This window comes from Collinsella sp. AF18-8LB, assembly GCF_003459795.1.
GTDB lineage: Bacteria > Actinomycetota > Coriobacteriia > Coriobacteriales > Coriobacteriaceae > Collinsella.
The window spans coordinates 133,434-191,104 of the sequence record NZ_QRWU01000002.1 but is presented as its reverse complement, the minus strand read 5'-3'; the positions used below and the strand labels follow the sequence as shown (position 1 = coordinate 191,104).

The 57,671-nt window shown below is 58.2% G+C and carries 50 protein-coding genes and 2 pseudogenes (2 of these 52 cut by a window edge); 24 read left to right on the top strand and 28 right to left on the bottom strand.

The annotated features are described in order from the left end of the window. Together DWX25_RS04510 and DWX25_RS04505 are read right to left on the bottom strand one after the other, a co-directional pair. Positions 1–672 carry the 5' portion of a VUT family protein gene (locus DWX25_RS04510; RefSeq protein WP_233502109.1) on the bottom strand. It extends 51 nt beyond the left edge of the window, so 672 of the gene's 723 nt are visible here — the first part of the coding sequence; its start codon is at positions 670–672; the stop codon falls past the left edge of the window. A gap of 156 nt (positions 673–828) precedes the next feature. Next, positions 829–2,442 carry a peptide chain release factor 3 gene (locus DWX25_RS04505; RefSeq protein ID WP_055252215.1) on the bottom strand — a complete coding sequence of 538 codons (1,614 nt, stop codon included), beginning with the start codon at positions 2,440–2,442 and terminating at the stop codon, positions 829–831. Between the two features lie 569 nt (positions 2,443–3,011). Here DWX25_RS04505 and DWX25_RS04500 point away from each other — a divergent pair. From DWX25_RS04500 to DWX25_RS09785, 5 genes and pseudogenes are all read left to right on the top strand, one after another. Then, positions 3,012–3,392: a GntR family transcriptional regulator gene (locus tag DWX25_RS04500; RefSeq protein WP_117743314.1), complete on the top strand. Its 381-nt coding sequence runs from the start codon at positions 3,012–3,014 to the stop codon at positions 3,390–3,392. 23 nt (positions 3,393–3,415) lie between these two features. Continuing rightward, on the top strand, positions 3,416–4,297 hold the full coding sequence (locus DWX25_RS04495) for an ABC transporter ATP-binding protein (protein ID WP_117734573.1): 882 nt from the start codon (positions 3,416–3,418) through the stop codon (positions 4,295–4,297). Next, on the top strand, positions 4,294–4,992 hold the full coding sequence (locus tag DWX25_RS04490; RefSeq protein WP_117734574.1) for an ABC-2 transporter permease: 699 nt from the start codon (positions 4,294–4,296) through the stop codon (positions 4,990–4,992). Before DWX25_RS04495 ends, DWX25_RS04490 begins: the two co-directional genes overlap by 4 nt. Positions 4,993–5,251: 259 nt before the next feature. Further along, positions 5,252–5,665, top strand: a pseudogene (locus tag DWX25_RS09790) (EamA family transporter); the annotation flags it as partial. Further along, positions 5,660–6,127: an EamA family transporter gene (locus DWX25_RS09785; protein ID WP_369831506.1), complete on the top strand. Its 468-nt coding sequence runs from the start codon at positions 5,660–5,662 to the stop codon at positions 6,125–6,127. The pseudogene DWX25_RS09790 and the gene DWX25_RS09785, both read left to right, overlap by 6 nt. Before the next feature lie 94 nt (positions 6,128–6,221). On the opposite strand, the gene DWX25_RS04480 is transcribed toward DWX25_RS09785, so the two are convergent. The 3 genes from DWX25_RS04480 to DWX25_RS04470 form a co-directional block, all read right to left on the bottom strand. After that, positions 6,222–7,526 (bottom strand): chloride channel protein, encoded by a 1,305-nt coding sequence (locus DWX25_RS04480; RefSeq protein ID WP_117807808.1) that lies wholly within the window; start codon positions 7,524–7,526, stop codon positions 6,222–6,224. A 126-nt stretch (positions 7,527–7,652) separates the two neighbouring features. Beyond that, entirely contained in the window at positions 7,653–8,186 is a 534-nt protein-coding gene (locus DWX25_RS04475) for a TIGR00730 family Rossman fold protein (RefSeq protein ID WP_117807810.1), read from the bottom strand. 36 nt (positions 8,187–8,222) lie between these two features. After that, positions 8,223–8,648, bottom strand: a complete 426-nt coding sequence (locus DWX25_RS04470; protein WP_158550201.1) for a potassium channel family protein — start codon at positions 8,646–8,648, stop codon at positions 8,223–8,225. Positions 8,649–8,902: 254 nt separating this feature from the next. On the opposite strand from DWX25_RS04470, the gene DWX25_RS04465 reads away from it, so the two are divergent. After that, positions 8,903–9,382 (top strand): pyridoxamine 5'-phosphate oxidase family protein, encoded by a 480-nt coding sequence (locus tag DWX25_RS04465; RefSeq protein WP_117734579.1) that lies wholly within the window; start codon positions 8,903–8,905, stop codon positions 9,380–9,382. 96 nt (positions 9,383–9,478) lie between these two features. Here DWX25_RS04465 and DWX25_RS04460 read toward each other — a convergent pair whose 3' ends face one another. Next, entirely contained in the window at positions 9,479–10,690 is a 1,212-nt protein-coding gene (locus DWX25_RS04460; RefSeq protein WP_117807812.1) for a MalY/PatB family protein, read from the bottom strand. A 112-nt stretch (positions 10,691–10,802) separates the two neighbouring features. Beyond that, positions 10,803–11,540 carry a tRNA (N6-threonylcarbamoyladenosine(37)-N6)-methyltransferase TrmO gene (locus DWX25_RS04455; RefSeq protein ID WP_233505606.1) on the bottom strand — a complete coding sequence of 246 codons (738 nt, stop codon included), beginning with the start codon at positions 11,538–11,540 and terminating at the stop codon, positions 10,803–10,805. A gap of 138 nt (positions 11,541–11,678) precedes the next feature. Between DWX25_RS04455 and DWX25_RS04450 the strand changes: the two genes are divergently transcribed. Further along, entirely contained in the window at positions 11,679–12,506 is an 828-nt protein-coding gene (locus DWX25_RS04450) for a TipAS antibiotic-recognition domain-containing protein (RefSeq protein ID WP_117858857.1), read from the top strand. A gap of 51 nt (positions 12,507–12,557) precedes the next feature. Beyond that, positions 12,558–12,803, top strand: coding sequence for a glutaredoxin (locus tag DWX25_RS04445; RefSeq protein WP_117798961.1), 246 nt, complete (start codon positions 12,558–12,560; stop codon positions 12,801–12,803). 164 nt (positions 12,804–12,967) lie between these two features. Here DWX25_RS04445 and DWX25_RS04440 read toward each other — a convergent pair whose 3' ends face one another. From DWX25_RS04440 to DWX25_RS04405, 8 genes are all read right to left on the bottom strand, one after another. Beyond that, complete coding sequence (locus DWX25_RS04440) at positions 12,968–13,921, bottom strand: tRNA-dihydrouridine synthase (protein WP_117734584.1); 954 nt, start codon at positions 13,919–13,921, stop codon at positions 12,968–12,970. Between the two features lie 50 nt (positions 13,922–13,971). Next, positions 13,972–17,226: an ABC transporter ATP-binding protein/permease gene (locus DWX25_RS04435; RefSeq protein WP_117807816.1), complete on the bottom strand. Its 3,255-nt coding sequence runs from the start codon at positions 17,224–17,226 to the stop codon at positions 13,972–13,974. 187 nt (positions 17,227–17,413) lie between these two features. Beyond that, complete coding sequence (locus DWX25_RS04430; protein ID WP_117743321.1) at positions 17,414–19,105, bottom strand: FAD-dependent oxidoreductase; 1,692 nt, start codon at positions 19,103–19,105, stop codon at positions 17,414–17,416. Between the two features lie 2 nt (positions 19,106–19,107). Next, positions 19,108–19,428 (bottom strand): rhodanese-like domain-containing protein, encoded by a 321-nt coding sequence (locus DWX25_RS04425; RefSeq protein ID WP_117807818.1) that lies wholly within the window; start codon positions 19,426–19,428, stop codon positions 19,108–19,110. Between the two features lie 119 nt (positions 19,429–19,547). Then, complete coding sequence (locus DWX25_RS04420) at positions 19,548–20,207, bottom strand: Crp/Fnr family transcriptional regulator (protein WP_158550203.1); 660 nt, start codon at positions 20,205–20,207, stop codon at positions 19,548–19,550. Positions 20,208–20,305: 98 nt separating this feature from the next. Next, entirely contained in the window at positions 20,306–21,268 is a 963-nt protein-coding gene (locus DWX25_RS04415; RefSeq protein ID WP_117807820.1) for a redoxin domain-containing protein, read from the bottom strand. A 35-nt stretch (positions 21,269–21,303) separates the two neighbouring features. Next, positions 21,304–22,215, bottom strand: a complete 912-nt coding sequence (locus tag DWX25_RS04410) for a 4Fe-4S binding protein (RefSeq protein ID WP_233505092.1) — start codon at positions 22,213–22,215, stop codon at positions 21,304–21,306. Next, positions 22,208–22,354 carry a CD1871A family CXXC motif-containing protein gene (locus tag DWX25_RS04405; RefSeq protein ID WP_197032826.1) on the bottom strand — a complete coding sequence of 49 codons (147 nt, stop codon included), beginning with the start codon at positions 22,352–22,354 and terminating at the stop codon, positions 22,208–22,210. Before DWX25_RS04405 ends, DWX25_RS04410 begins: the two co-directional genes overlap by 8 nt. Positions 22,355–22,443: 89 nt before the next feature. Between DWX25_RS04405 and DWX25_RS04400 the strand changes: the two genes are divergently transcribed. Beyond that, complete coding sequence (locus DWX25_RS04400; protein WP_117743324.1) at positions 22,444–23,118, top strand: response regulator transcription factor; 675 nt, start codon at positions 22,444–22,446, stop codon at positions 23,116–23,118. Next, positions 23,115–24,263 (top strand): HAMP domain-containing sensor histidine kinase, encoded by a 1,149-nt coding sequence (locus DWX25_RS04395; protein WP_117794373.1) that lies wholly within the window; start codon positions 23,115–23,117, stop codon positions 24,261–24,263. Before DWX25_RS04400 ends, DWX25_RS04395 begins: the two co-directional genes overlap by 4 nt. Positions 24,264–24,379: 116 nt before the next feature. On the opposite strand, the gene guaA is transcribed toward DWX25_RS04395, so the two are convergent. Continuing rightward, on the bottom strand, positions 24,380–25,360 hold the full coding sequence (gene guaA / locus DWX25_RS04390) for a glutamine-hydrolyzing GMP synthase (protein WP_117743326.1): 981 nt from the start codon (positions 25,358–25,360) through the stop codon (positions 24,380–24,382). A gap of 296 nt (positions 25,361–25,656) precedes the next feature. Between guaA and DWX25_RS09515 the strand changes: the two genes are divergently transcribed. Continuing rightward, a complete protein-coding gene (locus DWX25_RS09515) occupies positions 25,657–26,661 on the top strand; it encodes a helix-turn-helix transcriptional regulator (protein WP_199407122.1) in 1,005 nt (334 codons plus the stop codon). 155 nt (positions 26,662–26,816) lie between these two features. After that, complete coding sequence (locus tag DWX25_RS04380) at positions 26,817–31,184, top strand: hypothetical protein (RefSeq protein WP_117807823.1); 4,368 nt, start codon at positions 26,817–26,819, stop codon at positions 31,182–31,184. Positions 31,185–31,274: 90 nt separating this feature from the next. On the opposite strand, the gene DWX25_RS04375 is transcribed toward DWX25_RS04380, so the two are convergent. The 3 genes from DWX25_RS04375 to DWX25_RS04365 all read right to left on the bottom strand — a co-directional run bounded on the left by DWX25_RS04375 (position 31,275) and on the right by DWX25_RS04365 (position 33,521). After that, the gene (locus DWX25_RS04375; RefSeq protein ID WP_117807825.1) at positions 31,275–31,859 is read right to left on the bottom strand and encodes a hypothetical protein; all 585 of its coding nucleotides are present in this window, start codon (positions 31,857–31,859) and stop codon (positions 31,275–31,277) included. Between the two features lie 9 nt (positions 31,860–31,868). Beyond that, positions 31,869–32,099 carry a helix-turn-helix transcriptional regulator gene (locus DWX25_RS04370; RefSeq protein ID WP_117743329.1) on the bottom strand — a complete coding sequence of 77 codons (231 nt, stop codon included), beginning with the start codon at positions 32,097–32,099 and terminating at the stop codon, positions 31,869–31,871. 213 nt (positions 32,100–32,312) lie between these two features. Continuing rightward, the gene (locus DWX25_RS04365) at positions 32,313–33,521 is read right to left on the bottom strand and encodes an ATP-binding protein (protein WP_117743330.1); all 1,209 of its coding nucleotides are present in this window, start codon (positions 33,519–33,521) and stop codon (positions 32,313–32,315) included. Positions 33,522–33,773: 252 nt separating this feature from the next. Between DWX25_RS04365 and DWX25_RS04360 the strand changes: the two genes are divergently transcribed. Continuing rightward, a complete protein-coding gene (locus DWX25_RS04360) occupies positions 33,774–35,771 on the top strand; it encodes a type IIA DNA topoisomerase subunit B (RefSeq protein WP_117734600.1) in 1,998 nt (665 codons plus the stop codon). Between the two features lie 45 nt (positions 35,772–35,816). Beyond that, positions 35,817–38,057: a DNA gyrase subunit A gene (locus tag DWX25_RS04355; protein ID WP_117743331.1), complete on the top strand. Its 2,241-nt coding sequence runs from the start codon at positions 35,817–35,819 to the stop codon at positions 38,055–38,057. A 90-nt stretch (positions 38,058–38,147) separates the two neighbouring features. Here DWX25_RS04355 and DWX25_RS04350 read toward each other — a convergent pair whose 3' ends face one another. Together DWX25_RS04350 and DWX25_RS04340 are read right to left on the bottom strand one after the other, a co-directional pair. Continuing rightward, a complete protein-coding gene (locus DWX25_RS04350) occupies positions 38,148–39,356 on the bottom strand; it encodes an ATP-binding protein (protein WP_117734602.1) in 1,209 nt (402 codons plus the stop codon). 383 nt (positions 39,357–39,739) lie between these two features. Next, positions 39,740–40,270, bottom strand: coding sequence for a flavodoxin family protein (locus DWX25_RS04340; protein ID WP_117807827.1), 531 nt, complete (start codon positions 40,268–40,270; stop codon positions 39,740–39,742). A 287-nt stretch (positions 40,271–40,557) separates the two neighbouring features. Between DWX25_RS04340 and DWX25_RS04335 the strand changes: the two genes are divergently transcribed. Continuing rightward, complete coding sequence (locus tag DWX25_RS04335; protein WP_117734604.1) at positions 40,558–42,291, top strand: DUF262 domain-containing protein; 1,734 nt, start codon at positions 40,558–40,560, stop codon at positions 42,289–42,291. Between the two features lie 9 nt (positions 42,292–42,300). Beyond that, positions 42,301–42,645 carry a DUF6508 domain-containing protein gene (locus tag DWX25_RS04330; protein WP_117734605.1) on the top strand — a complete coding sequence of 115 codons (345 nt, stop codon included), beginning with the start codon at positions 42,301–42,303 and terminating at the stop codon, positions 42,643–42,645. 224 nt (positions 42,646–42,869) lie between these two features. Here DWX25_RS04330 and DWX25_RS04325 read toward each other — a convergent pair whose 3' ends face one another. Together DWX25_RS04325 and DWX25_RS04320 are read right to left on the bottom strand one after the other, a co-directional pair. Then, a complete protein-coding gene (locus DWX25_RS04325; protein WP_117734606.1) occupies positions 42,870–43,307 on the bottom strand; it encodes a helix-turn-helix domain-containing protein in 438 nt (145 codons plus the stop codon). A gap of 189 nt (positions 43,308–43,496) precedes the next feature. After that, complete coding sequence (locus DWX25_RS04320) at positions 43,497–44,552, bottom strand: YeiH family protein (protein ID WP_117734607.1); 1,056 nt, start codon at positions 44,550–44,552, stop codon at positions 43,497–43,499. Between the two features lie 217 nt (positions 44,553–44,769). On the opposite strand from DWX25_RS04320, the gene DWX25_RS04315 reads away from it, so the two are divergent. Continuing rightward, positions 44,770–45,660, top strand: coding sequence for a LysR family transcriptional regulator (locus DWX25_RS04315; RefSeq protein WP_117734608.1), 891 nt, complete (start codon positions 44,770–44,772; stop codon positions 45,658–45,660). A gap of 248 nt (positions 45,661–45,908) precedes the next feature. Here the strand turns inward: DWX25_RS04315 and DWX25_RS04310 are convergent, their stop codons facing one another. The 4 genes and pseudogenes from DWX25_RS04310 to DWX25_RS04295 all read right to left on the bottom strand — a co-directional run bounded on the left by DWX25_RS04310 (position 45,909) and on the right by DWX25_RS04295 (position 47,854). Continuing rightward, positions 45,909–46,157: a transposase gene (locus DWX25_RS04310; protein WP_117794380.1), complete on the bottom strand. Its 249-nt coding sequence runs from the start codon at positions 46,155–46,157 to the stop codon at positions 45,909–45,911. A 195-nt stretch (positions 46,158–46,352) separates the two neighbouring features. Continuing rightward, positions 46,353–46,568 carry a histidine kinase dimerization/phospho-acceptor domain-containing protein gene (locus DWX25_RS04305; protein WP_006720091.1) on the bottom strand — a complete coding sequence of 72 codons (216 nt, stop codon included), beginning with the start codon at positions 46,566–46,568 and terminating at the stop codon, positions 46,353–46,355. Between the two features lie 79 nt (positions 46,569–46,647). Next, positions 46,648–47,265, bottom strand: a pseudogene (locus DWX25_RS04300) (GyrI-like domain-containing protein). Between the two features lie 139 nt (positions 47,266–47,404). Beyond that, entirely contained in the window at positions 47,405–47,854 is a 450-nt protein-coding gene (locus DWX25_RS04295) for a hypothetical protein (RefSeq protein ID WP_117734610.1), read from the bottom strand. A 794-nt stretch (positions 47,855–48,648) separates the two neighbouring features. Here DWX25_RS04295 and DWX25_RS04290 point away from each other — a divergent pair. The 6 genes from DWX25_RS04290 to DWX25_RS04260 all read left to right on the top strand — a co-directional run bounded on the left by DWX25_RS04290 (position 48,649) and on the right by DWX25_RS04260 (position 54,844). After that, entirely contained in the window at positions 48,649–49,611 is a 963-nt protein-coding gene (locus DWX25_RS04290) for an Abi family protein (protein WP_117807829.1), read from the top strand. A gap of 505 nt (positions 49,612–50,116) precedes the next feature. After that, complete coding sequence (locus DWX25_RS04285) at positions 50,117–50,536, top strand: YjdF family protein (protein ID WP_117734612.1); 420 nt, start codon at positions 50,117–50,119, stop codon at positions 50,534–50,536. 1,097 nt (positions 50,537–51,633) lie between these two features. Then, a complete protein-coding gene (locus tag DWX25_RS04280; protein ID WP_117734614.1) occupies positions 51,634–52,098 on the top strand; it encodes a LytTR family DNA-binding domain-containing protein in 465 nt (154 codons plus the stop codon). Between the two features lies 1 nt (position 52,099). Next, complete coding sequence (locus tag DWX25_RS04275) at positions 52,100–52,579, top strand: DUF3021 family protein (RefSeq protein WP_117734615.1); 480 nt, start codon at positions 52,100–52,102, stop codon at positions 52,577–52,579. Between the two features lie 1,011 nt (positions 52,580–53,590). Further along, positions 53,591–53,809: a helix-turn-helix domain-containing protein gene (locus DWX25_RS04265; protein ID WP_117734617.1), complete on the top strand. Its 219-nt coding sequence runs from the start codon at positions 53,591–53,593 to the stop codon at positions 53,807–53,809. Between the two features lie 360 nt (positions 53,810–54,169). Continuing rightward, entirely contained in the window at positions 54,170–54,844 is a 675-nt protein-coding gene (locus DWX25_RS04260) for a DUF3800 domain-containing protein (protein ID WP_117734618.1), read from the top strand. A 782-nt stretch (positions 54,845–55,626) separates the two neighbouring features. Here the strand turns inward: DWX25_RS04260 and DWX25_RS04255 are convergent. After that, positions 55,627–55,794 carry a hypothetical protein gene (locus DWX25_RS04255; protein ID WP_157966984.1) on the bottom strand — a complete coding sequence of 56 codons (168 nt, stop codon included), beginning with the start codon at positions 55,792–55,794 and terminating at the stop codon, positions 55,627–55,629. 837 nt (positions 55,795–56,631) lie between these two features. Between DWX25_RS04255 and DWX25_RS04250 the strand changes: the two genes are divergently transcribed. Beyond that, on the top strand, positions 56,632–57,671 hold the 5' portion of the coding sequence (locus tag DWX25_RS04250) for an MFS transporter (RefSeq protein WP_117798973.1). Its footprint extends 247 nt past the window's final position; 1,040 of the gene's 1,287 nt are visible here — the first part of the coding sequence; the start codon lies at positions 56,632–56,634; the stop codon falls past the right edge of the window.

Below are 57,671 nucleotides of genomic sequence, written 5' to 3'. Positions count from 1 at the left end.
CCAGCTGCGCACGACCTTGTAGCCCACGGGGCTCAGGAAGACCTCGCACAGCAGCTCGGCAACAGCGCCGGTCAGCGAGCACATAAGAACCTGCACCCAGGTCCAACCAAAGAACGTGTGGCTCACCACAATGGCAAAGACTAGGTTGTCGATAAACTGGCCGACACCCGTAGACACATAGGAGCGGAAGGCAAAGCTCGCAAAGTTATTCTTTTTGAGCATGCGGCCGAGCGACTGGTTGAGTGTGGAGTTAACCACGGCAGAGACGAGCATTGCCAGCGAAGAGCCCAGCACCACATACCAGGTGCCACCGATGGTGGCGTTAAGGGCAGTGTTGACCTCGATCATACCCGTGTCGTAGTAGGCGCCCCACATGCCGGGCGTGAGCGAGCATGCCCAAAAGCACAGGCTCACGGCCAGGTTGACCGCCAACGCGAGGATAGAAATTTTGATGGATGCCTTGGCGCCAAAGCGCTTGCAAATCATGTCCTGGCACAAAAACGAAACCCAGCTCACCACAAAGCCGCAATCGAGTGCCAGATACGGCAGACTGATAAGCTCTTTGTTGGCCAGCAGGTTCATCATGATAACGCTCACGATAAACAGCGAAACCGTTGCCGCGGGAATGCTCCGCAACAGGACCTTGTAGTCCTCCATGACCTTCTTGATCATTATGTACTCCTTTGGTTTTAGGTTTAACGAGCAGGATATCGGACCCGAACTGCTCGGCCGCCACGGTCTTGAGGCGACGGTGGGTATGATAGCCGCTCACACGGCGGCAGGCAAGCAAGCGGCGCGGCAGCCCCGCAGGGCCACCGCGCCGGCACACTAAAACGCTACGTTGCCAAACTCCGACAGGATAAGGTCGGGATTGTGGTCGGTTGCCCAGTCCACGTTCCACGGGCTCGTGAACAGTAACAGCTTGCCGCCGCGCATGTCCTCGACGCGCAGCGTATCGCGCGTGAGCGAAAGGCCCGGGATATCGATGGTGTCGGGGTCGTTCTGGATCCAGCGAATGTCCGTATAGGGCAGCGGCTGGCGACGAACCTCAACACGGTATTCGGCCTTGAGGCGGCGCTCGAGTACCTCAAACTGCAGTACGCCGACCACGCCCACGATGACGCTCTCCATGCCGGCACCCAGCTCGCGGAAGATCTGGATGGCGCCCTCCTGGGCAAGCTCCTCCATGCCCTTCACGAACTGCTTGCGCTTGAGCGTGTCGACCTGCGTGATGCGGGCGAACATCTCGGGGGCAAACGTCGGGATCTGCGGATACTGTACGTGGCGCTTGCCAGAGCACACGGTGTCGCCGATGCTAAAGATACCCGGATCGAACAGGCCTACGATATCGCCCGCGTACGCCTCGTCCACGATGGCGCGGTCATCGGCCATCATCGACGTGCCCGTGGCAAGCTTGAGCTTACGGTTGCCCTGCACGTGGAAGGCATCCATGCCGCGCTCGAACTTGCCCGAGCAAATGCGCACAAAGGCGATACGGTCGCGGTGGTTCTTGTCCATGTTGGCCTGGATCTTAAACACAAAGCCGCTAAAGTCGTCGCGGCACGGATCGACCGGCTCGCTGGTGAGCGTATCGGTATAGGCGCGCGGCGTCGGGGCCAGGCGCAAGAACTCCTTGAGGAAGGGCTCCACGCCAAAGTTGGTGAGCGCCGAGCCAAAGAACGCCGGGCTCAGCTTGCCGCAGGCCACGGCATCCAGGTCGAGCTCGTCGCCGGCGCCATCGAGCAGCTCGATGTCGTCCATCAGGTTCTTGTGGTTCTCCTCGCCAATAAGCTCATCCATGGCGGGGTCGCCCAGCTCGGCCTCGACCTCGGCGACCTTCTTGGTGGCGTTGGCGTGACCGTCGCCCTCAAAGGCGATGACGCGACGGGTCTGACGGTCGAACACGCCGCGGAAGTTACGGCCGCTGCCGATTGGCCAGTTCATGGGGTACGTATTGATGCCCAGGACGTTCTCGATCTCTTCCATGAGCTCAAACGGATCGCGGGCCTCGTGGTCGAGCTTGTTCACAAAGGTAAAGATGGGAATGTGGCGCAGCGTGCAGACCTTAAAGAGCTTTTTGGTCTGGGCCTCGACGCCCTTGGCGCCGTCGATGACCATGACCGCGGCGTCGGCGGCCATAAGGGTACGGTAGGTATCCTCCGAGAAGTCCTGGTGGCCGGGAGTATCGAGGATGTTGACGCAGGCGCCGTTGTAGGTGAACTGCAGTACCGAGGAGGTAACGGAAATACCGCGCTCCTTCTCGATGTCCATCCAGTCCGAGACGGCATGCTTGGCCGAACTCTTGCCCTTGACCGAGCCGGCGGTCTGGATGCTGCCGGTATAGAGCAGCAGCTTCTCGGTAAGCGTGGTCTTACCGGCGTCCGGGTGGCTGATGATCGCGAATGTGCGGCGCGACGAGATTTCATCCGACAGGCTTGCCATGCGGATCCTTTCTTGCATTGAGTGCATTACGTCGTTGAAACCGTACTATTGTAGCCGCGAAATCCCGCCACAGGGCACCTATCAGGACAAATTCATCAGCCAAGCTCGCTGTGCACCGGGCAGCCGCCTCAAGGACTGTCTCGATCTGTAACAGATAGACGGGTTTTAGCGTTCCTGGTGTTACAGATTGAGATAAACGGCTGGGAAGATCGACACCGTCTCAATCTCGTCTCAATCTGTAACAGAAAGACGGGTTTTGAGCCTCCACCTGTTACAGATTGAGATAAACCGGCAGGAAGGCAACCAATGTCTCAATCTGTAACATCTAGCCGCCCAAATCGACTCTTACTGTTACAGATTGAGACAAATAGACAGGCGGGCAAATAACATCTCAATCTGTAACAGCAAGCGACCCAAAACGGACCTAGGTGTTACAGATTGAGATTGTTTTGAAGTAAGCGCGACACTGGCAGGCTATTCCACATTTCCTCTTGCATAACTGTGCATAGTGTATATATACTGTGCTTACCGGTTATATACACGTGTAGCCCAACAGCTAAGGAGCCGCTGTGGACATCATCCTATCCAATTCGAGCGACAAGCCCATCTATGAGCAGATCTCCTCGCAGGTCAAAGCTCAGATCCTTTCGGGCGCACTCGCTGCAGGAGCCAAACTCCCCAGCATCCGCGCGCTCGCGAGCGACCTCGGTGTGAGTGTCATCACCACCAAGCGCGCCTATGCCGACCTGGAACAACTTGGCTTTATCTGTACCGTGCAGGGCAAGGGCTGCTTTGTCGCCGAGGGCAACCAGGAACTCTTGCGCGAAAACCAGCTTTGCCATATCGAAGAGTTGCTTGCGCAGGCCGCTACGCAGGCCGAAACCCTGGGCGTCACGCGCGACAAATTGCACGAGATGCTCGACCTTGTAGCCCCCGAAACCATGCAGTAGCCATCTGCAAGAAAGGCTATACCATGCAAAACTTGCTAGAACTCAAAGGCGTCTCACGCCGCGTAAGCGACCGCTTTTCCCTACGCGATGTCACACTCACCGTGGAGCCCGGCCAGATTGTTGGCTTTGTGGGCGCAAACGGCGCCGGTAAGACAACGACGATTCGCGCCGCGCTCGGACTCATAAAGCTCGATGCCGGCGAGGTGCACCTGTTTGGGCAGCACTGCGGCACCGACGCGCCCGGCGAGACACAGCGCCATCTGCGCTCCCGCATCGGTCTTGTCCTGGACACGTGTCCTTTCCCTTCCACGCTCAAGGTGGGCCAGATCGAGACGCTCGTAGGCCCGGCGCACCCCACATGGAGTCGCGAAACATTCGCCAGATTTATCGAACGATTTGGCCTTGATCCCAAAGCCAAGGTCAAAGACCTCTCCCGCGGCATGGGTATGAAGCTGCAGCTCGCCTGTGCGCTCAGCCACAATGCCAGGCTGCTCGTTTTGGACGAAGCCACCGCGGGCCTCGATCCCATGGCGCGCGAGGAGCTGCTCGATGAGCTGCTCGCCTTTGTTTCCGACGGCCAGCGCAGCGTACTGCTCTCGAGCCACATTACGTCCGACCTCGATAGCGCCGCCGATCGCGTCATCTGCATCGATAACGGTTCGATTGCATTTGACCTGCCACGCGAGGACATTACCGACCGCGCCGGAATCGCCCACTGCACGCAAGCACAGGCCGCAGAGCTCATGGCTTGCGTCGAAGGCGCCCGTGCTGCCCGCCACGCCTATAGCGTGGACGTGCTCGTGCCCAACCGCCGTGATACGCTCGAGGCTTTCCCCGAGATTCCCTGCGATCGGGCAACCATTGATGACTACCTTCGCCTCATGCTGAAAGGGGCTTCGAAATGAAACGCGCCTTTATGTCCGAGCTCGCCATCGTTCGCACGCTTATCCCGAGCATCGCGGGTGTCGGCTTATTTATATTCATCGTGATGACCCTCGCCAACGCATCGGATGGTGATTCCGGCATGAGTGCTGGCGCCTGCGCAGTCAGCGCCATGTCGCCCATCATGATCATGAACTCGCTAGCCGGCTTCGACAATCAAAACGGATGGGAGCGCTATCGGGCAACGCTGCCCTTCTCGCGCAAAGACATCGTCTGCGCACGTTACCTGTGTATCGTTGCTTTCTCGGCCATCATGGCATGTGCGGCCGCGCTGTTGAACATCGTCACCATCCCACTCTTCAATAATGCAGGCATTTTCCCGACGGGACAGGTCGTATTTGAGATCGCAATTGCCTCGGCAGCCTCGATGCTCATCTCCCTCATGATGGTGTTTTTGGCGCAGCCGCTGTTCTTTCGTTTTGGACACATGGAGGCGCTGCGCCTGTCCGTTGGTCTGTTTGCCTTGCTCGGTTGCCTTGCTATGGCCACGCTGAGCTCCTCCAACCCCATCAGCAACTGGCTCATGTCGATTGCCGGGGCAAATCCCGATTCCGCCGTCCTCGGCTGCCTGTGCGCAGGAATTGCCGTCCTGGCCCTCGCGCTATGCGCAATCAGCTGCACCGTCAGCACCAAGGTTTATCGAGTACGCGACCTGTAATCGACAGCTAAAGGACTTGGGCGGCACCCCACCTCATTTACTAGATAAGACGAAGCAGTAACAACGTCGTTACCACCCTTCACGGCATGCCGTTCACTTCTCGGAAAAACATTCACCTTCAATTCGAGCCCTAACCAAATGGCTCCCCGGAACATGGCCCCGTCTCGCCGCGGCCATATCAAACCTTCATGGTGGGGCGGTATCCTTATGTCCATAAAACTCGCAGGATAAACCCATTATCCAAGGAGGCATCGCACCCGTGTCGTGGGTCGTCGCAGCATTTGCGTCAGCATTCTTTGCCGGCATCACATCCATCTTGGCCAAATGCGGTATCAAGCAGACCGACTCCGATATCGCGACGGCCATTCGCACCTGCGTGGTGCTCGTTTTCGCCTGGGCAATGGCGGGCATTTCTAGATCCATTGGGACCATTGGCAGTATCGAACCCAGATCCTGGCTCTTTCTCGTCCTCTCGGGACTCGCTACAGGTGCTTCGTGGATCTGTTACTTTAAGGCGTTGAGCATCGGAGACGTCAATAAGGTCGTACCGGTCGACAAGATGAGCACCGTGCTCGCCGCGCTGGTCGCCATCGCGCTTTTTGGTGAGACGAGCAACCTTGCGGTTAAGCTCGTGGGAACCGCTGTCATCACCCTCGGCACGTTTTTAATGATCGAGAAGAAGCAGTCCGCCGGACCCGAGCAGCAGCAAGACCGGACCTGGCTCGCTTACGCCCTCGGCGCCGCCGTGTTCGCGGCACTCACCTCCATCCTCGCCAAGATCGGCATCGAAGGCGTCGAGTCAAACCTGGCCACGGCAATCCGCACCTGCGTGGTACTGGTTATGGCATGGGCAATCGTGGCAGCCAAGGGAAAACTGGAGCAGGTCGCGCACGTTGACCGGCGCGAACTCACATTTCTCGTAACATCGGGCATCGCAACCGGAGCATCGTGGCTGCTCTATTACTACGCCATCGCTGCAGGCCAGGTGAGCGTCGCGGTGCAGATCGACAAACTATCGATTGTCGTATCGGTACTATTTGCGCGTCTGGCATTCAACGAAAAACTCTCACGACGCAGCGCCATCGGTCTCGCCCTCATCGTACTGGGCACCGCCGCGCTTGCAATTTGGAAGTAGCGCCGATACCGAACGAAATCCAGTCCACCCGCAAATCCGTGACACAGCGCCCGCACCGGACTTGAGATGTTTGTACTGACTGCGCGCTATCGTGCTACTTGCGCAGCGGCTTGGGCAGCGGAATGCCGGCGGCGATAACGGCGGCGATGATCATGCAGACGATACCCTTGAGTGGGAAGCACATGAGCAGCAGGCCCACGACCATGACCGGCTGACGCATGACGGCGCCCATCGTCGATGCCGTGCAGACGGCGACGCAAAAGACCGGATCGGCGCCGGTGAGGACAGCAAGGCCGTAGCCCAGGCTTACGCCCGAGAAGATAACCGGGAAGAAGTGGCCGCCGCGCCAGCCCATGTTGATAAGGGCGGGCGTCAGCATGGCCTTGACAAGACCGGTTGCAATGAGTACGCCAGCGGGAATGGTCATATAGGTCTCCATGAGCACGTCGGCCTGCGTCTCGCCGGCAAACATGGTGTAGGGCAGGACCGTGCCGCAAATGGCGAGCGCCAAACCGGCCAGCATGGCCTTGATGACAGGGCGCTCCCCTATGGCGTGGGCCAATGCCTCGCTCGCGTGCTCCGAAACAAAGTACAGCCAGCCACAGGCCGTGCCGATGAGCGCCAGGGGAATAAGCCAGGCGAGCTCGAGGTTGCCCACCTCGGCGGCCTCGAACCTCGGCATACCCATACCGCCGCCCATAAGCTGGCCGAGCAACAGATAGGTGCCCAAGCCGCCGGCAATCGCAATGCCGTAGACCACGGTCTTTTGCGCCTTGGGCAGCTTGATGGTGATCTCGTCGGACGCTGAGTCCTCATCGTCGTCGGCGCCCTGGCCGTCGGCGCTGCCGGCGAGCGGCGCCACAAAGCCAAAGACAGGCGCGGTAAAGAGCGCCGTCAGAGCAGCCTGGGTACCCAACAGCGTGAGCTCCCTAAACTCGGCGCCAAAGCAACGCATGCGGTCGCCGACCCAGCTGCACAGACCTGCAATGACACCGGTCAGGCCAGCCTCCGGTCCAATGCTTCCGCCAAACAGCAACGGCAGCAATGCCGCAAGAGATAGCTTGCCGAGGTTGTCGTACGGGTAGCGGCAGTCGCGCTTTACCTTGGCCATCACCTGGTTGAGGTCATCGGTCTTGGTGCCCGTCATCTTTTCGTACAGACCGATCAGCAGGCCGCCCAGCAGGCAGACGAAAAACGGGTACGGTAAAAAACCGAACGGACCGCTCGCGAGCTCGGGCGAAGCGACGCCCAGCATTTGCGGAATCTCGGTCCATAGATAGTCGATACCGTGCTCCATCGCAAAGAAGAACAGCCAAACCGCGGCGCCCGCAAACGCACCGGTCACAGCCACGCTCACTAAAAACAGCGCACGGTTTTTGGGTTTTGCCAGGTTATCCATCGGGACCTCCCGTTGGTCAAAGTCAACATAGATATCCTTTATTGTAGGGCGAGCGTTGTCCAGACGAGCCAACCATCTGCACCCCAAACGACACCATTGAGTGCTAGGGCACTACGGATGCGAACCTCAACCCCCAATAATCGAGGCAATCTCGCGCAAATCGGCGGCAAAGTAGATGCCTTGCTGGCGCTGCGGACTCGATAAGCCCTTATCGACCATATGCCCGAGCAGCGCCTTGAGGTCGTTGTAGTAACCGTCCAGGTTATACAGGATGCACGGAGCACTCAGGTGTCCCAACGATACCGCAGACATGACCTCGGCAATCTCCTCGAGCGTGCCCGTCCCGCCGGGAAAGGCAATGAAGGCATCACCAAGCTCAATCATCTTGGCTTTGCGCTCAGCCATATCGCTCGTCACGATAAGGTCGTCAATACCTTCGTGTTGAAACTCGGCCTCGATAAAAAAGCTCGGCTCAACGCCCGTCACATGCCCACCAGCATCGAGCACGCTATCGGCAAGCGCGCCCATCAGGCCCGATTTGGACCCGCCGTATACCAGCGCGTGCCCGTTGGAGCCAATCCAGTTGCCCAGCTCTTGCACCGCAGGCAGAAACGCCGGGTCATTGCCGACGCTGGCGCCCAGATACACGGTGATATTCATATTCAGTCCCCCTCGTCGTGACGCACGGCGCCCGTTCTAGCGTTGGCGTCGGCGATATTCGCGTACGCGGCGCGACAGGTCAGCGAGCTCGTCACGATCGAGCTCTTCCAAATGCTCAAGATCATCCATAAAGCGCGCCATGGTGTCCTTTTGGCGCAGTTTAATGAGCGTATTGCAGTAGTTCACCGCCACACCCGTGAGCATGGCGATGTAGAAGATACTGATGACGCTCAGGACGACGGTAATAGCGCGGGCGACCGGCGTTTCGGCCGGGATATCGCCAAAGCCGATGGTCGAGACCGTCTCAAAGCTAAACCAGAGACCATCGCCAAACGTGAGGGTCGTGGGCTCGGACAGCCAGACAGCCGTCGAGCACAGCAGGTAAAAGATAAGAAACAGGCCCGTGATGCGTGCAAAGCCAGCCTGTCGCAACACGTCGGCAAGCGTCCTCAACTTGTTCATCGCGACCCCTTTTCCCAGACGCCCAATCACATTCGCTCGGTATTGTCCCACGCCTTCCCCGCAAACGGAACCAGTCGTCGGGGACGCTTCTAAACGGCGGGTTATGAAGGACCGTCCCCGTGGCAAAACGGCATACGTTTCAATCTGCGACAAATAGGACATCCCCACAGGTCTCACGGCCCGAACGAGTATCTTGATATAGACATACCGCCCACCGCCGTGCCCGCAGCACGCAAAAAGAAAGGGAGTCCACAATGTTTAGGCCTCTTCGCAGAAAAAAGCGCGCCATCACCGATAAACAGGCGCGAGAGCTGCTCGCCGATTGCAAGCGCGGCGTTTTTGCCGTCAACGGCGACGATGGCTATCCCTATGCCATTCCCGTCAACTACTTCTTTGACACCGAGCACGACAAAATTTATTTTCATGGTGCCAAGGCAGGACACAAGGTCGACGCACTCAAACGAAACGACAAAGTCTGCTTTACCGTCTATGGCAACGATTGGTATAAGGATGACGACTGGGCACCCTATGTTCAGAGCACCGTGGTTTTTGGCCGCTGTCGCCTCGTGAACGATGACCCGGCATTTGTCGAAGATACAATCCGCCAGCTCGCCCTCAAATACTACCCTTCCGCCGAGGAGGCCGAAGAGGAGATCAAACAAAGCATAGGGGGCGTCCAGCTGTATGAAATTACGGTTGAGCACCTTTGCGGCAAGCAGATTCAGGAAAAGTAGCAAACGCGGAAAACGTGCTCGCGGCCCTCTGTGCCCTATGCGCCCACGCACGCTAACGGCGTGGGCGCAGACCGCGGCGGCCGAATCGCTTGCCCCCTATACCCCAAAAACGTAGCGGTCCAAGCGGTCGCACGCTTCCCTTACACGCGAAAGCGGCAGTGCTAGATTCACGCGAATGTGGCAAGATCCGTGGAACGGACGGCCGTCCTGATAGCCCACGCCCACACGCGCGCCCTCATCGAGCAGCCACTGAATATCGCGGCCATGCTCGCGGCACCACTCCGTGCAGTCTAGGAACACCATATAGGTGCCCTGCGGGCGCGAATAGGACACGCCCTCAAAATGCTCGTCCGCGTAATCGCAGAAGTAGTCAATGTTGCCCTCGATGACCTCGTTGAGCTCATCGACCCACTCGTAGCCCTGCGGCTGGTAGGCGCCGATAAGCGCATGCATTGAAAGGACATTCATCTCGTTGTAGTGAGTCTTATTGGACACGGCGCACACGCGATCGCGCAGCGTCTCGTTATAGATGATGTGGTAGCTGCCGACCAGGCCCGCCAGGTTAAACGTCTTGCTCGGCGCATAGAGGGCGACCGTGCGCATGCGAGCATCCTCGCTCACCGACTGCGTCGGGATATGCTTGTGGCCGGGCATGATGATGTCGGACCAGATCTCGTCCGAGATCACCACGCAATCGTGCCGGCGATAGATGTCCATGACGCGCTCAATCTCATCGCGCTCCCATACGCGGCCGCAGGGGTTATGCGGCGAGCAGAACACCGCGGCATGGATATGGTTTTGGACGAGCTTGCGCTCCATGTCCTCAAAGTCCATGCGCCACACACCCTGGTCGTCGAGCTTAAGCGGGCTGTGGACAATGCGATAGCCCGCGGCTTCGATAGACTTGGTAAAGCCGATGTAGGTAGGGCTGTGGACCAGCACCGCATCGCCCGGCTGGACATACGCGCGCAGGGTCGACACGACGCCGCCCAGCACGCCGTTTTCGTAGCCGATATGCTCCGGGAGCACGCCCTCGACGCCATTACGGCGGCTCTGCCATTCGATGATGCGGTCGAAGTACTCGTCGCGCGGATCGAAATAGCCAAACATGGGATGCTGGGCGCGCTGAATGATGTGCTCCTGGACCGTGGGCACCGTGGCAAAGTTCATGTCCGCCACCCACATGGGAATGCGGTCGAAGCCCTCGTCAGGCGCGTTCGGAGCCATGCCGGGGATCTCGCCCCAGGAGTCAACGGCGATGGCGTCCATGCCGTGACGGTCGATAAGCGAAGTAAAGTCGTATTTCATGCTGAGCTCCCGTGCAAAGCGGATTGTTTTGGTAGGAGTTATTGTCCACCAGCGTGGGCGATTTTGGCATGGGGTTTGGCGTTGGATTTGGCGGGCGCCGGCGAATGGCCGGCTAGTCCCGCACGTCGTTGACGGCGATTACCGTCAACCTGGTTCCATCAACCGTAAAGGATATGTCGAGCCCGGCGTAGGCCAGATGGTAGACGCGGTTTGGCTCGTGTTTGCTACCCGCGCGGCGCGGATCTTGGCGAAGGACCTCGGCCAAGCCGGGGAGCTTTGTGGACGGGACCATCTCCTGCAGCGCTTGTGGAAAGTCAACATCGAGCTCTTGCCACGGCGCATCCTCAATCCAGCCGCCGGTCGCATCCGGGTGGCAGTCCGCAAACGGAATGTAGGGCTTGATATCGTAGATGGGCGTGCCGTCGCGCAGGTCCGCTCCCAGCACATGGACGATGGGACCGTCGTCGGTAAGCTCGACATGATCGAGCTTGACGCAGGTAAGACCGATGGGATTGGGGCGAAACGGGCTGCGCGTGGCAAATACGCCCACGCGCTCGGCTCCACCTAAGCGCGGCGGACGCACGGTCTTCGACCACTTGGCGTTGGTGCCGGACCTGTTCTGCGTCTTGGCATCGACGGCGATGTCTTCGGCCGTGCCGCCGGGCGTTCCGTTTTCAAAGCGCCAGAGCAGCCACAGGTGAGAGAAGGAGTCCAGACCCTCAACTGACGCGCTGGAAGCATATTCCGGCTCAAAGACAATGCGCCCCTCAAGATGGGGCGCCAAAAAGCTGTTGCGCGGGATGCCGAACTTCTGCGGCAGGTCGGTATGTATGTGTGCAATAGGTTCCATGTCGGTCATTGTACGGCACAGGCGAGGGCAACGGGCCACGATTGCCTGTCATCGCCATCTGCATGCAACCAACGGTTGCTTGGAAGGGCGTCGGCCGCCGCGTATGCTTAACCCAACAAACAGCAGAAAGGAGCCGTTATGGCCTTTGCAGAAAAACTCATCGCCGTCCGCCGCGCCAACAATCTCACTCAAGAGCAGCTCGCCGCCAAGCTCTACGTCACGCGCCAAGCCGTCAGCCGTTGGGAGCGCGGCGAAGTCACCCCGGGCATCGACATGATGAAGCTCATTGCCGCCGTAACCGGAGAGCCGCTGTCCCACCTGCTCGAAATGCCCGAGCACTATTGCCAGAGCTGCGGCATGGTGCTCACACCCGACGACTGCGGCACCGATGCCGCGGGCGCCGCGACCGACCATTACTGCAAGTGGTGCTACGACCGCGGTAAGTACACCTATGAGACCACGATGGAGGCAATGATCGAGGATTGTGCCCCGCGGCTGGCACAAAACACCGGCATGTCGCTCGACGAAGCCGTCTCGCTCATGGGTGCCGTGCTGCCGCAACTGGAGCGCTGGCGCACCGTGCACGAAAACGAGGAGCGCTACGGTGCCGAAGCGCGAGCGCGCTATGGCGACGAGGCGATCGACACCGCAAACGAAGCGCTGTTGGATATGGACCCCGAAACCTGGAACGACATGAAAGAACTCGAGCGCGCGATTCTGGGCCAGCTCTCGATTGCCATGGACGACGGCGACCCAAAGAGTAACGAAGCCCGCAAGCTTGTCGCAATGCACCGCCGATGGATTGGCCTTAACTGGGGACACGAGCCCCAAGACAACGCATACCTAGGCCTCGCCCACGGCTACCTTGCCGATCAGCGCTTTGTTGACTACTACGACAAGCCCTGCGGCGCAGGCGCCACGGCGTTTTTGGTTCAGGCCATCGAGTCGTCCCTGGCTCGCGCATAGACCACGGCGGCTTTGGGTATCTCAATCGAAACCTCAACCGATTGGAGACCCATGGCTACTGATCACGAGCTCGAGCTGTACGTTATGACCGGCTGCCCGTATTGCATAAAGGTCAAGCGCTTCCTGGCCGATAACGGCTTGACCATCCCCGAGTGCAATATCTCGACCGATTCCGATGCCGAGCAGACGCTTATCGCCGTCGGCGGCAAGCGCCAGGTTCCCTGCCTGTTCATTGACGGCGCACCGCTCTACGAGTCGGGCGACATTATCGCGTGGGTACAGAAGAATCTGCTCTAGCACGCAATTGCAGTCGGCTCGCCCCGACGTCCAAGCCCATACGACCCAAACATGTACGCCAGCATCCAAAGTCGACATTTTTCGACATCTTTGGATGCTGGCGTACAGCTTTTTGCATGGGCCCAGCACAGGCGATCCGTTCTTCTCCGTCCCCAAGGGATCATTTAGCCACAAAAGCGGGCGATGGGCGCAAGTGGCTGCTCGCGAAAGACACGCTCGACGGCGGCACGGTATTCATCGACCTTTTTGGTCTTGCGTACGAGCTTGTGAACGGTCGCGGGATCGGCGAAGGCGCATTTGGCGTAGAACCACCACTCCTTCATGCGAAAGACCGCGTTGCCCCCAATCTCGTCCGCATAGGCCGCAAACAGCATGTCATGGAAGCGTTGCAGCTCAGCGGCGGTAGCGGCAGGGTCGCCCTTAACCATGCGAGCCAGCGCGGGATTCGCAAGCAAGCCGCGCCCCAACATTACGTGGCGTGTTCCGGGATAGGCCTTCACCAGCGCATCCATGTCCTCAAGATCAAAGATGTCGCCGTTATAGGCCACGGGGAACGGCGCCCGTTCCAGCGTCTCGCCGTAAAACTCTTTGCGCGGTGAGCCCGTATAACGGTCCTTTTGCACGCGCGGATGCACGATCAACTCCGCCAGCGGCATGCGGCAATACAGATCGAGCACGCGCTCGTACTCGTCATCGCATTCGAGCCCCAGTCTGGTCTTGACCGACACCGGCAACGGCGACCGCTCGCACACATCGCTTAAGAACGCCTCGAGCTCGTCGAGATTGCGCAAGAAACCCGAGCCCTTGCCCTTGGCGACAACCGTTCCCGAAGGGCAACCCAGGTTGAGATTGACCTCGCGGTAGCCCATGTCGGCGAGCACCTGTGCCGCCCACACAAACTCGTCCGCATTCTTGGACATCAGCTGGGGCACCACGTTAAGTCCCTGGTTATTAGCAGGGTCGATCTCTTTAAACGCCTTGCCGCCAAAGCGATTGCCCACCCGCGGCGGCGGCAAAAACGGCGTGTAATAACAATCGAGCGCGCCGAAGCACTCCGCATGCACGCGACGGAACACATGCCCGGTAATGCCCTCCATAGGGGCCAGCGATAAATACATCAACATCCATTCTCAAATCAATGTGACAAAGGAACAGTCCCTTTGTCACATTATTCGGAGCGTAGGGCTTCCACGGGGTCTTTCTTGGATGCACTGCGGGCAGGTAGCAGGCCAGCAACGACCGTCAGTAGCACCGAAATTGCGATGAGCATCAGCGCGTCTTGAACGGGCAGGCTCATCAGATTGGGAACCTGCTTGGCCGCAAGCGCCCAGGCATTAACCGGAAGGCTCACAGCCACCACGACGACAATGGCAAAGACGCCGGCAATGAGGCCTTCGATAAAGGTCTCGGCATTGAATACGTTGGCCACGTTACGCTTCGATGCGCCAATCGCGCGCAGGATGCCAATCTCCTTTTTGCGCTCCAGCACGCTGATGTAGGTGATGATGCCGATCATGATGGAGCTCACCATCAAACTGATACTCACGAATGCGATGAGCACCAAGCTGATGGTGTTCACGATGTCGGTCACCGAACCCATGATGATGCCCATGTAGTCGGTGTACGAGATCGCCTGTTCATCGTGGCCAGTGGCTTTAACCTGCTTGTTGTACGCATCGATGTGATCGAGTACGCGCTCCTTGGCCTCAAAGTCACGCGGGAAAATCTTGACCGAGATGGGGTCTGCCTCGTCCGCATAGCCCAACGTGGTCAGATTGTTATCGTAGGTGAGCTTTGACGCCTTGGCATAGCTCATCATGAGCGAGCTCAGGTCCTCGGCGTCCATGTTGAAGTGAATGGCACGAGCGAAGGCACCCGCATCCACGCGCATGGCGCTCGCCAAGTTGGCAAAACTCGAAGACATCTGCGTCGCCATTTGGTCCATAAGTCCCGCCGCACCCATCTTGAGCTGGGCCGATACCGTCATCGCGATCTGCTCGCTGATTGTCTTGGTCACCTGATCCATAGACTGCTGCAGATACGGAGCCAGCTGCTTTTGCACATAGTCGGTCATCGCGTGCTCAAGACGCTCGGCCAGGGCATCGCCGCCGAGCGCCTTGAGCTGAGCCAGGTATTGCTGGGCGTCGGCATCATGCTCAAGATACGTCGAGAAAGCGGCAGCAAGCTTTGACGCGTCTTTAAGATCTTCGGGCGACAGCGCCTTAAACTGATCCGACTGTATAAAGCCCTCAAACAGCTGGTTGGCAAGCGTTCCCACCTGCTGCATTTGCTCGGGTGTGAGCTCCAGACCGTCAAAGATGCCCGAGAAATCTGGAGCCGGCGCTTTGGCCATGATGTCGCTGAAGTCGATGTCCTTCCCAACGCCCGAAAGGTCAATGTCCAGACCGGACAAGTCGATACCAGAAAGGTCCATACCGCTGGCCGCACCCGAGAGCGCAGACGTATCGAGCGAGAACGCGCTCTTTAGCGCCGCCTCGTCCACGCTGAACATGCTGCCCAGATCAACGCCTTGCTTGGCCTCGCCTTGCAGCTCATCAAAGGTTTTACCCGTAAAGACATCCGTCTCGGGGCGGGCAAGCTGCTCCTGCACGATCTGCGAATCGGCAGCGCGCTCCATAAGCTGGCGAGTCAGCGCATGCGTGTAGGCAATGCCCGGGGACAATGCACTCGCGTTAGCCGTCTCGTTGGGTCGCACCACGCCCACAATGCGCACGTCGATACCGTCAGCAACCTTGGACGCCATAAAGTCGGCATCGCCAGACATGTCAGTCCACATGCCGGTCTCTTCGTTTTTGCGATAGGCATCGGCCGGCGACAACACCTTAAATGTCGTGGACAGCGCATCGTCGTAGGTAAAGTCGGTGCCGGTCTCGGGCGTCTCGACCTTGCCGTCGGCCGTCATGGCGCTGTTGACCAGGTCATTGAGCTCATCGATATCCAGCGCACCGATGCTATAGAGCGTATAGTCGCCCACCGTGCCGCGGCTCGAAAGCACCATCACGGCCTCGTTGGCGGACGTGGGCCAATGGCCGGCAACGACATCGTACTGGCTGTCGAGCAGGCTCTGGTCGTCAATCATCTCGTTAAAGACCGAGGTTCCCATGGAATCCATGCTCACCGTTGCCGCCGAGCTCGCGCCTCCGCTCATGGCCTCGGTCATGGCGTTGGGCACCAGCCGGACAGGCTTCTCATCGCCCTTGCCGGCACGATAGACAACCGGCGATACACCGTAGCCGTACTGAATGGCGTTGACCTCTTTATCGATGCCGTCGCCACCGGCATCGAGCCATGCCTTAAAGCTCGTCATGTCATTGGACTTAACGCTCGCAAACATATCCTTTACGGCCGTGACCACAGGAATCTTATCGGTTCCCTTAGCCTCGCCGCCGGCACTGTCGTCGGACGAATCCACGCTTTCAGACGAACCGTCATCCGTGGCCCCCTCTCCGCCCATCATGGACGACAGGTCGTAATCCTGCTTGGAAATGCTGAGTGGGTAGCTCGAGAGCGTGTCCTCCTCAACCTTTTTGATGTAGCCGTTTACGCCATTGGAGAGTGCCAGGATCGCCGCAATGCCGATAATGCCAATCGAGCCCGCAAAGGCCGTCATGGCCGTACGGCCCTTCTTGGTCATGAGGTTTCGGGCAGAAAGCCCCAGCGCCGTCATAAAGCTCATCGAGGTTTTGCGCGTAGGCTTGGCCTCGCGGCGCGCGGCCTTGGCAACATCAAAGGGGTCGGAATCGTCGGTGATCTTGCCGTCCGCCAGGTTGACGATGCGCGTAGCGTACTTGTACGCCAGCTCGGGATTGTGCGTGACCATAATGACCAGACGGTCGCGCGCCACGTCCTTGAGCAAATCCATGACCTGCACGGATGTCGTTGAGTCTAGGGCGCCGGTCGGCTCGTCTGCCAGCACGATCTCGGGGTCGTTGATCAGGGCGCGGGCGATGGCCACGCGCTGCATCTGTCCGCCCGATAGCTGGCTCGGGCGTTTGTTAACGTGCTCGCCCAGGCCAACTTTCTCCAACGCCTCGCGCGCACGCTGGCGGCGCTCGGCATGCCCCACACCCGTGAGCGTGAGCGCCAACTCAACGTTTTCCAAAATGGTCTGATGCGGAATGAGGTTATAGCTCTGGAACACAAAGCCAATGCGATTGTTTCTGTAGGCATCCCAATCGCGGTCGCTGAAGTCCTTGGTCGAGATGCCGTCGATCAGCAAGTCGCCGGAATCAAAATGATCGAGTCCACCAATGACGTTGAGCATCGTAGTTTTTCCCGAGCCCGAGGGACCCAGGATGGCCACGAACTCGTTATCGCGAAAAGACAGGCTTACGCTGTCGAGCGCCACCTGCGTAAACGACTGCGCAACATACCTTTTGCAAATATCTCTGAGATCCAGCATGGACGGCAACCTCTCCCCCGCCGTTCGCGTTCGACACGTTTGACCTACTCTATCAGCTTTTCTGCCGGTACCAGTAAGGAATGTAGCGAACAAAAAAACGGGACAGCACGCCGCATGGCGCACCATCCCGCGTATAACATCCCCGATGCGACAAAGAGGCTGTCACTTTGTCACATTCCAATGCGCGCTACTTTTCGAGCCCGCACGGCATAACGTTAGCGCTGCCGCGGCGAGCCTCAGTCACGGCTGCAAAGAAGCGATAGCCGCCCGAGAAGTTAAAGCACTCAAAGCCATGCTGCGCCAAAATGCGGCAAGCAATGTAGCTGCGAATGCCGCTCTGGCAAATCACGTAAACCGGCTTGGCCCGGTCGAGCTCGCCCAGGCGATTGCGCAGATCATCGACGGGAATGTTTACGAAACCATCGATATGCCCGCGCTCATACTCCCCTTCCGTACGAACATCGAGCAGCTGCACGCTGCCATCGCGTGGCAAGTTGGGCTCATCCTCCCAATGCCACTGCGCCAGTATGCCGCGATTGAGGTTCTCGATCATAAAGCCCGCCATATTGACGGGATCCTTCGCCGATGAATACGGCGGCGCGTATGCTAGGTCCAAATCCTTAAGCCTATCGCCGCGCATGCCTGCCTGGATGGCAGTCGCCAGGACGTCGATACGCTTGTCCACACCATCGATGCCCACGATTTGCGCACCCAGCAGGCGCAATCCCTGCTTCTCGAAGACAACCTTCATGGTCATGGGCGTTGCACCCGGATAATAACCCGCATGCGAACCGGGCGACAGGACCACGCTGTCGCAGTCAATTCCCGCCGCGTGTGCTGCCTTTTCGGATAGTCCCGTGCTTGCCGCCGTCAAGTCGAATACCTTGATAACCGATGAGCCCAACGATCCGAGGTAGCAGCTGTCCATGCCAGCTATGACATCGGCGACGACACGCCCCTGCTTGTTGGCGGGGCCGGCGAGCGAAATGACCGCGTCCTCGCCGGTCACCTGATGCGTGACCTGCACGGCATCGCCCACGGCATACACGTCGGCAGCAGAGGTCTCCATGCGGTCGTTGACCACAATAGCCCCCTTGATGCCCAGTTCGAGCCCCGCCTCTTGCGCCAGATGGCTCTCAGGTGCCACGCCAATGGCAAGCAGCACCATATCGGCTCCGATAGGGTCATCGCCCGCAACATGGGTGACAACGCGGCCATCAACTTCCTCAAAACCTGTCACATCGGCCTTGAGGCGCAGATCGATACCGTGCTCACGCACCTCGGTATGCAAAAGGGTCGCCATGTCGTAATCCAGGTTGTTCATAAGCTGGACGGGACGCTGCAGAAGGGTCACCTGGAGCCCCAGCTCACACAGATTCTCCGCCGTCTCGACGCCAATGAAGCCGCCGCCGATCACGACGGCACTGCTCGGTCGCCGCTCTCGAACATAGCTGTGAATACGCAGCGTGTCCTCAACGGTGCGTAGGCTAAAGATTTTATCCGAGTCGATGCCCGGCAACGCAGGGCGGATCGGCTTTGCACCCGGCGACAGGATGAGCTTGTCATACGTCTCGACAAATTCCTCGCCCGTCAGCATATTGCGAACCTCGACCGTATGCGAATCGGGATGGATGGCAAACACCTCGTGACTCGTCTTGACCGCAATGCGAAAGCGATCCCAAAAGCCCTTGGGAGACTGCAGCGTCAATGCGCTCTCTTCTTCTATCACGCCGCCAATGTAGTACGGAAGCCCACAGTTGGCATACGATACAAAACCCGTGCGCTCAAAGATGACAATTTGGGCCTGCTCGTCGAGTCTGCGCAAACGTGCCGCCGCCGATGCGCCGCCCGCGACGCCTCCAACGATAACCACCTTCATAGCTAACGCACCACCTTTCCCGTGTAGCCGCTTATGCCGCCGATATTCTTGACACTGCCATACCCAGAACGCTTAAGAAAACTCACAGCTTGGTTGCTTCGCGCACCGCTCAGGCAATGCACGAAAAGCTGCGTGCCCTTGTCTGGATACAGCTCAAGCACCTGGTTGATACGATTGAGCGGAACGTTGACGCTGCCCGGAATGTGGCCCTGTCCATACTCGTCAGCACTCCTCACGTCGAGCAGCACCGCCCCCTTAGAAGCCTTCCATTCCTGGACGCCCACATTAATGTCCGGTCCTGCAAACAAATCAAACAATCCCATAGCGCACTCCTTTGCTGGTTGCTTTGGGCAAGTATGCCAAGGCACTGCGGTCGCGTTCTGTGACCAAGTCACCAAACGGAAAATATGTTGCCGACGGCAGATGCAGCTGCGCGGTAGGTCTAGACCAACCGTGCTAACCCATCTACATCACGCACGATAATCCGTCCGCGCCTAATCTCGATGAGCCCGTCCTGCGCAAGACGTCGCAGAGCGCGCGTCACCGCTTCGCGCGCAGAGTTGATGTCGCGTGCAAGCTCGTCTTGCGTTACGGCAACTTCTGCTGTGCCCGCAGCTCGGCAATGCTCGAGCACGTAGCTGGCGACGCGCTGATCGAGGCGCTTAAAGAGCATCTGCTGCAGCACGCATACCACCTGGGAGTAGCGCTTCACCTCAACCTGGAGCATAAAGGCCTTAACGTAGACATTATCGCGGGCGAGCTGGGCACACACGCTCGCAGGCACCACCAAAAGCGATGACCTGCGTGCTGTAACCACCATGGTGTCAAATGAAATCTGCTCGATAACGCACGAGGCCGTGGTGACACAGCACTCTCCGCAGCCAACCCTAAACAGCGTGACCTCCTTGCCTTCCTCGGAAAGCAGGCTCACGCGAATGTCACCTTCGATAATAAAGACAATGCCAGTGCAAGAATTTCCGCTGCTACCGATTATCTGCCCGGCATCAAAGAATCGCAGCGACGAGCGCTCTGCCACGAGCGTCTGCTCATCGGATGTAAGTTGTCCCCAAAACGGCAACCGCTCGACCATGCTGCCGACCATAGCCGCCCCCTTTCGACGTATACCCATGATGCTACCCCGAAGCAGAAAAAAGAGTCGCTGTTTCCAGCGACTCCCCTTCAGTTGTCTTTCCCACGGACTTACTGTTCGCTCTTCGCGAGCGCCTGCTCGATTAGCTTGTTGAGCGCCTCGCGCTGCTCAGCGGAGTTGATGCCGCCCATGATCGGCTCTCCCACAATGTTACCGTTCTGGTCGATCACATAGGTGGTCGGGAACGAGTACAGGTTGGAGGTGAACTTTCCGGCCTCGCTATCCGACTTAAACCAGATGTTTTTATACGTCACGCCCTTCTTGGAAAGCACGTCCTTGGCATCAGCCACCTCGTCTTTTTTGCCATCGAGCGTAAAGGAATTAACGCCCACGACCTGGCCGCCCTTCTCGGCAAGCTCCTTGTTGAGCTTCTCCAGATCGCCCAGCTCTCCCACGCACGGCTTGCAAGTGGTAAACCAGAAGTTCATGACGGTGACCTTGTTCTTGGAGAACAGCTCGTCGCTGTTTACATCGTTGCCGTCCAAGTCCTTGCCCTTAAAGCTGGGGAACTTCGTCTCCTCGCTCTCGCCGTTGGTCATGCCTGCGGTCGAAGCATCGACGCTCTTCCCCTCGCCGGGCGTGCTGCCACATCCGGGGAACTCCTTCTCCAGCGCCATGAGCTTGTCCTCGATCTCCTTGACCTGCTGCGCGCCCGCCTTAAGCGTCTTAAGCTCGTCAGCCGCAAACTGATCCTTGGCGCCCTCGATGGTATCGAGCAAGAAGTCACCGTAGTTCTTGCCGTCCTCAATCATGGGAGTGTCTTTGTTGGCCGCAAGGAACACCTTTTCCCATAGGGCGTTATCGCTCGCAAAGATCTCGTTTTCCTTTTGCAGCAGCTGCTGGTACAGCTCGGCCGCCTCCTCGGCACTCGACGGCTTTTGCGCTATGAGCTCGGCAATCTGCGCATCGCCGCTCGTGGCATCCTTCGCGTCGCCCTTGGGGGCAGAGCACGCCGCGAGAGTCAGCGCCAGCACGGGCAGCATCAACAGAGCCGCAATTTTTGACAGTTTCATGGTTCCTCCGTTTATATCGAAACTTATATAGGTACCTATTTGTTTTCGCAGGCTTGCGTGGACTGCGCGGGTTTGTCGCCCGTCAAACCCAGCCCGTAGCGAAAGCTAATAGCATCGACGGGGCACGCGCCCACGCATTTGCCGCAACGAATGCACTCGGCATGGTCGGGCGTACGCGTAACGTCCACGTCCATCTGGCACACCTTGGCGCACTTGCCGCACGAGACGCATTTACAATGATCAACCCGAATCCCCAGCAATGACACCTTGTTCATGAGCGCATAAAATGCGCCGAGGGGGCAAATCCATTTGCAGAAGGGGCGATAGAACAGCACGCTCAGCACCGCAACCACAATGAGGATCGCGAGCTTCCAAGAAAAGAGCTTTCCCAGCGCGGAGCGGATTCCCACGTTCATGATGGACAGCGGAATCGCGCCCTCGAGCACACCTTGCGGGCAGATGTACTTGCAAAAGAACGGGTCGCCCATACCCACATCGTTAACCACCAAGACGGGCAGCAGCACCACGGCAAACAGCAGCACGGCATACTTGATGTACGTGAGCGGCTTGAGCTTTTTCGTGGAGAGCTTTTTGCTGGGAATCTTATGAAAAAGCTCTTGTAGCCATCCAAACGGGCACAAAAAGCCGCATACAAAACGTCCCAGCAGCACGCCGATCAGAATGAGCGTTCCGGTGACGTAATACGAAAAGCTAAACTTAGACGAGCCCACCACCGACTGAAACGACCCGATGGGGCACGCACCCGAGGCCGCCGGACACGAGTAGCAGTTGAGGCCCGGCACGCAGACGGCTTTGCCCGCTCCCTGGTAGATGCCGCCCTTGGCAAAGTTAGGCAGGTGAATATTGGTCGCAAGCGTCGCCGCCGCCTGAATCAATCCACGAAATCGCGCTAAAAGATGCGATGCAGTGTTTTTTCTTTTATCCAATTCCGATACACTCCAAGCACAGCCTGATTGCCTTGGCCAGCACGGCATCTGCCTCGCCGCGCATAATTCCAAAGCCAACCATGGCTACCCCAACGATCAGCAAAGCCACCTGCGCCACAGGCTTAATCGCTTTGAACAATCTGACCACTCCTTTCGTTTCGCGACCCATTGGACCATACCGACTATAAAATCCGTGTTAAGCGTGAATGATTATGCAAGGAGAACGTTATACGTATCTTGGTCGTCGAGGACGAGCGGGCGCTGTGCGATGCGATCGCACGCAGCCTGCGCAACTTGGCCTATAGCGTCGACTGCTGCTACGACGGACAACAGGCCCTCGATCTGCTCGATGTCGAGACCTTTGATCTTGTTGTGCTCGACCTCAATCTCCCCCATGTCGACGGCATGACCGTGCTCAGGCAACTCAGGACAACTGATTGCGAGACCAAGGTGCTCGTGCTCTCGGCACGCGGCGAGGTCTCCGACAAGGTAGCGGGGCTCGGTGCGGGCGCCAACGACTACCTCACCAAGCCGTTCCATCTTGACGAGCTGGCGGCACGCATGCGCAGCCTCACGCTCGGGCGCTTTACGCAAAGCGACGTTGTTCTAACCTGTGGATCACTGAGCTTTGACACCAAGGCGCGCCTCGCCTCCGTGGGCGGCGAGGTTCTATCCCTCACGCGCAAGGAGACCGGCATCCTGGAATCCCTGATGCTTAACCAAGGGCGGCCGGTGCGCCAGGAAGAGCTTATCGAGCATGTATGGGACAGCAGCGTCAACAGCTTTAGCAACGCGACCCGCGTGCATATCTCATCGCTGCGCAAAAAGCTGCGCGGCGCGTTGGGGCACGACCCCATCCGCAACCGAATCGGCGAAGGCTACGTTATGGAGGACGGCAAATGAAGCGGCTGTCGCTGCAGTGGCGCATCACGTTGATGACGGCCTTACTGATATGTTCGACCTGCGTACTTATGAATTGCCTGGTTGGTTACTCCGGCATGCGCTACATGGACTCGATTGGTGCAGAAGCGGCGGCGCACAACAAGGTGGAGACCGCAGCGCCCAGCTCATTTGACCCGGCAAGCAAAGAGCTCGACGATGAGTTGACCATCGTCGTGAGCGACGCCCAAGCATCGTTTAGCGCGACGAGCTGGTGCATAACCGCGGCGGCGACGCTGCTCGGTGGCGTGCTAGCCTACTTCGTGAGCGGATATGCGCTGCAGCCGTTGCGCTCCTTTGCGGCGCAAGTCGAGAGCGTGCGGCCCGACAACCTCGCCGACACAAAGATCAGCGAGGACGTGCCCTCTGAACTCAGGCGCTGCAGCGCGTCGTTTAACGACATGATTTCCCGCCTTGACGAGGGATTATCCGCACAAAGACAGTTTACGGGCAATGCGGCGCACGAGCTACGCACGCCGCTCGCGCTCATGCAAGCCCAGGTTGAGTTGTTTTGCGCTGAGCACCCCGACGCCGATGCCGATACAGCGAGCCTGCTCCGGCTGCTGCAGGAGCAGACCGAGCGAATGACGCACATGACAAAGACCCTGCTCGAGATGAGCGAGCTGCGTAGTGTTCCCTGCAACGATGCGATTGACCTGGCGCCGATGATCGAAGAAGTGCTCACCGACCTGGCGCCCCTTGCCGAGCAAAAGGGCATCACGCTTGTAAGCAAGGGCGACGCGCAAACGATCGGCTGCGACACGTTGATCTATCGGCTACTGTTCAACCTGGTTGAGAATGCCATTCGCTACAGTGCGCCCAGCTCAACCGTGCAAATCGGCGCCCGTGCCGAAGGCGACCGCGTGCTGCTTCGCGTGCGTGACCAAGGGCCAGGCATTCCCAAGCAATACCAGACGAGCATCTTTCAGCCCTTCTTTCGTGTCGACAGATCGCGCAGCAGAGCATATGGCGGTGTGGGGCTGGGGCTTGCGCTGGTCTGGGAGATCGCCGCGCTTCACGGCGGCTCCATCGAGGTCGAAGAAAGCTCGAAGCGCGGAACGACCATGCTCGTGATTCTTCCCGCTCGCGCACCCGGCTCATTAAAATAACGAACGGGATGGCACGCCGTGTGGTGTACCATCCCGCACATAACATCGAAGATGTGACAAAGGGACCGTCCCTTTGTCACATCTGCTAGTTCTCGTCGCCTACCAGCTGAGTTAGCTTACTCCCACTCGACCGTGCCGACGGGCTTCGGCGTAAGGTCGTAGCAAACGCGGCAGATACCGGGGACCTCGGCGGTCACGCGTGCGGTAATGCGTTTGAGCAGCGCCCAGTCGAGCTCGGGCACCTCAGCGGTCATGACGTCGACGGTATTGATGCAGCGAATAATGCAGGGCCAGTCGTAGGCGCGCTTGCCCTCGCGCACGCCGGTGGCGCGGAAATCGGGCACCACGGCAAAGTACTGCCAGATGGTCAGACCGGCCTTGTCGATCTCCTCGCGCACGATGGCGTCGGCCTCGCGCAGCGCCTCGAGGCGGTCGCGGGTAATGGCGCCAAGGCAGCGGACGCCCAGGCCAGGACCGGGGAACGGCTGACGCTCAACCATGTTCTCGGGCAGGCCGAGCTCGCGGCCCACGACGCGCACCTCGTCCTTGTACAGCAGCTTAACGGGCTCGCAGAGCTCAAACTGCAGGTCCTCGGGCAGACCGCCAACGTTGTGGTGGGCTTTCACGCCGTCCTGCGACTCCAGAATGTCGGGGTAGATAGTGCCCTGGGCGAGGAAGCTGACCTCGTCGCCAACCTTGCGGGCCTCCTCCTCGAACACGCGGATGAACTCGGCGCCGATGATCTTGCGCTTGGCCTCGGGCTCGTCGACGTCGACGAGTTTATCGAGGAAGCGGTCGGTGGCGTCCACATAGACCAGGTTGGCGTCCATCTGGTTCTGGAACACGTCGACGACCTGCTCGCTCTCGCCCTTGCGCATGAGGCCGTGGTTCACGTGCACGCAGATGAGCTGCTTGCCGATGGCCTTGATCAGGAGCGCCGCGACGACCGAGCTGTCAACGCCGCCGGAAAGGGCCAGCAGAACCTTCTTGTCACCGATCTGCTCGCGGATTGCGGTGACCTGCTCGCCGATGAACACCTGGGCAAGTTCGGGAGTGGTGATACGCACCATATCGTCGGGACGCTTGTTGGGATCCATGCAGGGCTCCTTTTCGGTTCGATGGAACGCGCCGCGCATATGCAAACGCGCTGTCATATGCCCTCATTATATGCAGAGCAAGGTTCGTTTCCCATCGCTGCAACGGAGCTTTTTGCAGGGGTGGCAATTTTTCCTAATGTCGAGGTCAGCTAGACTTCGGTAGCTCCCTTGGGAGCATTGCCAATAGACTCTTCCTTTATTCGTTCGGCATAATCGTAGGCGATAACCACAAATTCCAGTCCCGAGCAACAGGAGTACAATTGCTGCTAATGTGGCCACCTGATGGAAGATGGAAGATGGACTGCGATAGTTACCCGCTCATTCCCATGCCGTTGATGTGCACCGCCTTTGTGCCGGGGCAGATTGACGCTGCGGTTGCAGGCATTTCCGACCCCGATTCACGCACCATCGCCACGGCAGAAGCGCTGTACTTTCGCGGACAGGCCACCCTCGCTGCCAAGACGGCGCGCCCCTATCTTGACGCCACCGATCCCGCGCTGCGCTATTCCGCATGCTTTATCTGCGGATATGCCAGTCTGTCGCTCAACCGTATCGCCGATGCCCGTCGTTGCCTTACGGGCATCCTCGATACGCCAACTGACGAGGAATCGCCCGCCGCTCACGCCACGCATATCCTGTTCGCCTCGGCCGCGAGTGTCCTGTTGCACTTGCCTTCCCCGTATTCTGCCGAAGAGTTTCATCCGCTTGCGGCGCATCTGCCCGAAGGCCTGCGCCTGTTCGCCAGCTACGTGATGGCGCACGCCTTGTATCTGCGCGGCGAATACGGCCGCAGTCTGGGCATGGCGGAAAACGCCCTGATCATGAAACAGGAAAGCTATCCGATCTCGGAACTGTTCCTGCACCTGGCAGCTTCCATGGCATACATGAGCCTCAAAGACGTCGACGCCGCAAAGGCACACTTCGGAGCCGCTTGGGACATTGCGCGTCCCGACGGCCTTATCGAGCTCATCGGCGAACACCATGGCCTTTTGCAAGGACTCATCGAGGCATGCCTAAAATCGCAATACCCTGACGATTTCGCACGCATCATCGAGATTACATATCGATTCAGTTACGGCTGGCGGCGCATCCACAACCCCGATTCGGGCGAGGACGTGGCCGACGATCTAACGACCACGGAGTTCACCATGGCCATGCTCGCCTGCCGTGGGTGGACCAACGCCGAAATCGCACGCCATATGGGCGTGTCGCCGGGCACTGTTAAAAACCGCCTATCCGGCGTATATGCAAAGCTTGGCATCGGCACGCGCGCCGAGCTGGTCGCTCATATGTTGCGTTAGCGACCGGGCTGCCAAGCGCATCGAACGCGATCCGGAGCCCGGCACTTCGCTCGCCTAAATTGGACATTTTGACCCTTGAACGGCACTACCGCCACGGGGCACCTTCTCGCAAAATTGGATTATTTCCACCGATACCTGCGGGATGGGAGCCCAAGATGCTTGATCGCCGTTCGTTACTTGTTGCCGGAGCGTCCTCGCTAGCGAGCATCATGTTGCCTCGCGTGCCGGGAAGCGAAAATGCCTTCCTGCTGCCGTTCGCGCCCACCGAAGCCTATGCCGACGAAAAAGACCCCTTCAGGGTGCTCGTTCTCTCGCGCACCATGTTTGGTGTGGTCGTGGTCGACGTCGCCAACAAGAATATGCCCGTCAAGGGAGCGCAGGTCACGCTCGCGTCGCGTTATGCCGCGGGCAAGCAGCTCTCCGCCACGACCGACGATGAGGGCACGGCCATCTTTGAGGTCGCGCCGCTTTCGGAAGGCTACGTGGACGAGGCAACGCTTCTCGACGCGTACGACTTTAACGGCGGCATCTCCATTAGCATGGCGGGCTACCGCGATGTCGAGATTCCCCTTGCGCGTATCCAGGGCGGCACCGCCATAACCGCGCCCACGCGTCCGCTTTCCGACGGCGAGCCGTACTTCCGCCAGCTCACATTCGACGAATGGGACATCCAATACGCTGAAGCCACGTTCATGGCATTGCCGAAGGACGACACGGCAAACGAGCAGCCCGATACGCACGCCTTTACCGTGCAGGCACATCTGCCACAGGGTGGACAGGCAACGCTGCGCATCAACAAAGTGACGCCTGCCGCGGGCAGTTCGCCCGAAACCGTCACGCAGATCGGTCAGATCAAGGCCAGCGCATCGGGTTCGGATAATCTGGCAACGTTCACACTCGAAGACAAGTTCCTCGATCCGGCATCGGGCCTTCTGGAAGAAGGGTGCAAGCTGCGCTTTGTCCTCGACTATCAGGGCAAAACCTACACGCTCTCATCCCCTATGGCCGTTGTCACCGCGCCGGCCGCAAAGTCGGAATCGGGCTCGGCCACCATTATTCCCACCACTATGGACCAAGAGATCACTCCGTTTGATTTCCCAGCGGCGTTTCCCGGCATCGGCGGCAACAAGTTCACCTGCTGGATGCCCTCGTTCCCCATTCTGTTCGATTTCTCGTTTGCCGGGTACGTACTGTTTGGCGGAGGATACAAACCAGCCAGCTATATGAACGATTCGGGCAATCCGGATCCGGAGTACTGGAAGAAGTCACCGCGTGAGTCGGGCGCCAAGCAGGCAACCCGCTACCTCGACAAGATGGAGGGGAAGTGGAATCAGTACAAGAGCATGAGTGCTGGTTCGGGTACCGATCCAAGGAACACCAAGCTCCTTCGCCACCATTGCACTCCGCTGTTCACGATGGATATCGCCACGCAGCTGTACGGCTCGCTCGCCTACGATTGGGTGGGCAAGACCTGGGGTGACAACAACGATCCCACATATGGCAATATTAAGGCCCTCTTCCAGGTAAGAACCGACCTCAACTGGACCGAACAGTTCACCTTGGGACCAGTGCCCTTTTTCCTAAACGTCAACCCCTGGGTGCTGGCGAAGCTGGCGCTCGCCGTGGGTGCCCACACGCACGGCAGCGGCGCGGCGTTTTTTAAAAACATTTCGCTCGACTATTCAAACACGTCGGGCTCGTTCACCATCCAGATCGGGCTTGCCGTCACCTTTGGCGCCGGCGTTGCAGGCGTCGCTTCGTCTGCCGTGCGCGGCGCCGCATCCCTCACGCTGTTCATTGGGTACGAGAAGGCAGATGGACACCAGCTTCCGCGACTGCGCGTAGGTGCAGACGTCGATGTCGACGTGATACTCCAGTTCGTAATGTTCAAGTGGACCACCAAGGCTTGGTCGGGATCGTGGCCCACACTCGCCGATTCGTGGGATATGTCAGTGAACAATGGCGATCAGTATGTGCTCCAGGGCTCTGAGCTGGCCTTGGGTGGAGATACACCTTATACGCTGGATGCCCGATTCGGCTCAGCCGGCAACGCCGAGGCAGGTGGTGTGCCGCAATTTATCGCATCGGCCACCATCGTCACTAACGCCGAGCTGCTCGCACGCGCCGAGGTTAAGGCCACTGCCGTAAACGTCGCGCCTGTCGTGCGCGATTGGGATCAAGCGGTCACGCGCATTGAGCTCGAAGCGGATGCAGAAAGCGACGACACGGGACAGATCGAGCATTTCGTCCATGCACTGATAGAGAACGACGAAAACGCCGCGCCGATGTATGAGTACACCTATATCGGTCAGGCAACGAACGCCGTTGCGGACCCCAACGCCAATTCTGCCGGCGTGTCAGAGGACGAGCGTGGCGGCATAAAACCCTCAAGCGACAACGTACTGTTTTCCGGCGTGCTCAGCGAAGCCCACATGAAGCTAATGATGATTGCCGGCGTGGAGTGTCTATTCCGCATCGCCTCGGTGCGCTACGGCGACAATGGCCGCTCGCGCCTGGTGGTGCACACAAAGGCAAACGGCACGTGGTCCGCTCCCACGCCCGTGGACTTTCCCCTTGGGTTTGGCGAGAGCGACGTGGAGCGCGACAGCATATACGATTACGACTTCGACGTGGTGAAATATACGGACGGTAGAGGAAACCGGGACGCCTACGTGCTGCTGGTCTCGGGCGAGCGCCCCGCCGGCGACAACACCCTTTTCGATACGGCAAGCACAGCCGGCATACTGTCCGTTGTGCGCCTGCGCATAAGTAATGACGAGACCCGCGTGGTGTCGCATACGTCATGGCGCAGCATCTCGCGCGGCCGCCTGCAAGAGGATGGCTACCATTGCCTGCAGTGCCCGCGTATCACGGTGGGCAAGACGGTGGTCGACGGGCGCCTGTCGGGTGCCTACCTCCACCGCCACGGAACCACCGCAGAAAAGGCGCTCGGCAGCGAGGCTGAGGTTGCGCTGGAGTGCTTTACCCTGTGGTCAGACGTTTCGGGCGACAGCCTGACGTTCCGCCAAGTTCTCCGCTTTCCGCAAGCACCGTCGAGCATCGAGCTGGGCGCACCCGAAAATATCAACGGCAAAATGGTGGTGCCCGTTGCGTACGAGACCGCAGACGGTTGCGGCTGCGCATCATACGCCGTGATCGGCCAGTCCATTGCGGCCTGGGACGTTATGTCACCAGACGCCACGGTATCCTGTGCGGTGCCGTGGCCACAACATTCGGGCTTTTTGGCAACCGTCAACGAGCAACTGCAGCATATTACTTGGACGCGAGGCGCATCGGCATTTGCAACGCAGCCCGTGGGCGCCGCAGGCTGTGGCCCGGCATCGTTTAGCGTGAGCAACAACGGCAGGTGCGTGCTCTATGTAGAGAACACCGATGGCAAGGTGGGACAAACCTACGACGAAGAAGGCAACCCGGTAGCAGTGATGGGCAAGCACTTCCGCATCTTCGCCAGCACCTTGGCAGGCGATCTGTTCACGGAGCCGTTCGTGATGTGCGAACTGGACCATCCCGTCGATCAGATAACGACATTTTTGACGTCGGGTGGTATGCTCTCCGCGCTCGCCACGCACATTGTGAGCGTGGAGAAGAGCGAGGCAGAGCTGCACGGCATCGAAGTGCCCTTGGTGGCGTGTGCCACTCCAACGGGCGCGGTCGCTACCTCGGGCGCGGTGGTGCCCGGAGCGGCAGGCGAATCCTTCATGGTCACGGTGCGAAACGACGGCAACACCTTGCTGACCGCCGGAACGATCGATCTGTACCGAGAGGGTTCCAACCAGCCGTTCTCCAGCGCATCCATCGGATTCGGAGCGAACGCACGCACGGCATCGATCTACGATCCGGAGCTTGCCGAGGACGCTTCGGCCAACGACATGGCACACGTGAAGTACGCGCTCGAGACGCTGGGCACACGTTTTGCAACGCACCCGCTGGTTGCCGACAATGGAAACGCCGTGCTGGCACCGGGCTGCACGGCACAATTCCGCATGAGCTTTGCCATCCCGGAGAGCTGGGGCGACGAGGTGGGCAAACGCGTCACGCTGTATGCGAAGGCGCGTGACCTGGTGGCACTCGATCCCGTAACGTTCGAGGAAATTCGACCGGGCGCAAACTCGACGCTGGGCGCCGTACTGCACGAGCTTCATGTACCCGACGCGGCATGCGAGCGCTCAGAAGTTCAGGTCGGCGTATGCGACAGCGCGAATACGACAGGGCTTCATGACGCCCCGATGACAGCAGACGGCGATGGTGGCTCGAGTGGCGGCGGCGCTGACGAGGGCGGCGGCTCCGGCGGAAGCAGCTCCGGCAGTGGCAAGGACCACGGCAATAACAAGCGCTCCGGAAAAGTGGGCGCGCTTGCGGGCACGGGCGATGTCAACGCTCCCCTTACGGCAGCCGCTGCAGCACTCGCCGCGGCAGGCGCCGGCCTCGTCGCCTACAGCGCCCGCCGCACGGCGCTCGAAACCGACGCCGCTCATAAGGTCAATTCGGATAGGCCTCGCTAGCTCCTAGTTACTATTGTGAGAGACGCCGACTCGGCTCATCGAACATCAAAATGGGCTGGTTCTGAATACCCAGAGCCAGCCCATTGCGCATTAAATGTCGTCTGAGGAGTCGAGTTCTGCCTCGAGCTTGGCACGGCGTCTTTTCGCCGTGAAAAACGTTGCGCACAGGACAGCAAACGTGGCCGCGAAAATCGTCGCACCGCAGAACACGCCCGTGGCCAGGTTCGCCAACCAAAAGACGCTTTCGAGCGGTACGATCTGCGCCTCAGCGACACAGCGCATTGCGGCAATAACAAGCGCGAACGCGGCGCCGCTAAGACCGCTGACAAGCAGGAAATATCCAACAGGAAGATGCTCGGTTTGCCCAAAACGATTGGTATCGACATAGCCCTTCCGCGTTTGCAGTCCTGCGCAAATCAACATCACGATAACGAGCCACAAATACATGGCTGCCTCGAACGGCGTTGCAAAGCCATGCGGCATTTCACTAGCGTCGCTGTGAACCCACGCAACCTGTCGAGCTATAAACTGGTAGAAAAAGATCATCAACATGCCAAACGAAAGCAGCACGAAACCAATCTTGTAGATCTTCGCGTTCTCAGCCTCCAGGCGCTCATCCTTTGGGCCGGCATATTCACGCCACTTTTGCACGATTTTCAGATCTTCATATTTCATAGCGAACTCCTAAAGAGTATTAGGGTCGACGTCGCTCTCGTCTTCCCAAAACAAGTCGTTCAACGTAACGCGTAGCGCTTTACAGATTGCCACGCACAAATTGAGCGTGGGGTTGTAGCCGCCCGCCTCGATCAGGCCGATGGTCTGGCGCGTAACGCCCACGGCCTGGGCCAAGTCAGCTTGCGAAAGGCCAACCGCCGCGCGCGCCGCCTTCATGCGTAGGTTCTTTTTGCCCGGCATGGAGTTCCTTTCGTAGTAATGGACAGATATCCGTTGCAACATGACAGAAATATATTGTATCCTTCACAAGATGTCAACTATATCTGTCATTATGGAAACCATGTCCGCCATCGCCATGTGGACATAACAATTTCGATTCGCTATTCAAACTTACTCGGACAAAACCGACTCGGTTTTGTCCGAGTAAACGCGAGCGTAAACTATCACTGTCCGCTATTCGACATCCGGCCCCTCCCCCATCAGCCATCGGGCGATGTCGACCACCTTAATCCCCTCATAATCAACAGCCTCGTGCTTTGTTCGCGCAATGACCATTTTGGGATACGCATCACGTATCGCAAGCAGGGGTGCCACTTCGCGTTCAAAAGTCTCCTGACGCGAAATGTCATCGCTAACTTGGATATACACTCGCTCATCGCGACGAATTGCCACGAAGTCGATTTCCTTCTTATAAAGCACCCCGACATAGATTTCCCAACCGCGTCTTAGGAGCTCTATGGCGACCATATTTTCATATACGTGCCCGAAGTCGAGCTTTTTAGTGCCCAGTTTTGCGTATCTGATTGCATGATCCGATAAATAGTATTTATCACCCGAAGTGAGGTACTTTTTACCGCCTACGTCATAGCGGCGCACTCGATAGAACGCAAAGGCCTGGCATAAATATCCGAGGTACTGGGCGAGCGTTGCCACGGAAACGCGTGTTCCGGCAGCATCCAGCGCAGCCACAATCCCGCTAACAGAAGATATGTTACCGATATTGTCCATTAGGAAATCGCATGCACGTTCTAGCTGCACCTTGTTACGAACCCCATGCTTTTCTTCCACATCACGCAAAACCAAGACATCTAGCACGTTCGCAATATATCGATAGCGAGCTCGCTCGCTAGGATACAAATATGAGCCAGGCATTCCGCCCTCTCTCAAATATCGGTCAAGCGCTTCGTCCGGGTTATGAATTTCGTGATATGTCGAAAACTCAAGCAAGGAAAACGGAAATACTTCAACCTCATATGTCCGCCCGCGAAAAAGCGTCGCCAAATCACTCGAAAGCAAGAAAGCGTTGGAGCCAGTAACGTAGATATCGTATCTTCCCGATGCATGAAGGCTATTGACCGCTTTTTCGAACCCAACGCAGGTTTGCACCTCATCGATCATCACAATGTTATCGAGGCCCTCGCAATAGCCTTCCTCAACGTAGCGATGCAATGCTCGATAATCCGTTAGTTCCTCGAATTCGAGGAGATTGAAATTGATGCGGATAATATTGGCATCGGGGTCGGCCTCACGAAAGCGATCAGCAAGAGCTTCCAGTAGAACAGATTTGCCGCACCTACGAATGCCGGTAATAACCTTGATGTCCGGCGTTCCCTTAGCGCCAAGAAGCGCTTCCATATATTGAGGACGTTCGATAATCTTCATATCTTCACCGTTCTATTAAATAAAAGCTCTCTTGATTCGTTTTCGTTTAATATATGTCTTATTCTACTAAATGAAATCAAATAACTCTTGATTTCATTTAGCTATTTCTCCCAATAAAGTAACATCAATCAATATACCACGAACGATTGTTCGATGGATTTCGTGTTGGGTGGAATCGTCTGTGGGCTGGGCTATGCTACTTTGACTATCTATATGACTTAAACGCAGCAAAGGAGCACCGAGAGAGCGAGTATGGCAAAAAACACCGCAAACTATGGTAACGACAGTATCCGCCAGCTCAAGGACGAGGAGCGCGTACGCCTGCGCCCCGCCGTCATCTTTGGCTCGGACGGACTCGACGGTTGTGCGCATGCCGCCTTCGAGATCCTGTCCAACGCCGTTGACGAGGCGCGCCAGGGCTACGGCAAGCTCATCACCCTCACCGCTTTTCGCGATGGCTCTATTCAGGTAGAGGACAACGGCCGTGGCTGCCCGCTCGACTGGAACCCCTCCGAGAAGCGCTTTAACTGGGAGCTCGTCTTTTGCGAGCTCTACGCCGGCGGCAAGTACAACAACAACCAGGGCGGCGACTACGACTTCTCGCTCGGCACCAACGGCCTGGGCTCGTGCGCGACCCAGTACGCCTCCGAGTACATGGACGTCACCGTCTGGCGCGACGGCAACAAGTACTCCCTGCACTTTAAGAAGGGCAAGGTTGTCGGCGCCAAGAAGAAGGCACTCGAGATTGAGCCCAGCGACGAGAACCGCACCGGCACCACTATCAAGTGGCGCCCCGATCTTGAGGTCTTTACCTCGATCAGCATTCCCCACGACTGGTATCGCGAGACCATGCGCCGCCAGGCCGTGGTCAACGCCAACGTGACCTTCCGCCTGCGCATTGAGGGTGACGATGGCGAGTTTTCCGAAGAGGATTTTTGCTATCCCAAGGGCATCGAGGACTACGTGCTTGAGAAGGTCGGTACCGACTACCTTACCGAGCCCTTCTTTATTGAGGCCGATCGTCGCGGTCGCGATCGCGAGGACCTGCCCGATTACAACGTAAAAATCACTGCTTGCATGTGCTTCTCGCGCACTTTCATGATGCAGGAGTACTACCACAACTCATCATGGCTCGAGAACGGCGGCTCGCCCGAGAAGGCCGCGCGCAGTGCTCTGACCAGCGCCATCGATGCCTACATTAAGGGCCAAGGCAAGTACAACAAAAACGAGAGCGGCATTAAGTGGCAAGACGTTCAGGACTGTCTGGTACTGGTGACCAACTGCTTCTCCACTCAGACGTCCTACGAAAACCAGACCAAGAAGGCCATCAATAACCGCTTTATCCAGCAGGCCATGACGGCATTCTTTAAGGAGCGCCTCTCGACCTACTTGATCGAGAACAAAGACGCCGCCAACAAGATCATGGAGCAGGTACTCATCAACAAGCGCTCGCGCGAGAACGCCGAGAAGACGCGTCAGAGCATTAAGACCAATCTGCAGCAGAAGACCGACATGGCCAACCGCGTGCAGAAGTTCATCGACTGCCGTTCCAAGGACAAGAACCGTCGCGAGATCTACATCGTAGAGGGCGACTCGGCAGCAGGCGCCATCCGCACGTCGCGCGATGCCGAGTTCCAGGGCGTTATGCCCGTCCGAGGCAAGATCCTCAACTGCCTGAAGGAGGATTATCCGCGCATCTTTAAGTCCGACATCATCATGGACCTCATGCGCGTGCTGGGCTGCGGCGTGGAGATCAAGGACAAGCGCATCAAGAACCTTGGTGCCTTCGACTTGGACAACCTCAACTGGAACAAGGTCATCATCTGTACGGATGCCGACGTCGACGGTTATCACATCCGCACACTCGTGCTCACCATGCTCTACCGCCTGGTGCCCACGCTTATCGACGAGGGGTACGTGTATATCGCCGAGTCGCCGCTCTACGAGATCAACTGCAAAGAGAAAACCTACTTTGCCTACACCGAACTCGAGAAAAACGGCATCCTCAAAGAGATTGGCGGCCAGAAGTGTTCCATCAACCGCTCCAAGGGTCTTGGTGAAAACGATCCGGACATGATGTGGCTCACCACCATGAACCCCGAAACGCGCCGCCTGATCAAGGTGGAGTCCGAGGACGTCACCAAGATGGAAACCATGTTCAACCTGTTGCTGGGCAACGACGAGGCGGGCCGTAAGCGCCATATCTCCGAGCACGGCAAGGAATACCTGGACCAGCTAGATCTGCAGTAGCAGCAAATCAATAACGACGGCCCATAAGAAGTTCAAGAGGAAATCGTGGCAAAGAAGAAGACGAAGAACCAGCCAAAGAAAAAGCAGGTCAACGCCGAGAACGTCATCGGCCTGCACTCCGAGGTCACTGACCAGCCGATCACGCAGACGCTCGAGGTCAACTACATGCCCTACGCCATGAGCGTTAACGTGTCGCGTGCGTTCCCCGAGATCGATGGCTTTAAGCCCTCGCACCGCAAGCTACTCTACACCATGTACAAGATGGGCCTGCTCAAGGGCGAGCGCCAGAAGAGCGCCAACATCGTGGGCCAGACCATGAAGCTCAACCCGCACGGCGACGGCGCGATCTACGAGACGATGGTGCGCCTGGCCACCGGCAACGAAGCGCTTCTTGCCCCCTTCGTGGAGTCAAAGGGCAACTTTGGCAAGTACTATTCGGGCGACCTGAGCTACGCCGCCTCGCGTTATACCGAGGCCAAACTCGCGCCCATCAGCGCCGAGATCTTCAAGGACATCGACAAGGACCCGGTCGACTTTGTTGACAGCTACGACGGTGCCATGAAGGAGCCGCGCCTGCTGCCCACCACGTTCCCCAACATCCTCGTCTCGGCCAATAAGGGCATCGGCGTCGCCATGGCATCCGACATCTGCGGCTTCAACCTCAACGAGGTCTGCACTGCCACGATGCACTACCTGCAGGATCCCGACTGCGACCTGCTCGAGTACATGCCCATGCCCGACTTCTCGACCGGCGGCGAGATCATCTACCGCCGCGAGGAGATGGAGAAGATCGTCGAGACCGGCCTTGGCAGCTTCCAGATTCGCTCCCGCTGGCGCTGGATTCCCGAAGAGCGCATCATCGAGGTCTACGAGATTCCCTACACCACCAAGACCGATGTCATCATCGAGCGCATCGTCAAGCTCTCCAAAGAGGGCAAAGTCAAAGAGATCGCCGACATCCGCGACGAGACCGACCTTTCGGGCCTGCGCATCGCAATCGACCTTAAGCGCGGTGTCGACCCCGATAAGCTCATGGCCAAGCTCTACCGCTCAACCACGCTGCAGGACTCGTTCTCATGCAACTTCAACGTGCTGGTCGACGGCTACCCCCGCGTTATGGGCGTGCGCCAGATCCTGCACGAGTGGGTCGCATGGCGCATTCAGTCCACGCGTCGCCGCATTAACTTTGACCTGGGCAAAAAGTCCGAGCGCCTGCACCTGCTGCACGGCCTCGAGGCGATCCTGCTCGACATCGACAAGGCCATCGCCATCATTCGCGGCACCAAGCTTGAGGCCGAGGTCGTGCCCAACCTTATGAAGGGTTTCGACATCGACGAGACCCAGGCCGAGTTTGTTGCCGAGCTTAAGCTCCGCAACATCAACGAGGAGTACATCCTCAACCGCACCAAGGACATCGCAAAACTCGAGGGCGAGATTACCGAGCTCGAGGAGATCCTCTCCAGCGAGGAGAACATCAAGAAGGTCATCAGCGACGAGCTGGCCGCGGTCAACAAGAAGTACGTGATGCCGCGCCGCACGGGCAGGATCGAGCCCCATGAGGTTATCGAAGTAAGCTTGGAGCCCGAGGTCGAGGAGTACCCGGTCACTATCATGCTCTCGCGCGATGGCTACCTTAAGAAGATGACGGACCGCGTGCTCAAGAAGGCGACCACACTCAAGTACAAGGACGGCGACAAACCCTTTATCGAGTTCCCGTCCTCCAACACTCACGAGCTGCTGGTCTTTACCAACAAGAGCCAGGTATACAAGTGCAAGGTTGCGGCGTTTGAGGATACCAAGTCGGCCCAGCTGGGCTCATACCTGCCGACCGACCTCGAAATGGAACCCGACGAGAGCGTGCTCTGGGTCATCGACCCCGAGGATTACAAAGCCGACGTACTGTTTGTCTTTGAGAACGGCCGTGTGGTGCGCGTCGCACTTGCCGGATACGTCACCAAGACCAACCGCAAGCGCCTTAAGAACGCCATCTACGGCGGCAGTAAGCTGCTGTATGCGCAGGTGCTCAAGGAAGATCGCGACATCGCGCTGGTCTCGAGCGACTATCGTTTGATGAACTTCAACACGTCGCTGCTTAAGACCAAGACGACCACCAACACGCAGGGCGTCCAGGCTTTCACGGCCAAGAAGGGCCGCTCGGTCACCACCATCGGCACGACCGAAGAGATTCTTGGTGCCGGTGTCTCGGCCGAAAAGTTCACTGCGCAGAGCCTGCCTTCTGCCGGTGCCCTCATGAAGGAAAACGACATGCCGAGCCTGTTTGACTAAAACAACGGCAGAACCGCCATAAGCTCTTAAAACGGTGGGGCCCGGAACGCAGCAACATCGCGCTCCGTGCCCCGCTCGTTGCAACGTATATCATATGCCCCACACAGGAATCGCTTGGACATCCTTGGTAATAAGGTATGGATCCGGGGTTTGGCAGACAACGTGTCCAAACCCAATTTCATAGCCGGTCAGGCCCTCGAGACAGGAAAAATTCTTCACCGCATCTTTGCCCACCGTGGCCGACATCTTCACCTCGACGGGATGGAGAATATGGCCCTCTTGGATGAGCAAATCAATTTCGCGCTTCTTTTGGTCTCGATAGAACCATACGTCGCGAAGGCTCTTCCCCGTGTTCATAAAGCTCTTCAAAATTTCCGAGACAACGAACGTCTCAAATATATGCCCCGCCGCGGCCCCATTACGCAATTGCTCCGGCGTTATCCACCTCGTTAGATGACAAACAAGACCTGTATCCATAAAGAATATCTTAGGGGTCTTGGTCAGACGCTTATCGACATTAGGCCAAAAGGGCTCGACAATCCGAACGATGTTCGACGCCTGCAAAACCGAGAGCCAAGCCTTCACCGTCTTACGGTCGACGTCAACGGTGTTTCCAATATCGGTGGCATTTAACAGTTGCCCCGTTCTCGCTGCGCACGCGACCATAAAGCTGTAGAACTTCGCCTCATCCTTTACGTTTACAAGATCGCGAACATCGCGTTCGAGATATGCGGCAACGTAGTCGGAATAATAGGAGTCCCAATCGATAGTTGGGTCTTGCAGTTCGGGCATCGAACCCCTATGGATGATGTTCCAAATATTTCCCGAAGACATCTTAGAGGCCAAGGAAACCTTTTTGGGGATATACGGACGAGGGCCCTGGGGACCACCAACGAGTTCGCGCAAGCTTAAAGAGGGCATCTCCAGAATTCTAATCCTCCCCGCCAAGGATTCGCTCACCCCTTTCATAAGGTGATATGTCTGGGATCCCGTGAGGACGATTCGGCCCTTCTCCTCTGATTGATCGACAACCCACTTCACCGGAGAAAAAAGCTCAGGCACTCGCTGAATCTCATCAATGATGATCGGCAGATCATGAGACTCGAAAAACAGGGCGGCGTCCTCTTTTGCAAGAAGATAATCCCGCGGGTTCTCCATCGAAACATAGTCGAATCGGTCGCCTAGATGTTGCTTGAGAACCGTCGTCTTCCCAACTTGGCGCGCTCCGGTCACCAAGACAACTTTTCCCTGTCCCAGCATCGAATCTATCGTCTGTTCAATTTCGCGCTCGATGTACATACAATCGCCTCCCGTTATGGAGTCTATTATCTCGTACAAACGTTAATTGGTCAAAATCGGGAGCGCTACTCCCGCTTTTCACTCACAGTCTTCTGCCCGATTCTGGCCCCAGCAGGGTCTCAGAAATTGCCAAGCGTATGGGCGTCGCCAGCAACTACGCAAGCCAATACAAACGCCGCCTCCTCGAGGACGGCGTTATCGGGGAACGTGGACGTGGCCTCGTCGGCTTCGACATCCCCGCGTTCAAGGAGTTCCTGAGCGAGAAGGCGTTTTAGCACGCCGAGATTGTCCGCAAGGGCATCGACGCATGGCAATCAACGATTCACCTGGCAAGGACGGCAAATACTTCAAATAACGCTGAGTGCCATGCGTTCTTCTTGTCCTTAGGCGAGCTTGCGAGCGAGCTCTCGCACCTCTTCCAGCTTGGGCGAGGAGGCCATGCTGTCGCGCTCGGTCATACCGCTAATGGTGACAATGCCCTGGTCCTCCCACTTGCAGTACGCGCAGGCTGACTTGTACATAGCGATCGCCGCATCATAGACGCCCTCGCTGTGGCTATCGAGCAAAAGAGCCGTCTTGGTGAACGGGAATCCCGTGGCACCGAAGGCGTACAGGCGGTCGATGGCGGCCTTCTCCTGCGCAGTGATATCAAACCAGTAGATAGGCGAAGCAAAGACGACCATGTTGGCATCTTTCAGCGACTCGATCACGTTGGCCATGTCATCCTTCTGCACGCAGACGCCCTCATGGGCGAAGCAGTATTGGCATCCCAAGCAGCCGGCGATCTTCTTGCTGGCAACGCGGACGACCTCGACCGCATTGTCGCCCTCACGCGCGGTCTCGGCAAACGCCTCAACCATGGTGTCGGTATTGGCGCCCTTGCGCGGGCTGCCGCTCAATACAACGATTTTCATAGGATTCCCTCTCCTTCATGCCGCAGGCGCGCAGCATGTTTTCTTGTAACCAAAACGAATGGAGCTATTCAGTCGTCTGTAGACCGCATCTCTCGTTCGTGCCCTCCAAAGAAGGTGCAAGCAGAAGCATCACGGGCATTGATCAGCGCCGATATGGATCACGACATGAAACCGTAAGGGTTGGCCAGAGGTTGCTAGATTCAATAACTCTCAGCAATGGAGCGAATGACGACTTCGGCGATATAATCCGTGTCATCTTGATTGTTCCTGCGCGGAAGGTACAGCTCATGTCCAAGCTCAACATCGACCAGCGATCGATTCGCGATCTTCTCACCGATAAGCGATCAGACTTCCTCATCCCCGACTACCAGAGGCCCTACGCCTGGGGCGAGGATGAATGCGCAACGCTGTGGGATGACCTGTTCTCGTTCGCTTTTCCAGGCGATGACTACGAGCGTTTCGACAGCGAAAACGACGAATACTTTCTAGGGCCCATCGTCACCTTTAAGAACCTCTCTGGCCAACTTGAGATCATTGACGGCCAGCAGCGCCTCACCACCATCATGCTGCTGCTCCGCGCGTTCTACGACAAGTTCACCAACATGAAGGATAAGCAGTCTGTGAAGATGCGCGAGGCAATCGCCCGTTGTGTATGGAAAACCGACGAGTTCGACGAGCCCGACATGGAGCGCCTCAAGATCGACTCCGAGGTTGCATCGGACAACGACAAGAATGAATTCCTCGAGATTTTACGAGAGGGCAACGTAGGCGATGGCTGGAAGAGCGCTTATGCCCGCAACTTCGCTTTCTTCCAGAGGAAAATTGAACAACTGGTGAGCGAGTGGCCCACCTACACCGTCTACATGGCCACACGCGTCATCAACAATGTGATACTGTTACCCATTGAAGCGGAGTCGCAGGACACCGCGCTACGCATCTTCTCGACTCTAAACGACCGAGGGCTGCCTCTCTCGGATGCCGACATCTTCAAAAGCCAGTTCTACAAGCATTATTCCGACACGGGGCGCAAGGACGAGTTCATCCGTCGCTGGAAGGCGCTCGAGGAGGGAGCGAACGCTATCTTCCGGCCCATGCGCGGTACACCAACCGATGAGCTATTTACGCGCTATATGTACTACCGCCGCGCGAAGAAAGGCATCCGCGACACGACCACCGCATCGTTGCGCGACTTCTTCGGTGCCGATGGCTACGCCATGCTCAAGGAGGACGCCACGCTCGACGATCTCGAGGCGCTGCTCGGCTTCTGGAAACGCGTCGACGCGCAGGAAGGGTTCAGCGAGCGCGTGCTCCGCAGGCTCTTCGTGCTGAACTACGCCCCCAACGGCATGTGGACCTATCTGCTAAGCGTCTGGTTCCTTGCCAACCGCGACAGCAAAAGTGTCCTCGATGACGAGGCACTCTACGGCTTTCTAAACAAGATCACGGCATTCGTTCTCGCCTACGCCATTGAGCGTCCCGGCGTAAATGCGCTGCGTTCGCCAGTGTATCCCGAGATGATCAACATCGTGGAGCACCGCCCGGTGGAGTTTCCCAACCACCACTTCAATCGCGCAAATATTGCTGAGCGATTCCGAACCTACGTGTTCACCAACGGCAGGCCTGTAACGAAGTCCATGCTCACTTGGTGGGCGTACGCAGACCCAGATCAACCACTCATGGACCTAGACACTACGCTCGAAATTGAGCACATCTATGCCAAGAAGCGCAACGAGGTAGACCCGCTCGTCGACCAATCCAACCTGGAGGCGCTGGGTAACAAGGCGCTGCTCGAGAAGCGTGTAAACATCCGCGCGGCCGACTACAGATTCTGCGATAAACGCAAGTACTATGAGGGATACACCGACGGCAATGGCAAGCGCAAAGCCGGAACAAAGATCGCGGAACTCAAGCGCCTGACACAAGTCATGGGAGACTTCACCGAAATAGACATCGCGACTCGCACGGCTCAGATCATCGATGCCTTCGTGGACTACCTGGGCGACAACGGACTTTTGAGCTAAGGAGCGAACATGTTCGAAAGACTAACCAAGCACGCTGGCAAGCTGGAGGACAGAAACATGAATGTCGAGCTTGGGGGCGGGACGCTCGGACTCGAGGATTTCGTCGACGATTTCTATGAACTGGACGGGTTCGCGGACACCAGCTACTTCGAGACGCTTGAACGCCATGGCATCGACACCTCGGAAGGCATAGACAGCTGCGACATCGACCATGGGGACATTGACCTGATACGTGCATGCATCACGTGGTGCGTTCGTGGCGACCGCTTCTGCGACGGACTCCTTGCCGCGCAAGCCAGGAGCGGGTTTCTGGACCGCTGCCTCTTCCGGCTGAAGGAGCTCGACGAGGGCTGAACGGCGGCCACGAAGACGTCTGGCGCTGCGACAGCACAGCGATGCGACAATGCCATGCCGTCGCACTCCGTCATGCCACCAAATCAAAAGCGGAACCATCGCTCAATCTTGAGATGCATTGACCAAAGGCTCACGTTTCTACCGAGAAGTCGAGAGCGCGGGGCACACTGTGGCGCTTTATCCTCAGCTCATAGCTGCACTGCTTACTTAAAATGAACCCGTGGTCAAGATGAACTACGAGAATCATAGCGGGCGGATACCGCCCGTATGCCCCCTTCGGAATAGGCGGGCTCGCCGGCGTTCACGGCACGGTAGATGGTGGAGAAGCTCACGACGCAGCGCCCGCCGCGCTCGAGGCGGGACCTGCCGTCTATCTGCTCGGGCGACCGGCGGTCGTCGACGATGCGCCTGCGCACCTCGGCCGCGAGGGCCGGGTCGGAGAGCCTCTTGCGGGGCCTGCAGGCCTTGCGGCGGGCGTCGGAGCGCGACTGGGCGGCGATGGCCCCGTAGCGCCCGTTCCGGCCGTTCCTGGCGATCTCCCTGCTCACCGTGGACTTGTTCCTGCCTATCGCAGCGGCGATAGCCGAGACCCCCTCATGCCTCGCGTGCATCTCCGCTATCCTGTCGCGCTCCTCGGCGCTAAGATGCCTGTAGCGGCGCATGTCCCCTCGCTCCGACGTTGACCTAGACAGCCAACATCGTAGCCCCCGGGAGTGCGCCACGCTCGTGAGCAGGCCCCATGCCGTTGCACTCAGAATGCTAATCCGCCGCCCTAAAAAACGCCTCGAAACCCCTTCTGAGATTTCGAGGCGCAGAACGCGCGATGCTTTTTTCCTTTTAAAGACAATAGCCTACCAAATGCCAAGCAGATGCTGCATGCCCAGGCTCACCAGAGCGATGCCGATCCAGCAGCACAGACCCATAAAGATGGGTTTGCCGCCCGTCTTAACCAGCTTGACTATATTGGTGTTGAAACCAATCGCCGCCATAGCCATAACAATGAAGAACTTGGAGAGCTCCTTTATGGGCGCGGTCACGCCCGCAGGTAGCGCGAAGACCGTGGTGATCACGCTGGCAAGCACAAAGAAGAGGATAAAGAAGGGGAAGATCTTCTTGATATCGAACGTGCCCGCAGCTTCGCCGCCCTCGCCGTTCGCGGCGGCGCGCTTGGCCTTGTGAACCTGCCAAAATGCCAGCGCCAGCGTGATGGGGATGATGGCGAGCGTGCGGGTGAGCTTCACAATGGTCGCCTCGTCCAACGTATTGGCGCCAGGGTGTATGCCGTCCCACGCGGCAGCGGCGGCGGTTACGGACGAGGTGTCGTTGACGGCGGTGCCGGCAAACAGGCCAAAGCCCTCGTTTGAAAGGCCAAGCATGCCGCCAAGAGCCGGGAAAATAAGCGCGGCGATGATGTTGAACAAGAAGATGACGCTGATGGCCTGCGCGATCTCCTCATCGTCCGCATCGATAACCGGAGCGGTCGCCGCGATTGCCGAGCCGCCGCAGATTGACGACCCCACGCCCACCAGAGTGGAAATCTTGGTGGGGATCTTGAGGGCGCGATGCAGGGCGAAAGAAATCACCAGCGACGTGGTGATAGTCGCCACGATAATGGGCAGCGAACGGGCGCCCACGCGCGCGATCTGGGAAAGGTTGAGGCCAAAGCCCAACAGGATAACCGCGTACTGCAAGATCTTCTTAGAGGTGAACTTGATACCGGGCGCAAACGGCAACGCCGCGTCGTCCTTAATAAACAGCGCCAGCACCATACCGATGAGGATGGCGAAGACCGGCCCGCCGATCACGTCGAAGCGCTTGCCCAAAAACCATGCCGGCAGAGCGATAAGCAGGCATAGCGCCACGCCCCTCCAGCTATCTTGAACCTTGTCCCACGTTCTTTCCGCCATATCTTCTTCCTCTCTATACGCGCCGTCCCTGCATGCGCGGAACCGCTCCGCCGCCTACGACATAAACCCAAATCTCTCTCGGCAAACAGCCAAGATTGAATGCATAGCGATAGTACTACCTTGGCTTATAATTCTTTTCACCCTATTGGTTATCACTCTATAAGTATTTGTTATATATGGACGATGTTATAGATGATTCTTGAGCATAGGAGTCAACGTGCTGGATTACCGCACCCATACGTTCTTGACGGTCTGCAGGCTGGGCAGCTTCACGCAGGCGGCAGCGGAGCTCCATATCACCCAGCCCGCCGTATCGCAGCATATCCGGCAGCTCGAGGCGCATTACGGGTGCGCCCTCTTCCACAAGGGCGGCCGGCGCGGCGAGCTCACGCAAGCGGGGGCGATGCTGTTTCGAGCGCTCGAAACAATGGAGAACGATGAGACGAGGCTCAAGGCGCAAGCGAAAGCCCTAACGCTGGAGCAGCCCGCCAAGGCTCCCCTGCGTTTTGGCTGCACGCGCACCATCTGCGACTATTGGATTCCCCGCGTACTCGCCCGCCATATGGCAAAACATCCCGACGAGATGGTGCAGATGAGCGTTGGCAACACGCAGGAGCTTGTGGAAGGCCTGGAGGCCGGTACTATTGATTTCGCCTTGGTAGAAGGATCCTTTAACAGGGCCCTCTTCGACTCCGCCCCGGTATCGCGCGAGCGCTATGTAGCTGTTGGGAGCGCAGATGAGTTCGACGCGTCCTATAAGCCGGTATCCATGGCCAGCCTACTCGACCGCAGGCTCATCCTACGCGAAGCGGGGTCGGGCACGCGCGAGATCCTAGAGAAGCACCTCGCCGCGCGCGACCTCGATCTTGACGACTTCGCAGGCACGTTCGAGGTCGCCAGCATCCCCGCCATCAAGCTGTGCGTCCGGGCGGGGACTGGCATTACGTTTTTGTACCGCGCAGCGGTTGAGCGCGAGCTCGATCAGGGCGAGCTGCGCGACATCACCCCAAGCGACTTCTTTGTCGAGCACGACTTTCGCCTGATCTGGCAACGTGGCAGCCTCGCTGCGCGCCGCTACCAGGAAATCGCCCGCTCCTGGAGGCGATAAAGCCCGCAGTGCCCGCGCACGTACACAGGCAGAAGCCCGGCTCCGCGCCAAAAACGGCCTCCGATGGCGCCTAAAAACCAAAATCGACCTCCAGTGGCAAAAACCAACGCCAAAACAGGCCTCCGATGACACTTTTACCATTGCCATCGGAGGTCGATTTTGGCAAGCTGCAGGTAGAGACGTCGCTCATTTTTATGGCAAGCGCTCGTATTTGCCACCGAAGGCCAAAAATGGGCTCTTCGACGTTTCTAGTGGGTAGCGCATGTCAGCTTCTTCTGGGCCGTGAAGTCCAGGCGGCCCAGCCGGAGGAAGATTATCGTCCTGAAATAGGCGATGCTCCTGAAGCCCCTTGCAGCGCTGCGGACCGACTGGACGACGGGGTTCAGCCCTTCCAGGAACGAGTTTGTGGAGCCCCTCTTCCACCAGTTCAGGATGCCCTCCCGCTCCTTCCTGAGCGTCCTCGCCACGGTCTTCATCTCCCTGACATTGGAGTGCATCTGGCCTCCACGCCGCCTCCGAGGCCGCGAGCGCCCATGGGGGTTCCGTCTCGCTCGCCAACAGCCCCTCGGGCGGCGCGGTGGCCACCATCGCGGTCCCCCTGTGCGGGGCCTGACGACTCAGGCCCTCACACCGGCGTGTCTCGCAATCAAACGCTTCCCGGATAATAATGCCCGTTGCAGGGCTCGCCCTGGCTAGTCGCCGCCCATGTGCATGAGCATGTCAGCAATGCGAGTCGCCATCTCGTCCGCCGCTGCACGGATGTTGGCGACCCAGGACGCAAGGCCGGTCTGATCGGATGCCTCCGCTTCAAGCACGTCGTAGTTCGCGGTCACCGCCATGAGCGGGGTGACGAGGTCGTGCGAGGCGGTGCAAACGAACGCGCGCTCCCGCGCCTCGGCCTCCGCCACCGGTCGCAGGGCACGTCCCGCTGCCGCCCACGCCACGGCGAGCGCCCAAAAGCCGAAGCGATCGGCGTCACTCGCTTCGCTAAATCAACTTTATGGGATGACGGATCACGGTCTTGAGCTTCTCCGGCGCGCACTTGCGCGGGTCGGAGAGGTAAATCTCGTGATGCAGACAGGCTTCGGAGAAGTCGGGGGCGTAGCCCCGTTCCGCTGCAAATGTGCGCATGGCGTCTATGGTCGCCGGTTCGTCGTTGTAAGGCCCGGTATGCATGCGCTGAATGCAAAGACCCTCGTCGACCCTCAGCAGCTCGACCGACGAGAAGTCCAGCTTCTTCTTGGCAGCGGCTTCCGAGACGGCCCAGTCGAAGTCCTCGCGAGTGACGAAATCGGGCAGGCGGATGCATGAGATGAGGTTGAAGTCGTCCTTCCGCGCGTAATCGATCCCGCCATCGGTGTGGTCTTGCCACCAGAAGCCCTCGAGCGGAGGCACGACGAAGTCGAAATAGCCTTCGATCTCTCGCGGGCCGTTTTTCGACATCTTGATGGTATAGGCGACGCCATAGGGCATCGGCAACGCGTTCTGCTACGCGCCGCCTTCGGCATTGGGATCGCCCTTGCCCCGCACGGCAACGTAGCTCATAGACGGAACGATCAGAAAGCTCGGCTTGTCAGGCGGTTTGCCCGCGATGTTGTAGCGCACCGTAGACGCTGATGGAGATGGCTGCGCGCAGGCACGAGTGCGCCGCCGCACCTCATGGCCTGTTTCTCGGGTATTTGGGGCGCGCGGCGTTCAAAAATGTGAAGCGGTTCCGCATGGCTCGGGATTGAGCCGAGGTGCCCTACTTCTCGCCCTCCAGCAGGCCCACGATGCGGTCGATGTCGACGGCGAAGCGGGGCCTTCCTTCGCGCTCGTAGCGGTCGAGGTACGCCTGGCACTCGGAGACAATGCGCTTGGTGTTGCCGTCGATGATGCGCTGGAGCGTCTCGTAGTAGGCCGAGCCCTCGGTCCTGAAGCGACGCTGGTAGGACTTGGTTATGGGGAACATCTTGATGTAGTGGATGCCGTGGCGGCAGCCGGGGCGCGTCGTGGGGCGGGGTGGCAACGCAAAGTACTGGTCTTTGGGCACGTTGGGGGCGATGTTGGAACGCAGCGGCACGGCGAAGTCCCTGCGCTTCCCGCGGAAACGCAGCCTCACCACCACGATGCAGGGGAGATTGTGCTTAAGCATGAGCTCGCGGTCGCCCTCGACGAGGTCGAAGAAGTCCTGGGAGATGGATACGATCTTCATCGGTTACGCCCCCTTCATACGAAGCGGGGCCCGCATCGCTGCAGGCCCCTACAGGTGGGCGATATTCTACGCCTTGCGGCACCCCGTCGCCCACGGAGGTTAAACGTACACGTAAGCCGTACTCTGAAAGCCGCGGCTTCCGGCAAGTAGTTTATACCACGAAAGGTCGCTTTCAATGCGCATAGCTCGCAAAACAACACTCGCTGGGCCGCCACCCCTGGCAGTTACCCACCAATCTTCATTGGAGTCAGCAGGTCAATTCATATAGTTATGGGGGTGCATCCTAAAGGAAATCCAATTTATACCCCCATAACTAAGGTATTTTCTATTCCCACTCGATGGCTTCGGTTCTGTCGTCCCGTCATTCCAGTTGCACCCAGTTTTCGGCATCGACACGGAACGCGTGCCGCCGAATGACGCGATGTCGCGTTTCGTCGGCTTCGTGGACAAAAGTTGGGACAACCTCAAAACTTTTTTTCAAACTCAGGGCATTGAGTTTTTGTTTTTGTCCCAAAGGAGCTTCCGGCCGTGATTCGGGTGCCCGATTGGGCGGAATCGCCCGTTTCTGAAACTCAACCGCAGCATCACGCGCAAGCCACTCGCAACAACTGCAAATGATTGGTCGCGGGCGGCTTCCAACGCGATTCCAAAGCCGCAGGTCAGGCGACTGCGCTGCTGGCAGGGAAAGGGAGTCGTATCAGGCGGCTTGCCCATGAGTCGACGATGAGGCCTCCATCGAATGTCGAGAACATGCTGGTAAAATAGGCAATACTTTTTATGACAGGAGACCGAGCATGGCCGAACCCCACGATAGGAAGCCGATCCTCACGATCGAGCAGCAGATAGAGCACCTCAAGCAGAAGGGCGTAGCCTTCGAGCTGTGTTCCGAGGAAGAGGCCGCGGACTACCTGCGTGACAAGTGCAACTTCTTCAAGCTCGCATCCTACCGCAAACTCTTCTCGAAATACGAGGGAGGCCCGCGCGACGGCCGCTACGTAGACCTCGACTTCGGCCAGCTGCGCCTGCTCGCGGCGCTCGACCAGGAGCTGCGCCACGCCCTGCTCGGCATGACGCTCGACATCGAGCATTTCCAGAAGGTGACACTGCTTCGCGAGATGGAGGACCGCGGAGAGGACGGCTACGCCATCGTGGCCGACTATATGGCATCGCTTACCACTGCAAACAGGGAGTACCGCCTGCGCGAGCTCAAGATGAGCGGCCGCAGCCCCTACAGCTCGAGCCTCTACGCGAAGTACTCCGGCGACATGCCCGCCTGGGCCTTCCTTGAGCTCACCTCGTTCGGCACCCTCATCGACTTCGTGCGCTTCTGCGCCAGGCGATGGGGCGACAGGCGCCTCGAGGCCTCCCACTACGACCTCAAGCGCGTGAAGTCCGTCCGCAACTGCGCCGCGCACGGCTCGTGCCTGATCAACTGCTTCGCCGAGAGGGGCGCCGCCCGGGGCTCGGCGTCCAGCGGTGTCTCCCGAAGGGTCGCCGCCGTGGGAATTCCCAAGGCGACCAGGAGGAAGTGGATGGGGAATACGGCCATGCAGGAGGTCGCGACCGTGCTCGTGGCGCACTCCGGCTTGGTACCCGAGGGCTCCTCGCGCTCGCGCGCCGCATCCGAGCTCGCCGAGATGTTCGCCAGGGCCGACGGCGGAACCGAGGCGCTGCCCGACAAGGGGCCCGACGCCGCAGCTCGCTCCGCGCTCGAGTTCCTTCGCAGGTTGACAGAATCGCTCGGGTTGGTAGAATAGCCTGCAGATAGCAAAACCTTCACGGTTTTAGGGGCGGACTTGCGCAAGCGACTCTGCCCTATTTTTATATTCACTCGCTATAGGAGACGGGTGATACCTGGGTCAATGACAGAACTGAGAAGCCCGGAATAATGGAGCCGGTTAGAAACCCTCGGGTTTGCGGGGCGGGATCGTGAGAGCGATTCTGCCCTATTTTTTTCCTCCGTCTGCCCCAAACCAAGTAGTTCGAAGATAGCCTGTAGGTGTCCTCGTGGGCGCCTTTTATTTTCAGGGAATCGGCCGCTTCATGAACGAGTGACCGGCTTGACCTAGATCGAACCGCCTTCATCTCTGTCTAGGCGCCGGCGATCAACATCGTAAATCCGCGCGTGCTACAATGCGGACATCAGAGATGAAAACACAGTCCCCGTCGGGTAGTCGTGGGCGTGCGGATATCCGCATCAGTAACCTGCCTCCTTGGTTGTCCCTTCTCTGCATGGTCATCTACATAAAGGAGGAACCAACCATGCAGATCAGCGTGTCGTCCACCCTGACCGTATATCACGACGGCCAATTCTGGGTCGGGCTGGCGGAGCATGTCGAGAACGGCAGATACGGCGTCGCCCGCATCGTCTTCGGCGCGGAGCCATCCGATGAGGAGATCCTGCAGTTCGTTGTCGGCAAATGGGAGAAGCTCTCGTTCTTCGGCGACAATCCGACCGAGGCGAGCAAGCCCGCGAAGAACCCCAAGCGGCGCGCCCGCGAGGCGGCGAAGGCCCTTAAGCGGCCGGCAGTGAGCACCAAGGCACAACAGGCGCTCGCGGCACAACGGGAAGCGATGAAGCAGGCGTCGGCTCATACAAGAAGCCAACGCCGCGCGGATGAGGCGGAGGCGCGCTTCGAGCAACGGAAGCTGAAGCGCAAACAGAAGCATCGCGGTCATTGATACCGCTATCGACCAGTATATATAGCAGCAGGCGTAGCTTCGATTGAAACTACGCCTGCCACCTGGTGCTATAACGTTATACAGAACGTATGTTCTATTCCAACTCTTTCAAGTCCATTTGCCGTGGCGACATTCCAATTGGGTCTAGTTTGGTTGTCGATTTGTCCACCTTGCCGCCGAATCCCTCCGCGTGTCCTCGCGTAGGCGTTTGGGACAAACCCTGGGACAAATTCGCAAACTATTTCGAAACCGCAAGCTCGCAGTTTCATTTTTGTCCCGGGGACAAAAACGACAAGGCTTTGAGGCCCGGAACCGCTCGAAAGGGGTGCCAAAACGGCTGTTTTCCCTTTTTGACGCCTGTTTAGCAAAGTGAATCGTAGCCAGCGGCTTTGCCGCCTTGCATTTCCGCAGGTCAGATGAGATGCACAAGAGCGATGACCGAAAGAATCGTCGCAGGTGGCTTATCCACCCAAGAGTTCAACGATTCCACTTTCAAATGCATGAGGAAATGCGAATGACCTCAATGCGCTCCCGAACTCGACGCTAACGTAAACGCCGACTCCGTCGAGCGAAGACTGGCCGATATGAGTCACAACACCGTCCCCAAGGCTGATATGCCTAAGATGGCTTCCAACTGGGGGCGGGGTTTGGCAATAGGAACCACACGAAGAAATGCAGTCCCCTTGGAGTCCTGCTCGGTGATTCCGCCAGCGTTCTTCTCAAGGCAATCCAGAAGAGCAATCGGATCGCCCATCACGTCAGGTGGCGGAGTTGGCATGGAGGGCAGGTTCTTGTTGGTTTCCGCCTATTGTACGCCCGTCGTCGTGCACGACCAATCGGACAGCATCCCGGATTCGATAGCTGCATGCGAGGGGTTTCGAGCTAAGTGCTCTTGAGCATAGCGTTTCACGTGCCGGTGTTCATGAGCGGCAAGGATTGCTGTTTCGGGCTCGATCCGAGGATGCGTGACTACGGTCTCTCTTGCTGTTCAGCTCGCCCAGCCTGCATCTTGGTTCCTCGACAGCGCAGCTTGGTTAAACGCCGAAGGTTCAGCTATCTTCGTCAGCTAGCATGAGAGCAGTCCGAAAGGAGGACGCATGAAGATCACAATCGAAGAGCGAGAAGCAGCTCAAGATATAGAAGTCACGATCGTCTGTGTAAGGGTCGATCGCCGCGTGCTTGATATAGCGGCTCGGCTGCGCATGCTTGACAGGAAGGTGACGGGCACGGCCGACGGCTGCACGCGCGTGCTGAGCGCAGAAGACGTCCTGTTCATCGAGTCGGTCGACAAGCACACGTTCATTTATACGGCCGACACGGTTCTCGAGACGGGCCTGCGCCTTTACGAGATGGAGGAGCTCCTGGCGGACTGCGACTTCCTGCGCATCGCGAAAGGTTGCATCGTCAACTTCCGCGCGATCACCGCCCTCAAGCCCGACGTCAACGGCAGGATCATCGCCACCCTGGAAAACGGTGAGCAGGTCGTTATCTCGCGCCAGTATGCGCCCGACGTCAAATCGAAGCTCGGTCTGAAGCAGTCGAAACGAAGGAAGGAAGACTGAAATGATTAACAGGGACATTATCGACACCGATAAAAAGACGCCCGTGGAAAACCTCGGACAACTCGTGAAAAGCACCTGTATCGGCTTCACTGTCGCCATGATAGCCTTCTTGGCATTAGGGACTTGTTTCGCTGATGACGCCGCCAAGCAGGGCATTAACTATTGCTGGTCGATTCTCGCCGCGTGCGTCACCGTCCCCGCGCTGCAGTTCGTGTTCTTCACGCCCGCGGTGATCAGACGGATGGCGTATCCCGCGCGCCTGGTGCTGTTCAGCGTTTGCCTCTACGCAGCCCTCTGTGCATTGGCGTTTGTCTTTGCTTGGGTTTCCGCGGACAACCCCGGGGCGTGGGTTACCTTCACGGTTGTCTATCTCGCCATCCTGGCGGTCCTCACTCTTGCTTTCAACGCCAAGCTGAGCCGCGAGACCCGCGAATTGAACGACAGGCTCGCGGAATACCGCAAGAGCAGGGAGACGGAATAAGGGTATAGCTGAGCATTATCGATGCTGGGCAAATCCTTACTCCCGATCCTCGGATTACCGCCCAGCGCGAGGGCCTGATGCCAAGGCCGGCGCAGGGCGATGCTCGGCCCCGTTCGCTACCCCAAGCGCTTCCTGCGCGGTCATGCCCTTGTAGCCCTCGTTTGCGCGCATAAGCGGGTTCATGTGCAGGGGAATGTCGATCCAGGTGCTGATTGCTCGGTCAGCCTGATCGGATTGGAGGAAGACGACCTCGTGTCCAGCATAGACGATGGCGAAACTTCCTCCACCGCAGTCATACCGAGGGGCGGATACTCCTGTGCGGGCGATGATATGAAGTTGATGATTATCCGCCAGGAGGGTTTCCAAGTGCCGGGCCGTTTCCCTCGGCTGTTTCTCATCCGGGAGAACCCCGCGATAGCCCCACGCTGCGCTCAGAACCCCTGCTCGCCGAGCAGTCACCTCGTATGTTGCGGTAACGCGAGCTCGTCGCAATTTATGGCTGGTCAGGCCATAGGGACGCCCATGGTTGCTTCTCAAGCCGCGCCGCTCGTCCTTTTTCCCGCAGCATAATCATCTTCCTAGTCAGGCCATGTCCCAACGGATGGGTACCATTTACCCGGGTGCACCTGGGGCAACGGGCCGGCAGGCCCGCGAAAGGTCGCTCGCATAACACGCAACATCAAACACGACAGAAGAGGCGAACGACAGATGCCGGACCCCGGACGACAGCACCGCGGAATACGAGCATTCCGACCACAACCAAACAAACTTCGATCCTAGGCAGGCGCCCGCATGGGCGCCTTTTACTTTTCAGGGACTTGGCCGCGAGCTAAGGCACGCGGCTCATGGCCGTTTCGTGAAGACCCGACCAGCTCGACCTACCTCGACCCGTCTCCGCTCCCGTCGGACACGCCAACCGCAATCAGGTGGTTCAATCGTCGTGCAGACGAAAAGGGACACGGTGCCGTGCGGGGTGCTCGCGCGGTGCCGTGCGGGAAGATTGGAGGAACCATGGCACGCACAGCCGAATGCGTCGCGCCCGAGGGCAACCAAGACCGCGACGAATGGATGACGGTAATCGAGATGCAGGAGTACATGAGGGCAAGCCGAAACAAGGCGTACGACCTCATCTGGTCGGGGGAGATCGACTCGTACAGGCTCGGCAGGAAGCTCCTGGTTTCGAGGGCGTCCGTGGACGCCTACATCGAGTCGAGGAGCGGCCGGAAATGACGGCGGCGACCGCCCCGGGAGCCGCCCGCGGCCGGGCACGTGAGGGAGCCTCGAGACGAAAGGAGCTCAGGCACGCCTTCGTGGATGGTGTCACTGCGCCTCTGAATCAGGTTCGGACAGACAAAGGCAAGCTTCGGGTTGTTATCGCAAGCCAGCTCCGACGATCAATTCTCGTGTTCCGTAATCTTGAAGAAGCTGCAAATCTATTTCAGGGGCACTATCAACAGCAGCTTCGTCCCGCTCCCCTCTTGTATTCACTGTCAGCGCATGCTATAAGGTTGTTGGTGGCTCATTGAGCTACCTCCAAGTGCCGGGGGAGTCCCCCGGCTATTTTTTTATCCATTCCATTAGGAGTCCCCATTGGCCAAGGAGCTCAGCATCTTTGTCGACGAGAGCGGCGACCGCGGCGGCAAAGCTCGCTACTACCTGCTCACACTCGTCTTTCACGATCAGGCAGACAGTATCGCCGAAGCGGTCACGGGCTATGAGTCAAAACTCGCCAGGGCCGACCTCCCCAATATCCCGTTCCACTCCGAGCCCCTCATGAACGGGCACAAGGATTATGAGTTTCTTAACATCGAGCAGCGCAAGGTGATGCTCGCCTACTTCTCCTCGTTCGTCCGCAAACTTCCCATTTCCTATATCACGTTCGTCTACCGCCGCAGCCAGTTCGAAGACCCGGCAAGGCTAATGGAGCGCATGGGGCGCGACATCTCCTCCGCCATGATTGAACACCTGGGCTTCTTCCAGTCCTTCGACGATGTGAAGGTCTATTACGACAACGGTCAGGACATTGTCAAGCAGGCGCTCGACCGCTCGGTGGGCAAAATCCTCTCAAAAGGGGTCGTCCGACGCCGCAAGACCTCGATGACCGACTACCGCCTCGAGCAAGTGGCGGATTACCTCTGCGCTATCGAACTTGCCTTGGTCAAGTACGAAGCCAAGGAGAACGGTGAGACGTACAACAAGTTCTTCGGAGGTATAGGCCCTTTCAAGAGGAACTGGCTCAAGCAAGCCCGCAGCAAGCGGATATAGCTGGTCTCGCGGTTTCGCAAGGAACGGTCAGCTCTCCTCTGGCGGGGAACTCCGGGCGACGTGCTTCGAGCAGCGGAAGCTGAAGCGCAAGCAGAAGCAGCGCGGGCAATGATCGATGCCGACATCAGCTCAGACGTGAACAGTGCTACGCTCCCTGTTCACGGGGCGCGAAACCGCAAAGGTTGCACAGAGGTTGCAAAATAAGAAGCCTCCGACCTGTTGTCGCAGTTCGGAGGCTTGAAATCAACGAATATCGCTTATTCCCACTCGGTGGTTATAGTTTTGCCGTCTCGTCACTCCAGTTGCACCCAGTTTTCGGCGGCATCTCGAAGTGAGTGCCGCTGAATGACGCGACGTCGCGTTTCATCGGCTTCGGGGACAAAAGCTGGGACAACTTCAAAAACCATTTTCAAACTCAGAGTATTGAGTTTTTATTTTTGTCCCAAGGGGCACGGAGAGCCGCCTTTGGAGGCTCGATATCGCCGAAAAACGCCCGTTTTGAAACTCAACCGCCTTTGAGCCTGCAAACCACCAGCTTCAACAGTAAGTGAGTCGACGCGGGTGGCTTACGAGCCGTTCACAAAACCGCAGGCCACAGGTCTTTGTCAACGATAAGCAAAGTGAATAGTCTCAGGTGGCTTGCCCATGAGTTGGCGTAAGCCTGTTTAGCAAAAGGCTAATCGGACACGACAGGCCGCCCGCATGGCGACGGCGTTTCCCGTGCGGGCACAAACAGCCCTGCGTGCCCTGTCGCGCGATATCCCAATGCGACGTTCAGAACCCTACCCGCCAAGCAGCCACCTCGCGAAATTCAGCACGAGCACGCCCTCCCGGGTATGGGGCTCATGCCTCGTGCGAGTGATGAGAATCTTCGGGAATGCATCCCCGATGGATAGAATCGGCGCAATCTCCCTCTCGAGCGTCGAATCGGCGCCGATATCGTCGCTCACATACACTTTCCTTCCCGGTTTCGAAACTTGGAAGGCAGTATGCGCAAGGATGCGTCGAGGTGCGATCCCAGTCGTACCATGCCAGCAGAGATGTCGAGGCACATTCGTTCATGCTGCAATGCGGGCATCGGAGATGAAAAACAGCCCGTCGGGTAGTCATGGGCGTGCGGGAGCCCGCATCAGTAACCTGCCTCCTCGGTTGTCCCTTCTTTGCATGGTCGTCTACATAAAGGAGGAACCAGCCATGCAGATCAGCATGCTTGCCCTTCTTGGGTCACGGACCGGGGAGGCGAGGGCCTCCGTCGGGACCGCCCCGAGCAACCGGCATATCCAAGGAATGACAAGGCTCGATCGCTGTGCTGGTCAGGATGCCGAAGCGGGCCGTCCGCCAATCGGAATGCGGGTCAGGATGCTGCAACGTGATTCCAGCTGCAGGATACGGCTCCTTTGCGGTTGCCGCAAAACCTGCTGGCAACATTCTTACTATCCGAATGATGTACGCATCCCTTGGGATCGTTTCGCCTGACCAGGGCCATCTTCAGCGCCTCATCGGCCAGCTCGGCAGGCGCCTCTTCCACGCGTAATAGCCCTGGCGGGTCACCTATGCAACCATAGATACAAAAGGAATCGAATGGCCAGAGAGGACTGCGCTTACCGATGGTCGATTCTTGACAGGCAAACTCAAGCCTCGTTAATATTACATGGTTTGCCAGACCGAATTAACAAAGGAGGGGTGTCGTGGTTGGTCTTTTCCGCACGTGGATGAGCGCCTAGAAAGCGGCGCTGTTGTGGCGTCGCGCTGTTTTTCTGCACGCCATTTCACGATTGGACATAACCATGATATTTGAAACCTCTCGGGGCAGGTCTGCTCTGCTGTGCCATTCATGGCAATTCAAGCTTTGTTTCGTATGGGGCGGCGAGCTCGTTTCGACATTGACGAGTTCGATTCTCCAAATGGGTCTTATTTGGCATCTCGCCCTCACGACAGGGTCGTCTTCTCTCCTCTCCTTAGCATCGCTGGCAGGCTTTCTGCCGATTGCTTTGTTCGGAATCCTTGCGGGCGCCGTTGTCGACAGACTGCCTTTGAAACGTGTCCTCATCGGCGCCGACCTCTTCATTGCCGCGGTGGGTGCCGCCTTGGCGATTGCCTCGTTGGCCGGCAGCTTACCTGCATGGCTAATTCTCATCACCCTGTTTCTCCGTGCAGTTGGTACTTCGTTCTACACGCCAGCCTCCCAATCTCTCACGCCCCATCTCGCCCCACCGGAGCATCTCGTTCGCCTATCGGGGGTGACTCAGGCGATTCAGTCCGGCGGATACATTCTTGGCGCCGCGCTTGCAGCAGTGATTTATCCCGTGGCGGGTATTACCGCTATGATTGTCCTCGACGTGCTGGGAGCGCTTTTCGCTTCTTTAGCCATCCTCGCCGCACAGATAGACGCAGGGAGCCTCGACGAAGCCGACCGCAGCTTGTCCTTTTCCAATAAGGTTCGAGAGCTCTTCTCTGAGATTTCGGACGGCTACAAGCTGATTAGGGGGTACAGGGGGCTGTTCGCCCTTCTTTGGTGCGGGTTCGTCTTCGCTTTCGCGTTCTCTCCGCTCGCGGCATTGTTCCCAATAATGACCTTGGGGCATTTTGGCGGTAGCACGGGGGATGCCGCTTTGGTGGAAATCCTTTTTTCTGCAGGCATGCTGGCTGGGTCCGGTATCTTGGCGGTTACGGGAGGGTTCCGCAATAGGTCGTTCACCATGGTCGCCGCGATTGCCGGCTTCGGCATTGCCGCAATCGTATCCGGATCGCTCGGCCCGTCATTGTTCGCTGCTTTCCTGCCGGTGAGCTTTCTTATGGGCGCATGCTCCCCGTTGTACGCGGGAAC

Bases quoted from the DNA above. Each gene is read 5' to 3' on its own strand.
- DWX25_RS04505 (WP_055252215.1), bottom strand. From the start codon at position 2,442: ATGGCAAGCCTGTCGGATGAAATCTCGTCGCGCCGCACATTCGCGATC.
- DWX25_RS04495 (WP_117734573.1), top strand. From the start codon at position 3,416: ATGCAAAACTTGCTAGAACTCAAAGGCGTCTCACGCCGCGTAAGCGAC.
- DWX25_RS04490 (WP_117734574.1), top strand. From the start codon at position 4,294: ATGAAACGCGCCTTTATGTCCGAGCTCGCCATCGTTCGCACGCTTATC.
- DWX25_RS09785 (WP_369831506.1), top strand. From the start codon at position 5,660: ATGATCGAGAAGAAGCAGTCCGCCGGACCCGAGCAGCAGCAAGACCGG.
- DWX25_RS04480 (WP_117807808.1), bottom strand. From the start codon at position 7,526: ATGGATAACCTGGCAAAACCCAAAAACCGTGCGCTGTTTTTAGTGAGC.
- DWX25_RS04475 (WP_117807810.1), bottom strand. From the start codon at position 8,186: ATGAATATCACCGTGTATCTGGGCGCCAGCGTCGGCAATGACCCGGCG.
- DWX25_RS04470 (WP_158550201.1), bottom strand. From the start codon at position 8,648: ATGAACAAGTTGAGGACGCTTGCCGACGTGTTGCGACAGGCTGGCTTT.
- DWX25_RS04465 (WP_117734579.1), top strand. From the start codon at position 8,903: ATGTTTAGGCCTCTTCGCAGAAAAAAGCGCGCCATCACCGATAAACAG.
- DWX25_RS04460 (WP_117807812.1), bottom strand. From the start codon at position 10,690: ATGAAATACGACTTTACTTCGCTTATCGACCGTCACGGCATGGACGCC.
- DWX25_RS04455 (WP_233505606.1), bottom strand. From the start codon at position 11,540: ATGGAACCTATTGCACACATACATACCGACCTGCCGCAGAAGTTCGGC.
- DWX25_RS04450 (WP_117858857.1), top strand. From the start codon at position 11,679: ATGGCCTTTGCAGAAAAACTCATCGCCGTCCGCCGCGCCAACAATCTC.
- DWX25_RS04445 (WP_117798961.1), top strand. From the start codon at position 12,558: ATGGCTACTGATCACGAGCTCGAGCTGTACGTTATGACCGGCTGCCCG.
- DWX25_RS04440 (WP_117734584.1), bottom strand. From the start codon at position 13,921: ATGTATTTATCGCTGGCCCCTATGGAGGGCATTACCGGGCATGTGTTC.
- DWX25_RS04435 (WP_117807816.1), bottom strand. From the start codon at position 17,226: ATGCTGGATCTCAGAGATATTTGCAAAAGGTATGTTGCGCAGTCGTTT.
- DWX25_RS04430 (WP_117743321.1), bottom strand. From the start codon at position 19,105: ATGAAGGTGGTTATCGTTGGAGGCGTCGCGGGCGGCGCATCGGCGGCG.
- DWX25_RS04425 (WP_117807818.1), bottom strand. From the start codon at position 19,428: ATGGGATTGTTTGATTTGTTTGCAGGACCGGACATTAATGTGGGCGTC.
- DWX25_RS04420 (WP_158550203.1), bottom strand. From the start codon at position 20,207: ATGGTCGGCAGCATGGTCGAGCGGTTGCCGTTTTGGGGACAACTTACA.
- DWX25_RS04415 (WP_117807820.1), bottom strand. From the start codon at position 21,268: ATGAAACTGTCAAAAATTGCGGCTCTGTTGATGCTGCCCGTGCTGGCG.
- DWX25_RS04395 (WP_117794373.1), top strand. From the start codon at position 23,115: ATGAAGCGGCTGTCGCTGCAGTGGCGCATCACGTTGATGACGGCCTTA.
- guaA (WP_117743326.1), bottom strand. From the start codon at position 25,360: ATGGATCCCAACAAGCGTCCCGACGATATGGTGCGTATCACCACTCCC.
- DWX25_RS09515 (WP_199407122.1), top strand. From the start codon at position 25,657: ATGGACTGCGATAGTTACCCGCTCATTCCCATGCCGTTGATGTGCACC.
- DWX25_RS04380 (WP_117807823.1), top strand. From the start codon at position 26,817: ATGCTTGATCGCCGTTCGTTACTTGTTGCCGGAGCGTCCTCGCTAGCG.
- DWX25_RS04375 (WP_117807825.1), bottom strand. From the start codon at position 31,859: ATGAAATATGAAGATCTGAAAATCGTGCAAAAGTGGCGTGAATATGCC.
- DWX25_RS04370 (WP_117743329.1), bottom strand. From the start codon at position 32,099: ATGCCGGGCAAAAAGAACCTACGCATGAAGGCGGCGCGCGCGGCGGTT.
- DWX25_RS04365 (WP_117743330.1), bottom strand. From the start codon at position 33,521: ATGAAGATTATCGAACGTCCTCAATATATGGAAGCGCTTCTTGGCGCT.
- DWX25_RS04360 (WP_117734600.1), top strand. From the start codon at position 33,774: ATGGCAAAAAACACCGCAAACTATGGTAACGACAGTATCCGCCAGCTC.
- DWX25_RS04350 (WP_117734602.1), bottom strand. From the start codon at position 39,356: ATGTACATCGAGCGCGAAATTGAACAGACGATAGATTCGATGCTGGGA.
- DWX25_RS04340 (WP_117807827.1), bottom strand. From the start codon at position 40,270: ATGAAAATCGTTGTATTGAGCGGCAGCCCGCGCAAGGGCGCCAATACC.
- DWX25_RS04335 (WP_117734604.1), top strand. From the start codon at position 40,558: ATGTCCAAGCTCAACATCGACCAGCGATCGATTCGCGATCTTCTCACC.
- DWX25_RS04330 (WP_117734605.1), top strand. From the start codon at position 42,301: ATGTTCGAAAGACTAACCAAGCACGCTGGCAAGCTGGAGGACAGAAAC.
- DWX25_RS04325 (WP_117734606.1), bottom strand. From the start codon at position 43,307: ATGCGCCGCTACAGGCATCTTAGCGCCGAGGAGCGCGACAGGATAGCG.
- DWX25_RS04320 (WP_117734607.1), bottom strand. From the start codon at position 44,552: ATGGCGGAAAGAACGTGGGACAAGGTTCAAGATAGCTGGAGGGGCGTG.
- DWX25_RS04310 (WP_117794380.1), bottom strand. From the start codon at position 46,157: ATGCACTCCAATGTCAGGGAGATGAAGACCGTGGCGAGGACGCTCAGG.
- DWX25_RS04295 (WP_117734610.1), bottom strand. From the start codon at position 47,854: ATGAAGATCGTATCCATCTCCCAGGACTTCTTCGACCTCGTCGAGGGC.
- DWX25_RS04290 (WP_117807829.1), top strand. From the start codon at position 48,649: ATGGCCGAACCCCACGATAGGAAGCCGATCCTCACGATCGAGCAGCAG.
- DWX25_RS04285 (WP_117734612.1), top strand. From the start codon at position 50,117: ATGCAGATCAGCGTGTCGTCCACCCTGACCGTATATCACGACGGCCAA.
- DWX25_RS04280 (WP_117734614.1), top strand. From the start codon at position 51,634: ATGAAGATCACAATCGAAGAGCGAGAAGCAGCTCAAGATATAGAAGTC.
- DWX25_RS04275 (WP_117734615.1), top strand. From the start codon at position 52,100: ATGATTAACAGGGACATTATCGACACCGATAAAAAGACGCCCGTGGAA.
- DWX25_RS04265 (WP_117734617.1), top strand. From the start codon at position 53,591: ATGGCACGCACAGCCGAATGCGTCGCGCCCGAGGGCAACCAAGACCGC.